This window comes from Nostoc sp. DedQUE07 (genome assembly GCF_034530975.2).
In the GTDB taxonomy this organism is placed as follows: domain Bacteria; phylum Cyanobacteriota; class Cyanobacteriia; order Cyanobacteriales; family Nostocaceae; genus Nostoc.
Genome location: NZ_JAVRCC020000030.1, coordinates 1 through 57,671, shown reverse-complemented (window position 1 = coordinate 57,671; position 57,671 = coordinate 1). Strand labels below are relative to the sequence as shown.

Genomic DNA, 57,671 nt, shown 5'->3' with positions numbered 1-57,671 from the left:
GGATGAATTCCGGTAATCCACCAGAGGGCGACACCGTGAAAACCTATACCCCAGAAGAGAGCAGGGGGAGCAGGGGGAGATGAGGGAGCAGGGGGGGATTGGTTTTTGGGTTTGCCAGAAGTGATAACTAACACCCATAAGGGGACTAGAGCAATCCAAGCCAGAAACCATGCACCTACAGGGGCAACGGTTAACCCCATTAAAATGCCGCTAGCTAAGGCAATTAACCAAGGGAGTAAAGAGATAAATTTCTCCCCCTGCCTCCCCTGCAACGCCAGCTCCCCTTGCTTTTTACTCTGCTTCTTCTGCATCGGCAGCATCAGGTGGAATTATTGCTACTCCGGTAATAGCATCGTCTTCATCTAAACGCTGCACTCTGACTCCAGTTGCCGATCGCGATTGGATAGAAATCGCATTCACCGCTTGACGGATGATAATACCGCGATTTGTCACCATCATGATTTCATCATCATCGTTGTTAACAATGCGTAGGGTTGCTAGCTTGTCTTTAGTTTTGCGGTTTTTGAACTTGGTTGCCATTAAACCCTGACCAGCACGATTTTGCAGCCGGAATTGGGCGACTGGGACGCGCTTACCATATCCACCCATTGTAATTACCAACACCCAAGGGCCAACAATGCCACTGCTAGACACTTCTGCGGACTCTTCAGTAATTTCGGTAATTTCGATATCTTCTGTTTCGATTGTTTCGATTGTTTCGATATCTTCAATTTCGGCTTCTGCAACATCCAAACTTTCCAGAATTGCTGCGGGGAGAATATCCATACCCACAAGTTCATCTTTATTTTTGAGTTTCATGGCTTTCACTCCACGAGTCGCCCTACTTAAAGGACGCAGTTGTTCGTGGTTGCATCGGAAGTGAATCGCCATCCCGTTACGAGAACCAATGATTACACTATCCTCGACTCTAGCGCGTCTCACCCAGCGGAGTTGGTCGCCTTCTTCTAAGGAAATGGCTATCAAACCATTGGCGCGAATGTGACTAAAGGCTGCCAATTCGGTTTTCTTAATATTGCCACCTTTGGTGAGCATAACCAGATATTCTTCGCTGCTAAACTCGTCAACCGGTACAATCGAGGTGATTTTTTCCTCTTTGGGAATCGGTAACATCTGGACGATTGGTGTCCCACGACTGGTACGCGAACTCGCTGGAATTTGATAAGCTCTCAGGCAATAAACAACACCACGCTCGCTAAAGAATAAAATACTGTCGTGATCGCAACAAGTTAAGAAATGCTCAATGGTATCATCATCTTTCACCTTGGCTGCGGCTTTGCCTCTGGTAGCACGGCTTTGGGCTTCAAAGGTGTTAACTGGCATCCGTTTGATGTACCCTTGCTCTGTCACCAGAATTATCGCTTTTTCATTGGCAATGAGGTCGCGATCGTCTAATTCCCCTTCCCCTGGTAAAATCACCGTGCGGCGGGGTGTGGCGAAGCTAGTTTTCAGTTGTGTGACTTCGGTTTCAATGATTTCTAGCACTCTCTCCCGGCGTGCCAAAATATCTTGTAAATCAGTGATTTTCGCTTGTAATTCTTCGTGTTCCAGACGAATTTTGTCTGCTTCTAAGGCAGTCAAGCGCCGCAATTGCATTTGCAAGATCGCATCTGCTTGTACTTCTGAAAGTCCGTAAGTTGTGATTAATTCGCCTTTAGCTGTGGGTGCATCGGGAGCATGACGAATTAAGACAATAATTGGATCTAAATGAGATAGAGCTATTAATAACCCTTGCAGGAGATGGTCGCGTTCCTCGGCTTTCCGCAGTTCGTAGCGGGTGCGTCTGGCAATGGATTCGATGCGGAAATCCAAGAAGACGGTTAAAAACTGCTTGAGGGTGAGTACTTGCGGTTCGCTATTCACCAACGCCAGCATATTCGCGCCGAAGTTGGCTTGCAGTGGTGTTTGCTTGTAAAGGTTGTTCAACACGACACGGGGATAAGCATCACGCTTGAGTTCGATGACAACTCGCATCCCGTCGCGATCGCTTTCATCCCGGATATCTGCAATCCCTTCTAGACGCTTCTCGTTCACCATTTCGGCAATTTTTTCAATCAGCGCCGCTTTGTTGGTTTGATAGGGCAATTCGGTGATGATAATTGCTTCTCTATCTGGTCGCCCCCGTTGTTCAACGGTTTCAATGTTGGCGACACCACGCATGGTAATAGAACCACGTCCGGTGGTGTAAGCTTCTCGAATAGCAGATGTTCCCAAAATCTGCGCCCCAGTCGGAAAGTCTGGGCCGTGGACATACTGCATTAATTCGATGTCGGTGATTTCTGGATTGTGGATGACAGCCACCAAAGCATCAATTAATTCGCCCAAGTTGTGGGGCGGAATGTTGGTGGCCATGCCCACGGCAATCCCAGAAGAACCGTTGAGCAATAACTGCGGAATCCGTGCGGGTAAAACTGTCGGTTCTTGCTGGGAACCGTCGAAGTTATCGGCGAAATCTACGGTTTCATACTCGATGTCGTGGAGTAGCCCAGCACTAGTTAAAGCTTGCAAGCGGCATTCTGTGTACCGCATGGCGGCTGGCGGATCGTTGTCTACCGAACCAAAGTTACCATGCCCGTTAACTAGGGGCGATCGCATGGAAAAATCCTGCGCCATCCGCACCAAAGCATCATACACAGCTGTGTCACCGTGGGGGTGATATTTACCCAATACTTCACCCACTACACGGGCGCATTTCTTAAAGGGGCGATCGTGGAGCAGACCTAGCTCGTGCATTGCGTAGAGAATGCGACGATGCACAGGTTTTAGACCATCCCTGGCATCTGGCAGCGCCCGACCCACTATCACGCTCATGGCGTATTCCAGATAAGACTGCGACATTTCGTTTCGCAAGTCTGTCGGGATAATCCTCTCCTGTGAGGTTGTCATAACCTAAAAATCTCCAAAAATCGTAGATTTTAGCTTGTTTACTCAACAAAGCGCAAAATTATTCTAAATTGCTCTTGAATAATTGCTATAATTTGATACAATCTTAGCATATATTGCTTTTTATTGCCTGGGCAGCTAACTCAGCCGCTTGTTCAATCCGTAGCTTCTCTCTGGGATTTGAGTTGAGATGCGATCAGGGGAACTTTAGGGGCAAGAAAAAATCCCATCAAGCTGGCAAAAAGGATTGGCGTAAGGGGACTCAAGTTAGTCAGTTTTGATAGTAGCAAAGTCGTACTTATCGGTGTGCGGGTTACGGCGGCATTGACAGCCGCCATTGTACAAATCATCGCCAGGGCAGGATCGAGTCCTGGAATTAAGACTGCTACTGCTTTACCAATGCAAGCACCAGTGAAAAATAGGGGAATGATGAATCCACCGCGCCACCCACCTGTTACTGTAATGCTAATGGCAGCCATTTTCCCAAGAGCTAGAGTTAAGAGAAAAACAGCACCAAAGTTAGCTCTCAGGACTGAATCTAACTCTTCATGTCCAAAATAACGGGTGAGGGGTAATAAAACTGCTAAAATGCCAAGTCCTACTCCTGCTAGTGTTGTGCGCACATAAATGGGAACAGGAGTTGGTGAAATGCCCAAACGTGAAACGGCTTGCCAAAAGGCATCGCAGCCGCGAAAAATACCCATAAAAATCCATCCCGCCACTGCCCCGATAATTCCAAAGGCGATCGCGATCGCAAAATCATCAATCCTTTCTAAGTGATACTGAGGAAAATGCCAAGTGGGGGCAATACCCAAATGTGTAATTGCTGCAAACACCAGATAGCTAGCGCAACTCGAAACAATGGCTGGCATTAAAGCTTCGTAATATTCCACAATATGCTCGTGGTGCAAAATCTCTAAAGCGAACATCGCACCGCCAAGAGGTGAGCCAAACAAGGCAGTGAAGCCAGCCGCCATTGCTGCTAAACTCATGGTTCTGAGGTCTTCACCTTGGAGTTTTAAGCGATCGGCAATCCAAGTACCAAAAGAACCTGTTACCTGTACCAGTGGTGCTTCTGGGCCAGCACTACCGCCTGCCGAGATGCTGACTAGAGAAGCAAGAATCATTGAAGGATTTTTGCGAACATCTAGGCGGCCGCCACGAAAATGAATATTATCAACAATCACAGCGATTTCACCGGGATTTCCCAAAAAATGAATCACCAGACCAATAACTAAACCGCTAAGTGGCATCACTATCAGCAGGCTAAAACCCTCAAATCGCTGGAGTCTGTGAGTTAAAAACTCTAGAATATTCCAGTACAACGCTGCAAATAGACCACCAGCAGTCCCCACGACTATCCAGCAGATAACCCACTGCGAAATCATTAAGGGATTACGCTTTACCAGTCCAAAAAGTTGAGCAAATGTCCAGCGTTGAGTTTGATTACTAGCGGGGGGCTTGTTTGGTAACACTGCTTATTTCCTATTTGTGAAACCGAGAGTAGTGAATATTTACGCTTTTATCGTATAGGCTATTTATTAGATATTTCCTATTTTGAAGCCAAATACCAAGGGTGAAGGACAAAGATTCCTTTCCCTATAGCCCATCAAGTGTTCCCTATTTTCTAATTAGTAAGACTAGCCCTTTTAAGGTGAACATATGTACTATCGAGTTTTTTACGGCATTTCAGGCTTCGACTGGAATTGAACAAAGAATTTATGGATTAAACTCTAAATTTTGGGATTGTAAATTAAGCGATCGCAGCCGCCAAAATACCAAAAATAGGTTAAAATCTCATTTCTTTTGTAGTACAAATGTTCACTTGGAAAGGGCTAGTAGTAAGAAGACTTACGCATTGACAAAATAACTAAATTATGAGTTGTGGATTTTCGACATTCAAGCTCAATTTTTCAGCTCTTCTTTAGCAATGTCTATGGCAGATGTTTGCCTATGTGACGATGAAGAATGATTGAAATTAGCTTGAAACTAGTTTTTTGCGAATCTACACGCTGATGAATTTTAGACGACTTTAAGACTTAGATAGTCATAAGTGCTTGGATAAGTAATATTTGCAAGTCGATCGAAAGGAGGATATTCATCAAAAATTTGTCACCTTCAAGAGTGAGAAAAGTATGTCGAAAGCCTCAATTTTCGGCGAACTTTTGTGCCTTCAAACACTAAAAGTTGAAAACCTAAAGTTACTGCCAAACATCTATTAAGGAAAAAGAAAGTAATGACACATACTATCATTGGAACCAATGGAAATGACACTTTATACGGCACTAACGACCCCAACATAATTAACGGTAAAGCTGGGAATGATATCATCATTACAGGTTATGGTGCCAACGATACTTTAACGGGTGGGGGCGGCAAAGATACATTTATTTTTTATAGGTCAGGCGGTGGCACTGATATAATCACTGATTTCGGTGGTGTAGGTAAAGAAACAGATCCATCAGCAGCAGTAATTGCGGAAGTCGATACTATCGAATTTTTGGATGAATTGAATGCGCGAAATTTGCTACTCACCCAAAATGGTAACAATCTAGAAATCACTTTTGAAAACGTATATAATACCACAAAAATCATCCTACAAAACTTCAAACTAGAAGACTTAGATAACCTGAAAGCTTCTAGTACAAGACCAGCCATAGGCAATATCTTGTTTAATGGGTTTGAGGAAACTAGTATCACTGATAGTTTTGATGTCCTGGATGCCAACTCAACTGATACAAGCATCGGCATCAAGAACACAGTAACCTTCCTCAATGACCTGAATAACAACATTACAGGTTTAGACAACTCAGATGATGTGGTGAATGGTCAGGGGGCAATGACAAAATTGATGGATTAAGTGGTGACGATTTGCTGCGGGGTGGTACGGGCAACAATACTCTCATTGGTGGTCTGGGCAATGATACCCTTGATGCTTCCTATTCTTCTGGAAATAACATTCTCACAGGGGATGCAGGGGATGACTACCTTGATATTAGCTACTCTACTGGCAACAATACGGTTTCAGGTGGAGATGGCAATGATTACTTTTACACCCCTGGAGTTCGGGGTAGCAACATCCTAAATGGAGGGGATGGCAATGACTCCTTCAGTTTGTTTGTTCCATATACTGCTCCCTCTTCCTTAGCAACTCAAACGGTAAACGGAAGGACAGGTGACGATTTGTTAACCGTCAATTCCAATACGACTGAGGCAATCACTTCGACTTTCAATCATGCTACTAATACTGGCTCGATTACAGCAGGCATATATCAGATTAACTATAAGAATATTGAACGATTAGATATCTCAGGCACATCCTACAATGATTACATTGTGGGGAGCAATGGCAACGATACCATCATAGCTAGTCTTGGTAACGACACTTTAACGGGTAGCGGTGGCAAGGATACATTTGTTTACGACATTTATAGCCCGGGTGCAAGTAGTGATATAATCACTGATTTCGGTGGGGTAGGTAAAGGAATTAATCCAACAGCAGCAGTAATTGCCGAAGTAGACACCCTAAATTTCGCTGGCGAGGCTTAACTGCTCAAAATTTAGTGCTGACTCAAAATGGCAGCAATCTAGAAATCACCTTTGACGCGGACAATAGTCCCAAAATCATCCTACAAAACTTTGCTTTAGAAAACCTGGATAACCTAAGCTTATCTACAGGAGCGACTGTAGACTTGGGCAATATCCTGTTTTCTGGGCAAACTACCATTACTGACAGCTTTGATGTCTTCAATGCCAACTCCACTCAAGGTACTATCTTCAACAAGAACACAGTCACCTTCCTTAACGATCTGAACAATAATGTTAGCGGCTTTGACAACTCAGATGATGTCATCAATGGTCAGGGGGGTGACGATCTTATTGATGGCAAAAGTGGCAATGATTTACTGCGGGGTGGTGTAGGCAATGATACTCTTATTGGTGGCGTAGGGAATGACATCCTCGTTGAGGATACTGGCAATAATTCCCTTGTTGGTGGTATTGGTAACGATACTTTCAATGTTGACTCTTCAACAGGCAAGAACACCCTCGATGGTGGCGCTGGTGACGATACATTGTATGCTCTGGGTTCACAAGGCAATAATTTACTCTCTGGCGGCGATGGCAATGATTATCTCTTCACCTCTGAGCTTCCTATTGCTGAGGGACACGACTTTATTGGCTCCTCAGGTAATAATACCCTCAATGGTGGCGCTGGTGACGATACATTGCGTGCTGAGTCTCCAAAAAGTAATAGTTTACTCTCTGGAGACGATGGCAATGATTATCTTTCCACCTCTGGCGTTGATGGTTATAGACTGGAATATATTTTTAGCTCCTCAGGCAATAACACCCTTAACGGTGGCATTGGTGATGATACCTTGCTTGCTGAGATTTCAACAGGTAACAACCTACTCTCTGGTGGCGATGGCAATGATTTACTCTCGATCTCTGGCATTGTCATCGGAACCGGAACCTACATTGGAGATACTTTCCATCCCTCTTCAGGTAATAATACCCTCAACGGTGGCACTGGTGACGATACATTACGTGCTGAGATTTCAACAGGCAATAACTTACTCTCTGGTGGCGATGGCAATGATTCCTTGTATCTAAGCACCTCATCCCCAGATACTGTCCGCTCTTATTTAGTGACTCAAACAGTAGATGGAGGTCAGGCTGACGATTTACTCTCCGTGGATTATAGCAATGCTACTGGAGGAATCACAACAACATTTAATGCCACTACTAACATTGGCTCAATGACAGCAGGTAAGTATCAAGTTAGTTATCAGAATATTGAAAGATTAAATATCTTAGATACAGCCTACGATGACAACATTGTGGGGAGCAATGGCAACGATACTCTCTCCATAGATAGTGGTGGCAAAGATACGATAGACGGCGGTAAAGGTGACGATTTGTTGAGAGTTGATTACAGCAATGCTACCACAGGAATCACAACAACATTTAATCCTACTACTAACAAGGGAGAAATTATAGCGGGTAGGAGACTAGTTAGCTACCAAAATATAGAAGGATTAAATATTTCAGGTTCCTACTATGATGACTTGATTGTGGGGAATAATGGCAATGATACCCTCGACGGTAGTAGTGGCAATGATACCCTCAAAGGTGGTAATGGTAATGATATCCTTATAGGTGACAGCGGTAATGATAGCCTTTATGGGGGAGCTGGTACTGATACCTTTGTTTTCAATACTTTCAGTGAAGGCGTCGAGCGCCTTTATGACTTTGACGCCACTAATGAACTAATTGAGATATCAACTCGTGGTTTTCCTAGTCGCGATTTATCACTAGGTGTACTTAAGACAAGTCAGTTTACAATCGGAGCATCTGCAACCACAAGTAATCAGCTATTTATTTATAACTCGACTACAGGTGGATTGTTCTTTGATGAGGATGGTAGTGCAGGTGTCTATAGTCAGGTACAGTTTGCACAATTATCTCCTGGCTTGTCACTAACCAACAACAATTTTGTGCTTTTTGCTCCTTATTAGCACTCTATCACTTGAAGCAGAAAAAATAGAAAATCGTCGAATTGCGATGTGCTTAAAACAGATGGGGGAGAAGAGGTAGTATTTTCTCCCTTATCTCCCCAAGAAAGATAATTTTTGAATACTGAATTAGTATTCTAATTACCCAAATAAGTCACTTCAGTTTTCTGCGATCGCACCCTCTTTAACGAGAATAAGGATTATTGAAGGTTTCCCAAGCAGCTTTTACAGCCTTTTGCAGGCGAAAGTTAAAGTCTATTAAGTCTTTCATCAATAAGTGCCAGTTTCTCTCAGCTTCATCTTGAATTACCGCCCAAGAGCTTTCTAAGCGATCGCGTTGCATCAGTTTCCTTCCTTCAATTAATTCCCTTGCTTGGCGCACGACTTTCAAATAGGTTTCACGGGTGAGAGTACCTGCTGAATCAGCCTCAGCTTGAGCGCGTCTTTTTAACGCCTCAATTAACGCTTTGGTTTCGCGCTTCACCTCATCAGTTTCACCAGCCATTTCGGTTTCCACTAATTTGTCGGTTTCAGAACTGATTTTTACAATTACTATGGATTCAGTAGATTCGATATTGTTAGAATTCATACTTAAAACATCCTTAATTGCAAAGTTTACTCTCCAATAAAAATTGCACTCTATCTTAATAGTCATTAGCCATTTATTTATTTTACAAGTGACAAATGACTAATGACAAATTAATAAGCTTTTGTTGGCAGTTGTTGCTCTAATTTCAGCAATGCTGCAACTCGCATTTCTGTAGCTGGGTGACTGGAGAATAAGTTACCTAAAAACTGTCCAGAAATGGAATTGATAATTAATAACGGCTCATAAGCTGGATTGGCATTTAAAGGCATTTGCTTTGCTGAAGCTTCTAAGCGTTGCAATGCCCTAGCTAAAGCGCGGGGATTACCAGTTAATCTCGCAGAACCGGCATCAGCAGAAAATTCTCGCGTGCGCGAAATTGCTAACTGGATAATTGTCGCAGCCAGTGGCGCAAGCATAACTGTTAATAAAACTCCTATTGGATTTCCACCTCTGTTGTCATCTCGCGAACCACCGCCAAACCATAAGCTGTAACTAACCATTTGGGCTAAGAATGAGATCGCACCAGCCACCGTAGCAGCAACAGCTTGAGTGAGAGTGTCACGATTAATAATATGGGTTAGCTCGTGGGCGATAACGCCTTCGAGTTCATCCTCTGGCAATATATTTAAAATACCTTCAGTGACAGCTACAGCAGCATGTTCTGGATCGCGCCCTGTAGCGAAGGCGTTAGCACCAGGGCTAGGAACGATATAAACTTTAGGCATGGGAATGTTAGCGCGATCGCTCAATCTCTGCACCATCCGATAAAGTCCTGGTGCTTCCCTTTCACTCACAGGTTGCGCCTGGTATACTGCTAGGGCAATTTTATCTGATTGATACCAAGAAAACAGGTTGGTTGCTGCTGCCAAGCCAATCCCGATAATCAAACCACTAGAACCGCCAATTACCCAGTAACTAATTGCAATCAAAAGACCACTTAGTGCAGCAAGCAAAGTAGCCGTTTTCAATTGATTTGTCATGTTTTTGCTCTCCTGCTAATGCTGTGTAAATTTTTCCGAAAACAGCATTACTTCAGCTATATTTTGATTTTATCCAGCTAAACTTAGAAATATGGTATAGAAAACCTATCAGATAAGTACGGTTTTCCTACTTAAGTTTTAATAGTACTAATTTAATTATAGAATCAACGTTAATAAATAGTAAAAACAACATCTATCTATAGGCAGAAATTACAATGGTGATGCTTAAATTAGGCTATGTATACACCATTAGTTAAGATCGATTTACTTATAAAGATTCTGAGTCTATTCCTTCTGCTTGATATATTTGTTGGGAAAATAGCTGAAAATCTAATTCGCACGCGTTCAAAGCTTCAGTGGCTTGTGAGTATTTTGGGGCATCAAACAAATCGCGATCGCGGATTTTAGGCAACCAAGAACGCAGTTTATTTAATTCCGCCTCGTTTTCTTCTAATTCTGCAAAGGTGAGATTACCTATTTTCCGTTCCTCGCTCAATTCGCTATGCAAATCCCGACATTGCCCCAAAAACTCTTGATATTCTCGATCTGCCTGCTGTTGAAAACGATTTACCAACATAGCGTTTTGATCGGGTTCATCAATCCAAATAATCAATAAATCTGCTTCACCACCACCTGCTGTAATGTCTGCTTTCAATTCTGCTAAATATTGTTGCAAGTCTTCTCTATGCGGTAGCACGCACACCGACTGCTGTAGATAAAGTGCGCCCCAGCCCTTGAGTTTACGCCAAACATACACCCGTTGCGTTGAAGGCTGTGCGGGTACTTTGTACACCAATAAGTTCCAACACTTTCTGTCCATAGATAGATTGTAACAGGTGTTGCATTAAATCGATTTTATTGTTAGTCTACTTATGAAACAACTGTTGCATTGCAGAAAATTATGAGTCTGAATCATAAAGTCGGAAGCTCACTTATTGGTTCTCAAGAATTACAGAGTTGATGTAGTAAAAGCCAGTCAGGTAAACAGGAAATATGCAACTACAAAATAAATTTTTCCAGACAATTCCCGGCACTGTTTGGGTATTGGGATTTGTCAGTTTGCTGACAGATATTAGCTCTGAGATGATTAATTCTGTATTGCCCTTATTTTTGGTATCAGTTTTAGGGGCGAATGTTTTGACTGTGGGCATCATCGAAGGCATTGCAGAAGCAACAGCCTCAGTTTTAAAAATCTTTTCGGGAGCGTTGAGTGATTATCTAGGACATCGTAAAGGATTAGCGGTGTTTGGGTACGGCTTATCCACCTTTGTTAAACCACTATTTGCTGTAGCTAGCAGTCCAACTGGGGTGTTAATAGCTCGATTTGGCGATCGCATTGGTAAAGGTATTCGGGTAGCGCCCCGCGATGCCTTAGTCGCCGATTCCACCGATCCAGAGGTACGCGGTGCAGCTTATGGATTGCGTCAATCCCTTGATACTATCGGAGCATTTTTGGGGCCTTTGGCAGCATTCACCCTGATGACTGCTTCCAAAAACAACTTCCGCCTGGTTTTTTGGCTAGCACTCATCCCTGGATTTTTCGCAGTCGCTTTATTAACAGTAGGAGTACGCGAACCACAAACAAGTGAAACTCAAGGAAACCGAAGCAATCCTCTGCAATGGCAAGCTTTACGCAGCTTGAGTCAAGGATACTGGGTACTTGTAGCAGTGGCATTGTTATTCAATTTAGGCAACTCCAGCAATGCTTTTTTGTTGCTGCGAGCAGAACAAACAGGCATTTCTGCCTCACTTATACCATTGACATTAATGGTGATGAACATTGCCTACTCATTCAGCGCCTACCCATTAGGAATACTTTCCGATCGCGTGGGTAAATTTGGGTTACTGGTAGGCGGATTTCTTTTATACGCTTTAGTCTATCTGGGTTTCGCTTTTGTGCAGACACCTTGGCAAGCTTGGGGATTGTTTGCCCTTTATGGTCTCCATCTGGGCATGAGTAAAGGATTGCTATTGGCGCTAGTGGCAAATAGTATACCTGCAAATCTGCGTGGCACTGCTTTTGGATTCCTCAACTTGGCTGTGGGATTAGCGCTTTTACCTGCCAGTTTGCTAGCTGGTGGATTGTGGCAAACACTGGGAGCAGAGGCGACATTTATTACTGGAAGCGTGTTTGCGTTGGCAGCTGTATTATTGTTAGTTTCTCAAAAAAACAAATATTGAAAAGCAAAAATGGTATCCTTGATTTGAAATCAAATCAATGGCGATGGAGCTCGCCGAAACCGCCTTTCCAGTCCGAAAATTCATCACTGGAAGGCTGATGGCTCCTACTTTCCTTGCTAACTGCGGGAGAGTAGGGCTTGGCTAAATGCATTACCTGACTCCCCTGTAGAAAGTATCTCTCTACAAATCGCACCTCAAGGAGTCATGGTATGAAACACCTTCGTCAGTTTGAACCATTTATTGCCTTACCCCACTTAATCAAGTGGTTGCCCATCTCCTTTGTCGTTGGCATTCTTGCTGGAACAGCTTCTGCGGCTCTTTTAGCATCATTAGAATGGGCAACTGATTGGCGAGAATCACATCGGTGGATTATCGCCTTGCTTCCTCTTGGTGGCTTCTTGAGTGGTTGGATTTATCATCAATTTGGTCGGACTGTAGAAGCAGGAAATAACCTTTTACTCGAAGAAATTCATAACCCCAAAAATATTATTCCTTTTCGTATGGCTCCTCTTGTTTTATTAGGAACAGACCTTACCCATTTTTTTGGTGGTTCAGCCGGTCGTGAAGGTACAGCATTACAAATGGGTGCTTCTTTGGCAGACCAGTTAACTAAAATATTGCATTTTCAAGGGGCTAATCGCAGAATTCTGTTAACGGCAGGTATCAGTGGGGGATTCGCTTCAGTTTTCGGTACTCCCTTAGCTGGAACCGTATTTGGTCTAGAAGTTTTAGCAATTGGTAAAATTCATTACGACGCTCTTTTTCCTTCTTTAATTGCTGCGATCGTTGGAAATCAAGTAACTTTACTATTAGCTTTACATCATACAGCATACCGACACGCTCAGTCTATACCGACGCTCACAATTTGGGGATTGATTTCTGCGATTATCGCAGGTACAATTTTTGGAATTGTCGCGAGATTCTTTGCTAAAGTAACTCACCAAATTAGCCACTTATTTAAAGCTAAGATATCCTATCCTCCAATACGTCCTTTGATAGGCGGTGCGATAATAGCAGCAATTGTTGGATTGAGTGGAACAACCAAGTACATTGGGCTTGGTATCCCAACCATTGTTGATTCTTTCTATACTCAGCTATCTCCTTGGGATTTTGCTGCCAAATTGGGTATGACTGCTTTAACTCTAGGAGCAGGTTTTAAAGGAGGAGAAGTGACACCTTTGTTTTTTATTGGTGCAACTTTAGGTAATGCTTTGTCGTTGCTTTTAGCATTACCTGCACCACTGCTAGCAGGAATGGGATTTGTGGCTGTGTTTGCGGGTGCAGCAAATACACCTTTGGCATCCACCTTAATGGGAATTGAATTATTTGGTCTGGAATCGGGGGTATTTATTGGTATTGGTTGTGTAGTTAGCTACTTATTTTCAGGTCATTCTGGAATTTACTCAGCACAGCGTATTGGGTTGAGTAAATACTCTGCTGTATATTTAGAAGAAGGGGTGACTTTGGCTAATTATGGACGAGAAAAAGTTGAGCCAAAAATTGGTTTACCTGATGATGGCAAAGAAGGAGGAAATAATTCTTAAGAATAATTTTTTGATGCAATGAATGAATAATTGGGAAAGTGCGTATTTTACTACCGTAGGCATCGCATAGTCAGAAATCGCTATTGTATAAAGGAAAGTAGCCACTCAATCAAAAAGAGAGGGGAAAATCGCACATAAATTTGCTGGGCAAAAGGTGTCTGAAATCCTGAAATACAAGAAGGGTAGTATAAGACAAGCTCCACTCCCGGAAGAATCGCCCAGTTGGGATGAGTTTTGTGAAATGTTATGGGAAGAGATTGAAGCGGGTGCTGAGGTAAATCAACTGGGTTTTAAAGTTGTTCGCAAGTTATTAAGCGATAAGAGGTTTGATAAATGAAGAATCATGGATTTGGCAAACTAATTACCTTTCTAAGTCAATTAGAACAAGAGACAATTAGTTACACTTTAGCTCATCATCGCGATGAAACTATTATGGTAAATGTGGCGGTGGCTGGAGAACGATGGGAAGTGGAATTTTTTGAGGATGGTTCGGTTGAAGTAGAACGATTTATTAGTAGTGGAGAGATTAATGGGGAGGAGGTTTTTAGCGAACTATTTGCTATGTATTCAGAGCTAGAAACTAATTCTGCCAACTATACCCAAAATGCTAATTTTACAACCACGACATGAAGGCGATCGCATATACCAAAGTTCTGGGTAAGTTAAGTCAAGGGTATACTGTACGATACTAGTATCCACAGCAGTACTGCGGCAGCAGTTTTGTTTTTAATTTAAGAGTATAGCCAGTTCGAGTTTGAAGCAGACAAAAAAATATTTAGGGATAAAATTTATACATGAATCAACTAAAGCAAATACTTCAAGAGCGAAACTTGTCTCACGCTTCTCTAGCTGAAATGCTCAAAATAACACAAGAGACAATTCAGCTTTGGGAAAAAGGTAAAATGGAAATTCCCCCTGCGGCACTGAAAGACCTCGCAATTGTTCTTAATTGCTCAATTGACGAAATTATAGGAGTCTCTAAACAAAAGCGTTCCGGTTATCCTGACTCATTTTTTGCTAAATCAGATATAAATATAGTTTATCATTTCGGAGGTATAAAATTTAATCTCCAAGGACTTCAAAAATCACTTGATTATCCAATTGATAAACAGGCAGCAAAGTCTGTTTATTGGTATTTACAAAAGCCAGAAGATGAGCCAGTCCATCAGTTTCAGTGGATGGATATCGAGACAATGAATAACTATATAATTTTTATTAATTTAAAAGCTTTAAAAAGATGTGATTTATATACTGATGCTAAAGAAGAATCTCCTATATTCTACCATCCTGAAATTTATCGAGTATTGACTGATTGGGATATTCTTGATGAGCCAAATGCAACTGTTGAAGATATTGCTGCAACATTTAATATTTCTGAGACTTTAGCTAAGGTAATTCAGTCTATTGAAAAGGAGTTACAAGTAAAATATGATAATTGTGATTCATGGGAAGAATTTAATTACCTTAAAGTCTACTGGCTCGATGGAACTCAAACATTTCATTATTTAAATGAAGACCTTTATTCAAACCTAGAAAGTTTGCGAAATATTGCTGGAGATCCGAGTATATATCCTGAAGCACATCAAGGTACAAGATTTATACAAGAGTATGATGAGGAAGGTAGCACTATGTTTCTGAATCTTGAACATATAGCACTAATTGAAGTACCTGCTGTTAAATTTTGGCAGATAGCTTGCGCGTCTGAACCTGAATTTTTGAATTTGAGAGATATTTCTCCTTATCTTCCTATTAAGGAGTGACATACTTCCATATAACCTGGTATTTATCTAATTTTTATCTAAATGTGTAGACGTAAAGCAGCTTGTTGTAGACATCACACTTTCTACCAGATGAGATGCTAATGCATATTTTGCCAAAAATTATAGATCCAAATATGGAAATAACTATGTACAATTTGTTTATATGCTTCGCTATGAAGTAAGTAAGTTTGCACTTAATTACTTGATTATTTACTAAATCATCGCTTCCAATTCTTCCAAAGCTTGAAAACTTCCTACTTGCCAGCTACGTTCCACAGCAGCAGGGATAATCTCAGTAATAGCTATATCTTCAAAATTAGGACTGGTGTCAGATTTTATGTATTTCCCCTCTTTCAACAAATAAATAGAAAGGCTCCCGCTATCGTAAACCCATAGTTCTGGAACTCCAATGGCTTCATAAGCATCAAGAGTAGTTTTTGATGTGACATCAGTTTCAATTGCTAAATTAGGCGGCGGATCGTCAGGTTGTAAGCGGCGACGACCAATCATTTGTTGATAATTCTGAATATAAAAGCAAGCATCAGGTTCAACTCCTGCTAAACCTTGCTTTTTAAAGGTGGTGGAACCAAAAGGTTGATATCTGATATCTTTAGCCTTTAGCAATATTTTGACAATATCAGAAATTAAATCTTTGGGTATTTCATGTTCTGGTAAAGGAGCCATAATTTCTAAAGTACCCTGGCTGTAGGCAATTCGTGTAGTTCTTTTTTCTCCCAATTCTTGTAATATAGATTCAAATTCTTCCCACTTAACATCTGGAATTGTTACTGTGCTACCAGGCGCTAACTGCATCTGGCTAACAGGTTTGAAAACGGGGATGGCAGGAGTCACGTCGCTTCGCTCCAATTCAAGATTCAAAATTCAATATCTGTCAGGTTGCGGTGGATAATACAGCCCACCGTAACCTTTAGATTAATAAAATGAGTTTAACAAAAGCGACTAAAAGCGATCGCTCTACACCTTAAACTTCTCGGTAATCCGCTTCATCGCCTCTTCGACATTCTCCCGGCTGTTAAACGCCGATATGCGGAAGTAACCCTCACCCGCAGCACCAAAACCAGAACCAGGTGTCCCTACAACGTTGACAGTTTGCAGCAACTTATCAAAGAATTCCCAACTGGACAAACCATTAGGCGTTTTCACCCAGACGTAAGGTGCATTCACGCCTCCATAAACTGATAATCCGGCGGCTGTGAGTTTCTCACGGATAATTTTGGCGTTTTCTAGATAGAAACTCACCAATCCCTTGATTTGTGCTTGTCCTTCTTCGGAGTAAACCGCTTCCGCTCCCCGTTGGACAATGTAAGAAACGCCGTTGAATTTGGTAGATTGGCGACGATTCCACAGTTTCCACAGTTCGACATCGGAACCATCGGCGGCTTTTGCTGTGAGTGTCTTCGGTACTACAGTTAACGCGCAACGAGTTCCTGTAAAACCTGCATTTTTGGAGAAAGACCGAAATTCGATCGCAACTTCTCTTGCACCTGCAATTTCATAAATTGAGTGAGGAAGCGACGGATCGGTAATATAAGCTTCGTAAGCTGCATCAAAGAAAATAATCGAATTATTAGCTTTAGCATAGTCTACCCATGTTTTGAGATATTCCTTGGTAGCAGTTGCGCCAGTGGGGTTATTAGGAAAGCAGAGATAAATTAAATCGACTTTCTTTGAGGGAATCTCGGCGGTGAAGTTGTTATCAGCCGTAATTGGTAGATAAACTAAACCCTCAAATTCGCCTTTGTCGTTGGTATCCCCAGTATTTCCCACCATAACGTTAGTGTCTACATACACAGGGTAAACTGGGTCAGTAACGGCAATTACGTTGTCATGACCAAAGATTTCTAGAATGTTGCCTGTGTCGCACTTGGAACCGTCGGAGATAAAGATTTCGGAAGCATCTATGTCGGCTCCTCGTGCTTGGAAATCTTGAGTTGCAATTTTCTCCCGTAACCAAGCGTAGCCTTGCTCTGGGCCGTAGCCTTTGAAGGTATTGCGATCGCCCATTTCTTCCACAGCTTTAATCATCGCTGTGCGGCAAGCCTCCGGTAGCGGTTCGGTAACATCACCAATACCCAGCCGGATGATTTTAGCATTACTGTTTGCTTCTGCAAAGGCATTCACTCGCCGAGCAATTTCTGGAAACAGATAACCCGCTTTCAGTTTCAGGTAGTTGTCGTTAATAGTCGCCATTATGTAGATATGAAAAAACGCCCTCAAATAGCTTACTGCTAATTTATGAGGGCGGGGAGTGGGGAGCAGAGGAGAATAACTACTGACTAATGACAAATGACAAATTCCCAACTAGACATTTACCGGTTGTTTATTATCGGCTGAATAATTGTTGTGATCGCTAATTACAAATTCCGTAATTGATTCTTTACCTGTAATCAATCTTGCTCCGCGATTACGGGTGAAATAGCTCCATGCCCACTGAATCATTACTACTAATTTGTTGTTAAATTCAATTAAGAAGTAGATGTGAATAAATAGCCAAAACAGCCATGCAACGAAACCTTTCAGCTTGGTAAAGCCCAAATCGACTACAGCAGAATTATGCCCAATCATTGCCAAACTACCATAATCGGTATAAGCAAAGGGTGGCAAATTGTTTCCTACAAGCCGCTTTTGGACTAGTGCTGCTACATATTCACCTTCTTGCTTGGCTACAGGTGCAACACCAGGTAGCGGTTTACCATTTTGATGAGAAAAATTTGCTAAGTCGCCAATTACAAAAATATTGGGATGTCCCTTAATACTCAAGTCAGGTTCAACGATAATCCGTCCAGCGCGATCGCATTCGGCATCTGTGCGTTCTGCTAGCACTTTTCCCATTGCGGAAGCTTTTACACCTGCTGCCCATAATACCGTTTTTGAGGCAATTTCTTTAACTTCATCGCCTTGTTTGAGGGTAACAATATCATTTTCAATATTTGTTACCAATGTTTTTGTCTGCACAACCACCCCCAACCGCGTTAGAGATGCTTCTGCTTCTTGTGATAACTCTGGTGCAAAGGGTGGCAAAATCCGATCCAAACCTTCTAATAGCAAAATCTTGGCTTCTGAAGTGTCGATGCTGCGGAAATCTTCTTTGAGAGTTTGATTTGCTAATTCTGCGATCGCACCAGCTAACTCTACACCTGTTGGGCCACCACCCACAATTACAAAAGTTAACCAAGCACGGCGTTTTTCTGGATCGGTTTCTTTTTCTGCGGCTTCAAAGGCTGAAAAGATCCGACTACGCATTTCTATCGCATCTTCTACAGTTTTCAAGCCTGGGGCGAATTCTTCCCAGTTATCTTTGCCAAAGTAAGAATGCTTCGCACCTGTGGCGACAATTAACGTATCGTAAGGTATTGCTTCGTCACCCACAATCACTTTTTGCGCTTCTGGATCGATATTATTCACCTCTCCCAACAGCACTTTCGTATTCTTGCTCTTGCTGAGGACAGAACGCAACGGTGAGGAGATATCAGCCGGAGATAGCGCACCTGTGGCGACTTGATATAAAAGGGGTTGAAATAAATGAAAGTTACGTTTATCAATCAGAGTAACGTTTACTGCTGCTTTGGCGAGTGTTTTTGCTGCATAAAGTCCACCAAAACCACCGCCAACGATTACTACTTTATGGGGTGGATTATTGTCAAGTGAATTTACCATAAGAAATATTATCGTGTATGCCGACTATTGTAACTATTCTTAACAGATTTGTATCAAAATTGTCATCATATATTTTGTATTGCTCTTTACATTTGAAAAAGTATTAAAGTAATCGAGACTACAGGATAAACAAAATTTTTTAAGAGAAAGGTACAGACAATAAGAGTTTGGGATATTTCAATCCCTGTTTATCTGTGTAGATTTATCAAAGGTAGATGTAGAATTTATGCAACTTTAGTCAGAAATAGTTGACTCTGGTGTTTGTGGCAAACGTGGTGAATGAGTTCGCCGCCAACGCCTAAAGCCATAGACAAGAGCAACAAAAATTAACAAATAGGGGCTGTAAACAATTAACCAAATACCCAGTTTAAGTAAGCCAACGGAAAATGCCCTCAAAGAATGGGTAGAGTTATTCCAAGTTTCCTTAACTTGCAAACCCAAGTCAGGTTGGGGACTGGTGCTAGAAACTGCTGCTTCTAGGTTCAGCGTAATAGTGGAATAAGCAACTTGATTTTTGAGGTTTTTCAGTTGGGCATCAATTTGTTCTATGGTTTGTCTGACATTACTCAGTTCTTGGGCAACACTAAGCACATCTCTGACTGAACCAGCCCGATCCATAATTTTTTGCAAATTGGCTTCAGTTTTTTGCAAATTAGTTAATCTGGCTTGGAAATCTACCAGGCGATCGCCTACATCTTCAGCAGTGATATTACGACTATTAACGGTGCCTAATTTAGCTACTTGTTCTAGAGTAGGTTCTAGCCGATCCTCTGGTATCCGCAATTGGATTGTTGCTGTGTAACGCGGGTTGTCGTTTTTGGGTTGTTGTTGTTTCAACCCGATTAAATCCCCTTGCTGTTGATTGATAATTTGCGAAACAGCATCGACAGTCTTATCTACAGAGTTAACAGTCAAAGAGATTGCTGCCTTTTTGATCAGTTGGGGACGAGAACGCGCTATTGGTGGAGCTTCTGCCTTTTGGGAAATATTGTTTTCACGAGCAGCTAATTGATTTACTGCGCCACCAGCTGCCATTTGAGGTGCAGACTGATTTGTTGACCGATCCGAAGAAGCGCAACTGGTGAAAATTACCCCTCCCAATAACGCACTTATAAATAAAGCAGATGTGCGCGGTAATTTAGGCGAAGTATACATAATCTACCCCTAGATGGATGAAGTTAACCCCAGTATTACTGAAGTAAAACTCAAAGCCTGTATTGTTGCGATTTATTTAACAGGGTTAGTCATTTTTATTTACAGAGCTTGATGAGATATCTCAAAAAGATTATTAGCAAGTCATTTGACGATTATTTCAAAAAATATCTGCAACAAGTCTGTTTGCCAGTAGGGTCATAAAATTGCTTTATGATAGTTGATATTTTTGAAATTGTTTGATTTTGAAAACAAGCTGGATCTGCGATCGCCAGTGCAAAGTGCAAATCTGCCTTTCTTTATACCAATTCAAAATAGCCTTCATAGCCTGAAAGGGCAACTTTACCTTTAACTGAACGCAAAACATCGGCTAGTTGCCGATGTTGGTCGTCGGTCATTTCATAAGCGTAAGCCTTGCTATCCCCACGGGAATCGTGCGGGTAGGGGGGTCACAGTAAAATAATGTTTCTGGACTATCGTAATGCGATCGCACTCAGTATTTGCTGTTGATAAGAACTAGCAGCAATTTCAGGATGGTTAAGGTTATCGGCAGTAAAGAAGTAATAAAAAAGCTAGATTATCCATCAGGTAAATAGTGCTTTTGTACTGGTTGGCGATCGCATTTTTTGGGACTATGTGCCAGTTGTATAAGTCCCGATCATCTTTGGCTAGCTCAAACTACTGAGTTAATGTAAAGCATTTATAAGGAAAATATATCAATAAAGAATTGGCAGTGCTAGACTAAATGTGATTTTCTCCACATTGCTGATAATCCTATGGAATCTAGATTTCTTAAGCAAAGGCTTGATACACTAAAAGAGAATATCACTCAGATTCTAGAGCAGCAAAAAAACTGGGAGAAAGAATTTTTTCTAGCAGATGGAAATCCTACACAAAAAGATAGATGCAGAGAGCGTATTCGTGATTTAAAGAGTCAATTTTATGAGTATAACGAAGAATACGAGCAACTGAAGCAGCAAGCCATAGCTGATCCATCGATCAGGCAGAGTGCTAGTGAGCAGCTAAACCGGATTGAAATTGGAGTGCAAGATCTTAAGTATGGTCAAGCTGTGATTTTGGGTGAGATCGATCAAGCTGTGCAAGTATTACTCGATCGTTACGATGAATCTCAACGTAGCACCGTTGCAGAAATAACCTCACATCTAGATAAAAATCAGTTTCAATTGCTACAGGTATTGCTAAATATTTTAGATAGCAACACAATACCAGATGCCGAAATCCAATCAATGACGGCGTTGATTGAGAAGCGACTTGCCACTCTTCCCCCTGACCAAGCGAATGTGGCAGGCATTACTAGAGCAAAAAAAATTGCTAAAGATCCAAGTTTAGATACCAAACACCGCCTCAAACTTTTTCTCCCGATTATTCCTATCATCTTGAGCTACGAAGGTGAAATCGAATTGGGAGCAGGAGCAAATCTACCAGGCGTTTGGGATTGGGTAAAAAAAAAGTTGCTTCCCTAGATGGAACTTCAGTCAACTCACAGGATCAAAGCCAGCAACTACGTGAGAAAATCTTACAATTAAAACTTGATTCTTTACGTCGTCGAATAGAATCCCTTGATCAGCATATCAATGATGATATTGATATGAAAAATCAATTAGAAATAGAATTACGTAATCCAGTATCTTCGCAGCGGGAAGGTGAATTAAATAACGAAATTGTCAGAATTGATACTAATCTTCGCCGTCATTATCAAGAGCTAAATGACTTAGAAAATTCACTCCAACAAACTCTACAGCCTCACATTGCTGAAGAACTTGATGATAAGAAGAGACTAGAAGAGCTTCGCACCAATGCAGATCTGATTCAAAAGACTCAAATAGGTCAAGAGATCGAAGAAACAGTACAGCATGTACAAAAACATCAAGAGCAAAGAGAAGATATACAACAAAAATTAGATGAGATAAAAGAAAAGATTGATTCCAAAGTTACACCACTAGTTCCTCTACGACCCTGGAGAAATAGAAATATCTTTGTTTTGCTGGTTTCCTTCGTTGTTATTTTATCAATTGCTTCAATTAGCATAAAGTCATATGCTGATTCGCAACAACAGAAATATAATGAAGAGACTTGCAATAAAAAATTAGAAAAGACAGGCGATCGCAAAAAGGCAGCTAAGAGTGTTTTAGATGCTTGTCTTAAACTTACAAGTAGCCAGCCAAATAACATTGATGCTTGGAAAAATGCAGGAAGAGCATCACTGCTTACTTGGCTTCCTAAGTCAGATGAGAAAGCAAAGAAAAATTTAATTGACAACACAAAAGGGTATTTTCAGCAAGCTGTGGAAAAAAGTGGAGGCAAAGATCCACAAGCATTATTTTACTGGAAATTTATGGATGACTTTGAAGAATTTACTTCAAAGTCCAAAGATAAATCAAATCCGAACTTTCAGTGCAATATGAATGCTTCAAAACGATATAAAGAAGCTTTGGCAATTTATAATCCCCCTCCTGATTCTGGCAAAAAAGCATATATAGTATCTCAGAGCGATGAGTTTATTCTGCTAGAGTTAAGTCACTTTCTGATTCATCGTGATGGTGAGTCTGGGCAAAAAGATGCAATTGCTTTGCTAGATGGTGTTCTGAGGGCAAATCCAGATCCTCATTATCAAAATAAACTCCTTAAAAATATCTGGTTAAGTAAGGCAGACGCACAAACTCGGCTAGAGAAGTACGATCAAGCGGCAGAATCATTAAAGCAAGCTCTTAATTATGCACCTAAAAATTATAAAATCTTGCAAGATTTAGGTGCTGCTTATGCTCAACTTACACTCGAACCATCCACTGAAAATAAAGATGGAAGTCGTGAGCGTGCAATTACATACTATGAGAACGCACTTGAGTCTTCTCCTAAAAGTTATTTTGCATGGAGAAACCTGAGCTTTCTGCATTACTTGCATGGAAGATATCAGGAAGCCGTCAAAGCTTTTGATGAAACTTTAACTTTTAGTGGAAAAGACCTAGACAATGACAATAAAGATTTAATCAAAGAATATAGTGAAATTGCCCAAGCTTGTAAAAATGGGGGAAACTGCATTCTAAACAAAAAAAATGAGCTTAAAACAAAACTGAAGAATAAAGGCATATTTTATAAATACTTTATCACTCATGAGTTGATTGAAAGAGAAGTTGTCGATCCCTTCTTTGATGTAGAACATGATTTGTTCTACAAATGCCGAAAATAGGTAAATGCTGAAAATAGGTACTTCACTCTGTTTTAGTCGGTTCTCATTCTACCGACTTAATCCTCTACTCTAGACATCAAACCAATGCTTCATCTCCGATTCCTACTGATTACTTGTGTTGCAGCAACTTTAATTCTGTTAAATAGCTGTAACCTTTGGGTCAAAGAACAACCCCAGATTTCTCCAACCTTAGATACACCTAAAACAGAACTTTCCTATCTCGTGGCACTTGGGCTAATGAAAGGGCATCTGTCTGTCGCAAACGATCTGCTAGAACAAGGCACCCCAGAACAGGCTGAACCACACTTGGGGCATCCCATAGAAGAGCTTTATGCTCAAATAGAGGAACAATTGTACAGATATCAAAGACGAGAATTCCGCTCAACTTTAGAAAGCTTACATGAATTATCAAAACATGCGCCTGCTAGCCCAGAGATTAAAATCAAATATGATTCCTCTATTGCATCAATCAAAACTGCTGTTGACTCTATTCCACTCGAAAAACGGCAATCACCAATGTTTGTGATGGATGCGATTAGCGAGATATTACAAACCGCAGTAGATGAGTACAAGAGTGCAGTGGTAGACAATCGGATTGCTGCACTAATAGAATATCAAGATGCGCGAGGATTCATTGGTTATGTTAAAGAATTGTATGGAACTATCTCCAAGAATATAAACCAACAATTCCCTGCAACGCATACAGCAATTAACTCTAATTTGGATCAGCTTCTTAAGAAAGCATTTCGTTCTGTTAATCCCCCCGTTAAAATTATGGAACCTGAAGAAGTGTCTAAAATTGTCAAGACTATTCAGGAAACAGGAAGTTCTCTCTCATGGAAATAAGTCTTTGCACCCCACACAATATTGTTTATCATTGTTCGCTGTTAGACAAAACTATCCCTCTGTATTATTTCGTAGTCATTTTGTGAAATTAAATATGATTCCTATACTTGTCACAGTTAACTATGAACGCAAGGTTCTCCCCAATACGTAGTAATCGCTGGAGCAAAAACTGAAGAGTCTTTTGTCGATGCTGGTTGACAAATATACTTAGCTCGATTTTTTATAGCCAGTATTCTATCAGTATCCCTGACATAGAGTGGCATCATCATTTCCCTTTGCTCCAACAATTCGGACAACCCAATGTGAATTTCCTTCCCCTGATGAAATAATGCACGCGCCGCTTTTTTACCATTCGTGCTAGTTCAGCACCGTTACAGTTGATGGTTTTGTTGAGAATAATCCGCCATTCTTTCTCTGTAAGGCGATCGCAACCATTGCAGTATTGCTCATCAAAAACGATCAACTTTTTTAAACTTGAACAAAAGTGTATCACAGGCTACTATTCTTTGGCAATCGCAACGCCCGCCGTTCGCGGAGTGTCTCGTAGAGAAGGCATCGCAAAACTTTTCGGTCTACTGAAACTGAGTAACTTTACTTGCTTGAGATAAAGAAGTTAGGCGATTATTGCCGTCGTAAACACTCCCCCTCAGTCCAAAGAGATAAATTGAATGATTGATAATTCATCTGTGTTACTCAATTTGAGGTACAATCGTAAGCCTGCCAATAAATGACGACGCTTGCTGACAGGAGATGCTTCTATGGCCCGGATGTATTATGACGAAGATGCCAATTTAGACCTTTTGGCTGGAAAAACTATTGCTATTATCGGCTATGGTTCCCAAGGTCATGCCCACGCTCTCAATCTCAAAGATAGTGGTTTGAATGTGATTGTGGGACTATATCCGGGTAGTAAGTCAGTTGCAAAAGCTGAAGCGGCTGGGTTAACTGTGAAAAATGTTGCAGATGCGGCCAATGCTGCTGATTTCATCATGATTTTGTTACCTGATGAAGTCCAAAAAACGATTTACAAAAACGAGATTGAACCCAATCTAGAAGAAGGGAATGTGTTAGCTTTTGCCCACGGGTTCAATATTCACTTTGGGCAAGTTGTACCACCGGCTAACGTCGATGTGGTGATGGTAGCACCAAAAGGGCCGGGGCATTTGGTACGGCGGACTTATGAAGGTGGTGAAGGCGTACCAGCGCTGTTTGCAGTTTATCAAGATGCCAGTGGTCAGGCACGCGATCGCGCCATGTCTTATGCTAAAGGTATCGGTGGTACTCGCGCCGGTGTTCTGGAAACTACTTTCCGCGAAGAAACTGAAACAGATTTATTTGGCGAACAAGCGGTATTGTGCGGTGGTTTGAGTGCTTTAATCAAAGCCGGATTTGAAACTTTGGTAGAAGCTGGTTATCAACCAGAATTGGCTTATTTTGAATGTCTGCATGAAGTCAAGCTGATTGTTGACTTGGTTGTAGAAGGTGGTTTAGCCAAAATGCGCGACAGTATTTCTAACACGGCTGAATATGGCGATTATACCCGTGGCCCGCGGATTGTCACCGAACAAACCAAAGCTGAAATGCAGAAGATTCTCAGCGAAATTCAATCTGGGCAATTTGCACGAGAATTTGTTCTGGAAAACCAATCTGGTAAACCAGGATTTACCGCCATGCGTCGTAAAGAAGCTGAACACAAAATTGAGGAAGTTGGTAAAGATTTACGCGCTATGTTTAGCTGGTTGAAAAAGGCTTAAGCACTGAAGTTGTGCTTTCACTAGTTTAAACACACAATCGCTTACAAGCAGCACAATTTTGACCTCCCTTCCCTTCCTCTCTCCTAAGAAGAGAGAGGCTTTAAATCTTACTCCTCTTCCCTGCTAGGGAAGGGGTTGGGGGTTAGGTCTGTATTGGACTCAACTGCAAACCGCTATAGTATGCGACTGAGGCATATTCTATTAACTTTTAATATCTTGAACAATCCGAAAACCAGCGTGCTGATAAAAATTGGGACGGAACCAGTTGCGGTAATATTTTAAAGCTTCTGTACCATTAGTTATCCAACATCCTCCTAACATCATTTGATGTTTATCATCAAAAAAGATGGCAGAATTATCTTCATAAAGAAAATGAGGCTGATATCCTGGAAGCGGGTTTAAGTTATTACTCAACCATTCCCAAACATTCCCACGCAAATCATACAATCCCGAATAACTTTTAGCTGTTTCTAACATCCCAACGGGACTAGGGGAGCCAAATTTTAAATTGAGATTATAATTTTCTACATCATCTAATAAACTATTACCATAAGTTGCTAAATGGTATTCTGCTTCACTCATTAAACGAGTATCTTTTCCTTGCCAACGACAATAAGCTATTGCTTCATAATGATTGACTTCCACAGGCCAATCTAGAGGTAAGTCAATTTCATCAAACATAGCTCGATATTTGTAGCTACCATTTTCATGTAACCAAAATTTAGGGCATTGAATACCGTATCGAGTTTTCCAATTCCAAGATTCTTCATCCCAATATTCTTGATTTTCGTAGCCACCAGCCTTGACAAAATAGATAAAATCAGCATTGGTAATCAGATATTTACTGGCGAAAAAGGGTGCAACTTCAACAGTGCGATCGCCATAATCAATATCCCATCCATAAGTTGAATCATCTAAGGCTTTACCAAGTTTTACTACCCCACCAGCAACTTCGATCGTTTCGTTCTGAGGAGTGTAACCATTAAAAGGAGCATATTGCCAATTTTGAGGACGTTTCACTCTCTCAATTGGTAGTTGGCGAATTAACATCGAAGAAGTTTCAATGTGAATACGCTGGTGTTCCATCCCCATCATTAAAGCCCAAAGGGGATGATTTGGATGAATTGGCAGAGTAATTGGGATGGTTTTAATTACTTCATAAATTACAGAATATGCTTGTTCTCGGTACTCCCAAGTTTGTGCAACTTGCGGCCATTCCAAATGAGCGATCGCTGCATTCAACTCCTCTGGTTTTTCTGGATCTACTCCAATTTCAAACAAAATTTCATACTCTGGATTGAGGCGTTTTTCTAATAATCCGACCTGAATTAATTTATTGATGTAGAAAACAGCCGAATGTCCCAGATAAAAAATTAGAGGATTTCTCAAAGGGTCAGGATTGAGATAAAATGTCTCTTCCCCGACTAGACTTTTCAATAATATATCTTCCAATTGCCAAGCATTTTCAAAGTAATTGAGGAGCGCTTGGTTATTACAACTATCGAGTTTTGGAGGTTTAGCAGATTGTAGACTATTCATGGTCTAATTCCTATTAGTGAACAATGAAACAAATTAATTATCTATAATTTCGATTTGATTCCTGAATTTACTTGCATAAGTAAAAAATACGGAAAAAAACAATAGATATGTACTGAGTTTTTTGAAAAAACAAATATTAATCTTATCGGATGTATTAAACACAATAGCATTTAAGAAGAGATCAAATAAGATTATTAAATATGACAGATTTATTATTTAATAGCAATACTTATTATTTAATATTAGTTTTTTAAATAGTACTAAAACTGCATCGATTTAGTGTGGTAATCCCGTAGATTTGAATAATTTCATACTTGTTGAATTAATTAAACTCTCAGCCAAGAAATAATTCAGTGGTAATCAATATAACTATATGATTAAATGTAAAGACTCTTGAAACTATTACCAATGAAAAATTACAACTCTCTAAAGAGGGTTTTATTTGTCTTAAATTATTTAAAATTAAGTGAAAAATAATTGTAGGTTGAGTAGCAAAGCCCTTACTACAAACCTTTAATTGTTTACGTTGTCCTACTTAGGTGGGTAAAATAATGACTACAACTTTGCAAGACGCATCTCCAATTATCATTGCCCACCGAGGTGCTAGCGGCTATCGTCCAGAACATACTTTAGCTGCTTATGAATTAGCGATCGCACTTGGGGCTGATTATATTGAACCTGATTTAGTTTCCACCAAAGATGGTATTTTAATTGCTCGTCACGAAAATGAAATTTCTGAAACCACCAACGTTACAATTCATACAGAGTTTGCTCACCTGCAAACCACTAAAATAATTGATGGCGAATCAAAAACTGGCTGGTTTACTGAAGACTTTACCCTAAAAGAACTGAAAACACTACGAGCTAAAGAGCGAATTCCCCAACTGCGATCGCAAAATACCACCTATGATGGACTCTTAGAAATCCCTACGCTGCAAGAAATTATCGATTTAGTCAAGGTTAAAAGTGCCGAAATTAATCGGACGATTGGCATTTACCCAGAAACTAAGCACCCAACTTACTTTCAATCTATTGGGTTAGCCCTAGAACCACCCCTACTTGCAACTTTAACAGCTAACGGTTATCAGGGAGCTAACGCACCTGTTTTTATTCAGTCTTTTGAAGTCGGTAATTTACAAGATTTATCCACAAAGACTGATTTACCTCTAGTGCAATTGCTGAATAACAGTGGTAAACCTTATGATTTTGTCGTTAGCGGCAATGAACAAACTTATGCAGATTTAGTCACAGCATCAGGTTTAGCAGAAATTGCCAAATATGCACAAGCGATTGGAATTCATAAAAATTTATTGGTTCCTAGAGACAGCAATGGTAAATTGCGTTCGCCTACATCATTAGTGATAGATGCTCATGCGGCTGGTTTGCTGGTTCATGCCTGGACTTTCCGCAATGAAGACTGTTTTTTGCCACTGGATTTTCAAGGAAATCCTCAAGGTGAATATGAACTATTTTTCAGCTTAAGTGTTGATGGCGTATTTAGCGATTACCCAGATACAGCAGCTTGCCACCGTACTCTTCAGTGGTAACTTGGTAAGGGAATAGAAAATCACGGCAAGGTAACATGGTTTTACTTAAGTGGAAATCCTGTATAACAGCAATAACCTTCACCGCAATCAGTCTGGCTGCATCGAAGTCGGCATTGGCGGTATCTTTATACTCACTTACTGACTTAGGCAATCTTACAGGAGAAGCCTACAGTTATGCTACAGACATTAATAACTCAGGTGAAGTAGCGATTAATTCTTTGGACAGTTCTTTTTTTTACAGTAATGGTTCTGTCAAAAAAATTAGTCCGTTGCCTGGTGATAATGTACTTGCAGTGAGTGGTATCAATAACTTGGGGCAAGTAGTTGGTAATTCCATCGGTAAGACCGACGGTGATAATAACGTCTTTATTTACAGTGATGGAACAACGCAAAATACCGGTCTTAAAGGCATTCCTTATGCTATCAATAACTCAGGTGAAGTGGTTGGCGGTACAACTGGTGGCGGTATATTCCCAAAACTTGCCTTTCCCAACGGAGCCGCTTTCCTATACAGCAATGGTACGACGACTATTATTAACAATAATTTAAAAGAAAATTATGTTGCCTATGGCATAAATAATCTAAGTCAGGTAGTTGGCATTTTCGGTTCTTCCGGCCGAGCCTTTTTATCCGACAAGGGTGTAATCACTAATCTCGGTACCCTCCCTGGTGACAGGTACAGTCAAGCAAATGATATTAATGACTCAGGACAAGTAGTTGGTAGTTCGGGACTGACTGGCGTAAATGATAGTCGTGCTTTTGTGTACAGTCCCAACACAGGACTCCAAGACCTCGGTAGGTTACGTCCTACAGATTTGTTTAGTACTGGTTTGGGGATCAATAATTTGGGTCAAGTAGTCGGGTTTTCTGGCACTAACAATAACTTTTTTGCCGCAGATGGCAATGGTTTACGGGCTTTTCTTTATAGTGATAACACTATGTACGACTTAAATAACCTGATTGCTCCTGGTTCAGAGGGTGGCTTTACCTTGACAGCAGCATCTGCCATTAATAATAATGGACAAATTGTCGGTCGTGGTGCAGTTAATGGTGAATTACACGCCTTCCTCTTGACGCCAATCTCATCTGTCTCTGTAGCTGAACCGACTTCAGGCTTTCCTATCTTGTCGTTCGGTGCTGGTGTAATTTTATTTCCAGCACTTAAGCGCAAACGTCACTCAAAAAGTGCAGCCATACAATAAAGAAGTTAATGCAATAACTTCAGGCAGACAAAATGATTACTTGGGAATATGGATTTATAAAAATGCTCGTTGAAAATTCTTGAGGATATGTCTCTAAGCCATGCTTCGAGACACATCTCTACTTTAGGCAAGGGATGACATCACTTAAATTGTTCTTGATATTTCACAAACTAGTCATCACCTGAGCTAATTGATTAGATAAATCAACTACAGAACCCTGGCATTTTTTAAATAAAACTCCAGCTAAAAAATAATAATCGCCAGAATAAAATGCCATCTGATTTTTTTGGAGTTTTTCGATGTGCTTCTTTACCTTGGGGTCAGAGCTATAGTAGCCGAACTTTAAAGGTAACACCATGAAGTTTTGAACATAATAACCATTTTGTTTTGCTATGTTCAACGTATTGATTGGGTTAGAAAAGCTAGATATTAAAACCAATACATTTTCATAATCTAACGATAAAAGTTCATTGGTAACTGTAGCTCCATCTACACCCCCAAATAAAAGTGGCATATAAATATCGTTATCTGGTGCGGGTAGATAGGGCGGATTAGCTACAAGATACTCGGCATCGGGTTGAGAAGAATTAAACAAAGACGAATTGTGGATGATGTATTTATTAGTGAGATTGTATTCATCAATGGTTGAATTTGCAACTTTCCATGCAGAAGTATTTAATTCAAATCCCTGGATGACACCATCAAAGTTGTTTCTTAATAAAGAATTAATTACAGGGCTACCATCTCCTGAACCAAACTCCACAATAGATTCGGAATTTTTACAATTTCTGATAACAAAGCTTTCTAAGCAGTTTGAGTAGAAATTAGATTCTTCTGGGCAAAAAAAGATATCTTTCATTTGATTGCACTTCCAGGTGTAAGGTATAATCAATGTAATAGGTGGTTGTCTATTACCTTGTATTCAGGCAATAAAAAGTTTTCCTTTAGCAATCCTTTGCTAAAGAAATCTGAGCGCAAGTGAATTAGCAATAAAATGATTTAAAGATGTCAAATTAAAAGGCTAATAATAACTTGCTATTTTGATTTTTTAGATTGCTCATAGGAATAAGGCGGCTTATTCTGCTTCGCGTATCGATCGCACAACAGCCGTCCCGGCGCGATCGCTCATGAGTTTCTGCTGATCGTACCCAAGCAGCAATTCCCATGCATCATTGGGATATCGTTCTGCTAATGGCAAAGCCACATCATCTAACATCCAACGGCCGTGGCGTTCATCTTCCCTGATGTGTAGTTCCCAATAACCCACTGCTACTTCTGAGAGTAAGAGCCGTTGCGCCGCCACCATATAATTTTTGTAAACCGCAGGGCCAGCCACCTCAAAATAGGTCAAACCGCCGCTATAACGCAGGAAATAGCGTTTGCGCTCAGTCATCAAAAAATTATGATTGGTAGAAGCCAAAACTTCCCAAGGTACTAAATCGAAATATGCCTCTGGTTCAGTGTTCATTCCAAACTCAGCAAGCATTTGGGCAAAAAAAGTAGAGTGCTTGCGAGATAAACGACCATTGCCGTATTCTTCTATTAATACTCGCATCAGCGTACATTGCACTTCATTAGCAACACCACCCAAAATGCGGGAAAGATGACTAGCTTCAACCAAGCCATCAAAGGAGCCGATCGCTAGCAGGTGACGATAGCCAGATTCAGTCATTTCCTCACGAATGTAGCGGCTACTCTGTGACAAAAGCGGATCTAAATCGGCAGATGTGCGCTCAATTAGAGCTTGTTTTACATCTAATTGTTGCAGTGCAGCCACATCGAATTGTGCCAGTTCCCACTGTTGCCAAGCAGCTTCAATCTGGTCGCGACATGAGGACAAGTAAAGCGATCGCTCATTGTTATAATGCCGCAAATCGTCGTACCAAAACAGCTTTAGGCGATTAATTCGATAAAGTATCCGTTGAAGAAAACGGTGAGCCTGTTCATCAGAGCGATCGTTTTCATAAGCAGCCCCAATTGCCATAGAGAGCGCCTGTTCAAACTCACTAGCTATTGAAGGTTTTGCATCCAGTTGACGATCCAAATCCTCCATTGCTAGCAGTTCTATAAATTGCTTCTCAGCACGGTCGTACTTGGTAATTGTTTTTTCTTCAGTTGGGGTGCTATTTTTCGTAGCCCCAGCATTAGGAAATATAAGTAAATTGCTTTGCATGAAATCTTTGGTAGCTTTAGAAAAGTGATAAATTACTTTCACCTCTAATATCTAGGTTTCCACACCAGTAGCTTTCTGTACCTCTTTCCCTGGTTATAGAGAAAGATTAAGTTTTGGGGCATTGGGCATTGGAAAGAGGACTTGGAGACAAGGAGAATTGGGGACAAGGGGAAAGACTTGTTGTAAATTCTAAACTTTTGTCACCTTGTCACCTTGTCCCCTTGTCCCCTTGCTTCCCCTGCCCCCGTGCCCCCCTGCCCCCCTGCTCCTGCCTCCTGCCCCCCTGCACCCCGACCCTACGGTACTTGCGTCCGTTGCTCGATTGTCTTACTGGGCGGAATCTGCTCAAGAGGAATCAGTGCTTCGATTACCGACTTCACAATTGGCGCGGCGACAGTAGAACCATAAGCACTTTCTCCTTTTGGCTCATCCACCAGTGCAAACACTACATAGCGAGGAGATTCCACGGGTAAAATAGCCACGAAACTGGTCATTCTCGCACCCTTGATGTATCCGCCATTGGGACTAGCTTTTTGGGCTGTACCAGTTTTACCAGCAATACGATATCCCGGAATTTGTGCCGGCTTACCGCTGCCTTGAGTAACAACAGTTTCCATCATTTCCACAACCTTTTGAGTTGTTGCGGTTGAGAAAATTTGCCGGGGGATAGTGTGAGTGGGTGAATCATGCATCTGCCCTTTGCTATCAATCAACCCGCGAACTACATGGGGTGTAACTAACTTACCGCCATTAGCTAAAGCACCGTGCATTTGCACTAGCTGTAAGGGTGTCATAGAAAAGCCTTGTCCAAAGGAAGTAGTAGCTGGTTCAATTGGCGAAGCGATAAATTCTTCTTGACTTTTGAGCCTTCCGCCGACTTCAAAAGGCAAATCTGTATCAACTTTTTGTCCTAGCCCTAAGCGTTCTAACCAGTTGTAGTAAATTGAAGGCTTTAAACGTTGGATAATTTGCACCATGCCAATATTGCTAGAATATTGCAAAATCTGAGCGATGCTGATTCGCCCATTACCATTATTCATCGCATTTTTGATGGTGTAATTAGCGACTCGAATCGAACCGGAGTCATTAAACATATCATCTGGTTTGATGATGCCATTTTCCAGAGCGATCGCCACATTCAAAGGCTTAAAAGTCGATCCCGGTTCATAAAGATCCGCTACTGTCCAGTTTTTAAATAGTGAAATATCAGATTTAGCATATTCATTAGGATTATAAGTAGGCTGAGAAACCAGGGCGAGTAAGGAACCATCCAATGCATCCATGACAATTACCGCTCCACGTTTGGCGGCAAACTTCTGCATCTGTTGTTTGAGCGCAATCCGAGCAATTCGTTGCAGACGGCTATCGATAGTCAGTTGTAATCGCAAATCGTCAAAATGCAAAAAACCTTCGGGCGCCCGATCCGGCATCAAGGTTCCATTTCCCGACCGACTGAGCCGCACCGTTTGCACAGGACGTTCTAGCAACTTCTCTTGAGAGTATTCCACACCAGCTTGACCGCGACGGTCAATGTCCACGTAGCCCACCACATCAGCAACCAAATCGTCTGGCGGATAATATCGGGAGTATTTTTGAGCCCACTCCAAGCCATTTAAGCGCAAAGAAATGACGCGATCGATAATTTCTTCTGGTAAGGCTGGCGCAAGTATAATTCCGCTTCTTTTGCTTTGAAAAGTTTTCACCAATTCAGCAGTGTCTTTTGCCAAAATTGGGGCAAGTCGCTCTGCCATATCTTCATTAGACTTATCAAACAGCTTGGGATGAGCATACAAAGTATATACAGGGCGGTCAATAGCCAACAGATCGCTATTGCGATCTACCACTGGGCGACGGGGCATAAAAGGTCGCACATTCACCATTTGCTGATTGCGTGCATACTCAGTTAACTTTGGCCCCTTGACAATTTGTAGATTATACAAGTTAATAGCCAACCCCAACCCTGATGCCATTAATACGCCCCAGACGATGAACAGTCGCGACTTAGTGTTGGATGTTTGGTCTTGCATATTAGAGGCTAATTTTCCCAAAAACCCTCGTTTATCACCCTTGTGTCGCCCTGTAAATTTTGGATTCCGAAACTTTCTGAATTTTGTTTTGCTTGGTGACTTCTGCATTGGGTTCGTCCTTTGTCTTTGTCTGTTGCCTTTTGTGATTAACCAGAAGTCTCAGTCCTAATGACTAATGACAAATGACAAATGACTCTTAGAGATTAGTATCCCAGTGGCGAGAGTGTTTGCGGTTGGGTTTCAGAATTTGGCGTTGTGTTAGGCGATGCTGATTTAGGACTCCCAGATGCAGGAGGCAAGAAAATCATCCCTTCAGGAGTTGGCGATACCAGCCCTGCTGTTGGTTGTTCTGCTTCATTAGCCATTTTATTTTTCAGCGTCGCGTTGGTTGTCGTTAGCAGCCGTTCATGACGTTGGAGGCTTTGCAGTCTGCGATATGACTGACCCCAAAGCTCTTGAGAATAGACTGTCCAACCATAAACAGCAAGTGTCGATGCTACTAACAAGAACGCCACAACTGACGAATAACGATGAAAGGTATACAAGCGCAGCAACCACAAAGGTGCAGCTCCAGAATTAGGCATTGTGGGAAGCCCAAGAAAACCTTCCTCCGGACTCTTTTGCTTCGCATTCAACTGTTCATTGAGATTTGGTAATTGTTGTCTACCCAATTCTTTCACCGATTTAGCTATAACTGCCTTATTTGTGGGAGAAACCGCTAAATTTTTCGAGGAACGCTGTTGTCTTGAAGACGATACTGGTATAGAAGCACTCCCTGCTGCTGACTCCATAGGCGCAGAACGTCGCCTTCCTAAAGAAAGGATAGAATCTCGCCGGAACCAATTACCCCTTGTAGAAACAGTAGATTTACGAGCAACTACCATAAATTTTTAAATTTTTTAGATGGAAAATACTGCACTTTTAGATTGATTGTCTGTTTTGCTAAGGTTTAAATTACCTTCTGTGCAACCAGCACACATCACAGACTATACCCTTTTAACTTTTCTGATGGGTAGCTGTATCAATGTTTGCATCCCCTAGATATGCAATGTTTGCAATTAGCGATTAGAAACTGGACAGCTTACCTTTTAGGTATCGCACCTAAAGTATGGCAACCTCAGGTAGCCAGATGCAATACTCTGTGAAAAAAATAAAATTTTTTGCTATCATAGCTCCGTTTGCTAAATAAGTTGGTATTTTTCGTTTTGCTCCTGAGTTAAGAGAAACTAATCAGGATACGTAATTCCAAAAACAATACCCCAAAGGATTGTTTTTTTTAAGTATGTAATCTCGCAGAATTTAAAAAAAGCAATAAATACGGTATCGTATTCAACAGGCGAAAAATTATTCTAGCCACAATTGGTGAAAGAGGAGTTATGAAAACAAAAATCTTTGGTTTTGCTTTAATGTTAAGTCTGGCTGCAATTCTTGGGGCCTGTGAAGGTGGTGGTGGTGATGGTGCTGGTACTGCTACTCCAGCCGCTACAGGTGAACCAACTGATGCACCTGCTGTTAAGACTACTCCTGCCGCTACCCCCGCAGCGACTCCCGCAGCGACTCCCGCAGCGACTCCTGGAGCGACTACTCCCGCTAAACCTAAATAAGGCATCTTAAACTTTAGTTTAAATCGCGCCCAGAACTACTTAGTGACAGCATTCCTCACTACATAGCTCGAAGTATTACTCGAATTAATTGGGTTCACGAGAAAACCTCATTTTTATGCTGGTTTATCAGAGCCGAGAGTTTGCTCAAATATCAACTAAGTAGGGCAGGAAATAAAGGACACTGAGTGCTGAGTGCTGAGTTCCTAGTTCCGAGTGCTGAGTTAAAAGACCGCCCACGTTCGCGCAGCGTCTCGCAGAGAGGGGCGGGGCTTTTGCTAGACTGCAAAAGTACTGAGTACTCAACTTCAAAACTCAGCACTCAGCACTCAGCACTTAAGTATGGTAAAGAGGGTTATGTCCTCTACCAAGTGTCCTTGTGAAAGTCCCGCCCGCTCAAACCTTGTTCTCAGTCCAAGGGAGTTGAGTTAATCTAAGCTATTCATTTGGCATTTTAAATTACTTATACTACTGAGTTGTGAGAGGGTAAAATAATTTATCGCGATCGCTGGCAATTGCTCTTGAGCATTCCTGTAGTCTATTCCGGATCAGAAAGACTTGGAAATCTCCCTTGATATTGCCAGATTTTTATTGGGAAAATTTGGGTATGAAAAAAACAGATTTTCATCCTGCGTTGCGAACGTAGTTCAGGAGATGAGGAGAGTTAAAACGAGAAAATCTATAAAATTACTGAGCTTAATAGTAATTAGTGCTACTTTTATTTTTTTAAGTAACTATTGGAGATCGGCAGTAATAGCATTACCGCCACCAGAGGATACCCCAGAAGAAATATTACGGACAAAGATTATTATAGAAGCGCGATCGCCTATTGATGGAAAATCCCTAACAGCTGCCGAATATATTCAATTACAAGCGCAGCTCCAACTTGCCCCGCCCCCAAAATTAGACCCCAAAATTCGGGAACAGATTTTCTTGCTTCGTATACGTAAAACGTTACTCCAGTTTTTCCCATTTTTAAATTTTTGATAAATTCGTCATTAGTCATTAGTCATTTATCCAATGCCCAATGCCCCATGCCCAATGCCCTATTATGATGTAGGATAACGGTGGCGACAAAATTGCAAATAAATGTAAAGAATATATATAGATATTAAAAAAGTAGATTTAGTCAATCACGTTATTTCACTTAGGTAGCTTCATGTCCATGACCACGATCGCCCCTGAACAGGTTAACAGCATCGTTTGGAATCAGCATAACGATCCCTTTGAAATACTAGGTTCTCATCCTATAGAGCAAGACGGCAAAACTGTCTGGGCTGTACGGGCCTACCTACCAAATGCAAGTGCAGCATGGGTCGTTCTTCCTGAACAACGCAAGGAATACCCAATGCAAACGGTGCACGATCCTCACTTTTTTGAATGCACGATTGACACTCCAGAACTGGCAAACTACCAGTTACGGATTAAAGAAGGAGAATATGAGCGTGTCATCTATGACCCTTACGCTTTCCGTTCTCCCAACTTGACAGACTTTGACTTGCATTTGTTTAGTGAAGGCAACCATCACCGGATATATGAAAAACTGGGAGCGCACCCTACGGAAATAGGCGGCGTTAAAGGTGTTTATTTTGCTGTTTGGGCACCTAACGCTCGTAATGTTTCATTATTGGGAGATTTCAACCTCTGGGATGGGCGTAAACATCAGATGCGTAAAGGCCGCACTGGAATATGGGAATTATTTATTCCTGAAATCGGTGTGGGAGAGCATTACAAATATGAAATCAAAAATTTTGAAGGACACATTTACGAAAAATCCGATCCCTACGGTTTCCAGCAAGAAGTTCGCCCGAAAACGGCATCCATTGTCACTGATTTAGATGCTTACAGTTGGGATGACGAAGGCTGGATGCAAAAGCGGCGACACACTGACCCCCTAACTCAACCAGTTTCAGTTTACGAAGTGCATTTAGGCTCTTGGTTACACGCTTCGAGTGCAGAACCAGCTAAACTTCCCAATGGTGAAACTCAACCTGTAGTTGTCGTTTCTGGACTAAAGCCGGGCGCACGTTTCCTTACCTACCGAGAACTTGCTGACCGACTCATTCCCTATGTCAAAGAATTAGGATACACCCACATAGAAATGCTGCCCATTGCAGAGCATCCCTTTGATGGTTCTTGGGGTTATCAAGTAACTGGTTACTATGCCCCTACCTCGCGTTTTGGCAGACCCGAAGATTTGATGTATTTTATTGACAAATGTCACGAAAATGATATAGGGGTAATTGTAGATTGGGTTCCTGGTCACTTCCCCAAAGATGGACATGGTTTAGCTTTCTTTGATGGTAGCCATTTGTACGAACACGCTGACCCCCGTAAAGGCGAACATAAAGGATGGGGTACTTTGGTGTTCAATTACGGTCGCCATGAAGTTAGTAATTTCTTAGCAGCAAATGCTCTCTTCTGGTTTGACAAGTACCACATTGACGGGGTTCGTGTCGATGCTGTTGCCTCGATGCTCTATAACGACTATTGCCGCGAACCAGGAGAATGGCTGCCCAATCAGTACGGTGGCAGAGAAAACCTAGAAGCAGCAGATTTTCTACGTCAGGTAAATAACATTATCTTTAGCTATTTCCCCGGTGTTCTCTCAATTGCTGAAGAATCCACTTCTTGGCCAATGGTATCTTGGCCTACCTATACAGGCGGACTGGGTTTTAACTTGAAGTGGGATATGGGCTGGATGCACGATATGCTGGATTACTTCAGCATGGACCCCTGGTTCCGCCAGTTCCACCAAAACAATATCACCTTTAGTATGTGGTACAACCACAGCGAAAACTTTATGCTAGCCCTGTCTCACGATGAAGTCGTGCATGGCAAGAGCAATATCATCGGTAAAATACCGGGAGATACATGGCAAAAGTTAGCTAGTGTGCGTTGTTTATTTACCTATATGTTTGCTCACCCAGGCAAGAAAACCATGTTTATGAGCATGGAGTTTGGGCAGTGGAGTGAGTGGAATGATTGGACAGATTTGGAGTGGCATTTATTGCAGCATGAAGCCCACCAACAGTTAAAAACGTTTTTCCACGATTTGAATTATCTTTACCGTTCTGAACCAGTTTTGTACACCCAGGATTTTGCCCAACCGGGGTTTGAGTGGATTGACTGTAGCGATAACCGCCATAGTGTAGTTGCCTTCATGCGTCGTGACAAGGATTCTGATGATTTTGCGATCGTGGTTTGCAATTTTACACCACAACCCCATTCTCACTACCGCATCGGTGTACCGCAAAAGGGATTTTATACTGAGTTGTTCAATAGTGATGCACGTCAGTATGGCGGCAGCAATATGGGCAACTTGGGTGGCAAATGGACGGATGAGTGGTCTTTGCACAGTCATCCTTATTCACTGGATTTATGTTTACCACCTTTGGGCGTGTTGATTCTCAAGTTGGATAAGAAGAAGACTGCTGAGGTAATTGGATAACAATTTGGGGTGGGGCGATGCCCCATCCTAAAGATAATTTCGCTTATTCACAGCTACTCAACTCAGTTCTCTAAGAGGATGTCTGAGAAGTATTAAATATTTCGTCCGATCCCCCCTAGCCCCCCTTGAAAAGTGGGGAAAACTTCTAAAAGTCCCCCTTTTTAAGGGGGATTTAGGGGGATCTACAAGTCTCGAATACAACACTAAAAAGTTTTCAGACATCCTTTAACAGGAAGTCAAAAGTAGAGACGCGATTAATCGCGTCTGTACAAAAGTCAAAAGGCTTATAGAATCTGCTTTTAACTTTTTTAGAATAGTATTTGTGAAAATTCAAGATTTCCAGATCCCCGACTTTTTTAAGAAGTCGGGGATCTATTTCATCATGAATGATTCAGGACTGCTATATAATAAAATTTTGCATTAACCCAGAACTTCCTATTAAAATTGAATGACCAGGTTTATCCATGATAAATTTGCCAAAGACTATTTAGAAGAATTATTAAAAAATTACGGAGAAGTCAAGGCATCAGAAAAAGTCTCAGGAGAGATTAAAGAAATAGATGTTTTATTCACTCCTGCCAAACAGCAAAGCTCTAATATACAAGTATTGGGAATGCTTGGAAGATTGGCTGAACATCCTGCAATAATAGAACCTTTCCGCAATCCAGCTTCTACTGATGAAATCTGCGACTGTATTTTAAAATTATTAGAAGTCAAGGCTTTATTGCGACGAGAAGTTAAAGCTAATAAAACCAAACTTCAAGACTCAGATATTCCCAAATTGTGGGTTCTTACACCAACCATATCTGAAACTAGATTGTCTAGCTTTGGAACTATGCAAAAAGAAAGTTGGTTATCAGGAGTACATTTTCTCCCGGATGCCTTGCGGACAGCAATTGTGGCGATACACCAACTACCGCAAACACCAGAGACTTTGTGGTTAAGGCTTTTGGGTAGGGGAAGTGTGCAATCACAAGCGATTATCGAGTTGCAAGCGTTACCATTAGATCATCCATACCAGAAAGCAACTCTCGAATTAGTTTACAACTTGCGCGAAAACTTGAGAGTAAACCAAGAATTAGAAGCAGATGATAGGGAGTTAATTATGCGGCTAGAACCACTTTATCAAAGAAACAGAGAACAAGCCAAAGAAGAGGGAAGGCAAGAAGGAAGGCAAGAAGGAAAACAAGACTTAATACTGCGTCTACTAAATCGCCGTATTGGTGAAATTGATGCATCATTAATCGGGCAAATTAAAGGTTTATCCATTGAACAATTAGAGAATTTAGGAGAAGCATTACTAGATTTTTCTAGTGTTGCTGATTTAGAAACTTGGTTAAACCAACAATCAATCTAATTTATTATTGCTACACCTGGCGACTAGAAGTCGCGGCTATACAAACGAAACCCACCTCTGTGGGTTAAAAATTCTTGATTTACTCTTAGTCCACGGAGGTGGACGAAAGTTTGTGTAGTAGCGAATTTTATTGCCTTATATGTTCCAAAATTTCAGTATAAAAAAGTTGCTAATAACCGATTACCAGTAAGGCTTTCATCATAAAAGTAAGCTAAACTTTTATAGCCAAGTATTGCCTAAAAATTTCATAATTGAAGATAGAACATCCCAATGGAGAATATAAAAATGCTAGAACAATATCGTAAACACGTTGCCGAAAGAGCAGCACTCGGTATTCCCCCTTTACCATTGGATGCGAAGCAAACCTCAGAATTATGTGAATTACTGAAAAATCCGCCCAAGGGTCAAGAGGAGATATTATTACATTTATTGAGCGATCGCGTTTCTCCTGGTGTCGATCCAGCAGCTTATGTCAAAGCTGGATTTCTCACTGCGATCGCCAAAAAGGAAATCACTAGTCCCTTGGTTTCGCGCATAGAAGCAGTGCAATTGCTGGGGACGATGGTAGGTGGTTACAATGTGCAATCTTTAATCGATTTGCTGCAATGGCCCACCGTATCCCTCTCCGACTCTTCCGAAACGCCTCTGGTAATGGGTGGACAAGGAAAGGAACCCATCGCCGCTTACGCCGCCAACGCTTTAAGCAAAATCCTCTTGGTGTATGATGCCTTCCACGATGTTTTAGAGTTGTCTAAAACCAATCCTTTCGCCAAACGGGTGATTGATTCTTGGGCGGAAGCTGAATGGTTTACCAGTCGCCCCACAGTTCCAGAAGCGATTACCGTCACCGTTTTTAAAGTTCCTGGCGAAACCAATACCGACGACTTATCCCCCGCCCAAAGCGCCACAACTCGCCCGGATATTCCTTTACACGCCTTAGTGATGCTAGAGTCACGGCAACCGGGAAGCTTGGCAACCATTTCCGAACTGAAGAAAAAAGGGCATCCTGTAGCTTACGTTGGGGATGTAGTTGGTACAGGTTCCTCGCGTAAATCTGCCATCAACTCAGTATTGTGGCACATGGGAAATGATATACCTTTTGTACCAAACAAACGCGCTGGGGGTTATGTTTTAGGTGGTGCGATCGCGCCAATCTTCTTTAACACAGCAGAAGATGCCGGTGCTTTGCCTATTCAGTGCGATGTCACCAAACTCGAAACCGGCATGGTAATTACCATCCATCCCTACAAAGGCGAAATCACCAACGAAACAGGCGAAGTCATTTCCACCTTTGCCCTCAAACCTGACACCATCCTCGATGAAGTTCGCGCAGGTGGACGTATCCCCCTACTTATTGGACGTACCCTCACCGATAAAACTCGTCTTGCACTTGGTTTAGAACACAGCACAGTTTTCACCCGTCCCCAGCAAGCCTTTGATACAGGCAAAGGCTACAGCCTAGCACAAAAAATGGTAGGTAAAGCTTGCGGATTACCTGGCGTGCGTCCCGGCACATCCTGCGAACCCATCATTACTACCGTTGGTTCTCAAGATACCACAGGCCCCATGACCCGCGACGAATTAAAAGAACTCGCCTGTCTTGGTTTCAGTGCAGACTTAGTGATACAAAGTTTCTGCCACACAGCAGCTTATCCCAAACCAGTAGACATCCAAACCCATCACGAACTCCCCGACTTTTTCGCCTCTCGTGGTGGTGTTGCCCTGCGTCCCGGTGATGGTATCATCCACTCTTGGTTAAACCGGATGCTGCTACCCGACACCGTGGGAACTGGCGGCGACTCTCACACCCGCTTCCCCTTGGGTATTTCCTTCCCCGCCGGTTCTGGATTAGTAGCCTTTGCAGCCGCCTTGGGTGTGATGCCTTTAGATATGCCAGAGTCAGTATTGGTAAGATTCAAAGGTGAATTACAACCCGGTGTCACCCTGCGCGATGTTGTGAATGCCATTCCCTACGTGGCAATTCAAAAAGGTTTGCTGACAGCAGAAAAGCAGAACAAGAAAAATGTCTTCTCCGGGCGAATTTTAGAAATTGAAGGTTTGCCAGATTTAAAAGTTGAACAAGCCTTTGAACTCACCGATGCTAGCGCCGAACGTTCTTGTGCCGGATGCACAATTAAGCTGAGTGTAGAGACAATTTCTGAATATCTGCGTTCCAACGTAGCATTGCTGAAAAATATGATAGCAAGAGGCTATCAAGATGCGCGTACCATGTTGCGCCGTGTGGCAAAAATGGAAGAATGGTTAGCAAATCCCGTGTTATTAGAAGGCGATGCCGATGCCGAGTATGCCGAAATAATTGAAATTGATTTGAACGAAATCAAAGAACCAATTGTTGCTGCTCCCAATGATCCCGATAATGTTAAGTTATTATCAGAAGTTGCTAACGATCCAGTGCAAGAAGTATTCGTCGGTTCTTGTATGACGAATATCGGTCATTATCGGGCAACAGCGAAAGTTTTGGAAGGCGCAGGTGAAGTAAAAACTCGCTTGTGGATAGCACCACCAACCCGCATGGATGAACACCAATTAAAAGAAGAAGGTGTATACAGCGTTTTTGGGGCTGCGGGTGCTAGAACAGAAATGCCAGGATGCAGTTTATGCATGGGCAATCAGGCGCGAGTTGCTGATGGCACAACAGTATTTTCTACCTCAACGCGCAACTTCAATAATCGCATGGGTAAAGATGCACGTGTGTATCTTGGTTCAGCAGAATTAGCCGCAGTTTGTGCGCTGCTGGGACGGCTGCCGACAGTGCAGGAATACTTGGATATTGTGGCGAGTAGAATTCATCCTTTTGCAGATAATTTGTATCGGTATTTGAACTTCGATCAAATTGTCGGTTTTGAGGATGAAGGGCGCGTGATTTCTAAAGAGGAGCAGGCGTTGTTAGTATAGTTTAATTAGGTGGGTGTTATGCCCACCTAATTTTTAGCGTTTCCAAGAGGAATGTGAATGACTAGTCCATCTTTTATAAATAAACAAAATCTTTATGAACAAGATTTTTACTTATGGACACAAACAATTGCCCAGCAGTTAAAAGAAAATAACTTTAAGGAAATAGATATACCTAATCTAATTGAAGAAATTGAAAGCATGGGGAGGAGTGAAAAACGCGAGTTAAAAAATAGATTAATTGTGCTATTAATGCACTTGCTTAAATGGCAATATCAACCAGAAAAACGTAGTGAAAGTTGGCGCAGTACCATTTCTGAACAACGTATCTGCATTGAAACATTATTAGAAGATAGTCCCAGCTTACAACCTCTACTTGCAGAAGTATTTGAAGTTTGTTATCAAAAAGCTCGCCTCAAAGCATCTGATGAAACAGGGATTAAATTAAATTTCTTTCCTCAAGAATCTCCTTTTACATTAGAAGAAACGTTAAAAAATAGTTATTAGGTTGAAGGAAAGAATGAATTTTTATACTGTCGTACTTAGAAAGAATTCTGACTATTGGGTTGCTTTATGTTTAGAAAACGGCATTGTCGGGCAGGGAGATAGTCAAGAAGATGCAATTAAAAAACTGAAAGAAGCAATTGAATCTTTTGAAATTGTTTATGAGTCTGAAAGTAATATTTATAAATCTCCCATTTCAATAGATGAATTACATGAATTTTTATTTGTTGAAGAAAAAGAACAAGATTCAGAGATATATGAATTAAGGAAGGTTTATGCCTAAAAATATACCTTCCCTGAAACCAAAGGAGTTAATTAAGCTTTTAGAACAAGCAGGTTGCACATTTCATAGACAAGGAAAAGGCGACCATTGTTTATATACCCGTGAAGTTGATGGTAAAAGAAGAGTAGTTCCGATAGATATGGGTGCAAGAGAAATGTCTCCTGGTTATATTTTGCGTATTTTTCGGCAGTTTGGCTTTACTGATGAGGATATTGAAAGTTTGTTAAGGTAAGTAATTTTGGGTTTTACTGCATTCAACAAACCTACGACTAAAGTTATTTTAATTGATTCTTTCTAGCCATATTTGCAATGCCTTATCAACTATAGATTTTATATCATCAACAAATACTTCCTCGTTGAAAAACCAGCCTTTATTTCCTGGAACAATATAAAATCTCGTGTTATTAATTAATTTTTCCCAAGATATACTTCCTTCTTTTACAGGAATATATCGCCAATAGGTGAGATGTTCTTCAGTTGTATCAATCTGCATTCTGGTAATAGTCTGGTTTTTACGATTTGGAATAATCAGCCATAGGAATAATAGTACATTTTTTGATTTTCTATCATAACAAAATTCTGCACATCTTCTCATCTTATCCTTGCCATATTTACTTGCATATATAATACTTTTATTCACTATTGTTTCTTCTAGCCTATGGTCAAAAGCTAATATCTGATGTCTAATTTTTGTTAAATTTTCTATTTCCGTGTTTGTTAAAGAACCTAACCAATCTAATAATAATCTCGGTGGTTCAGGAATATTATCATTTTCTTGATTTTGTAAATTGACTTCCTGATAATTAATTTTTATAATTTTTGTTTCTGATTTGTTATGAATCTGAGATAAATGAAAATAAAATTCATTATTTTCATAAACAATGAAAAAAGTAAATAAACTAAAATTTAATCTACTGTGTTTTTCATCAATTAAATTATGACGATGAAAGCTTGGACAGATGGCTAATAGACGAATTTCTGCATCATAATTAACATTAGTTTTTAAAGGTTTTTCTTCTAATAAGTTGTCATAATAGCGTGTGAGTTGATTAATCACATATCTATCTTCTGTATTTTTCAGTTCAATAATAGCTAGTTGATTATTTTCTCCTATTGCTAGAATGTCACAAATTTCTCCTTTTATAGATAATTGGCGCGTTAAGGGCTTTAGTTCAAATATTTCTTCTAAATTATCCCAAACAAAAGTTTCTAATTCAGACTCATCAATAAATTTCCAGCCTTGATCGGTTTTGCGTAATGCTACGTTTTTTTGCATAATCTAGATTAAGTAATAATAGGTAGAGAAAACGATTATTTATAAACTATAAGTAGACAAAAGCTATTAATATAAAGCTTTTGCCTGATATTGTGTTTAAAAACTATACATACTTGTATATTTAATTTATACTAAAAGTTATCTGATGTCCTTATTTGGGATAAGTAAAGGTAGTGAACTGCGATCGCACCCTTGCACTTCGCACACAGACCTAACCCCCAGCCCCCTTCCCTTGTAGGGAAGGGGGAGAAATCCGGCTCCCCTCTCCGTTTCAAAGAGGGGTTGGGGGAGAAGTCAATCTATGCGATCGCGATAAACTGTTAAAATCTAATTACCTGACACCAAAATTTTCACACATAGGAATTACTAAAATGCTTGAAGTTCACAAGAACTACGTTCTCGACGAAAATCAACAACCTATTGCCGTACAAATTCCTATCGCTGAATTTGAAAAGATTGAAGAAATTCTTGAAGATTATGGGTTAGCAAAACTCATTGATGAAGTAGAGGAAGAAAAACCATTATCAAAAGATGAAGTACTACAATATTATCAATCACTAAAAGAAGAAAATGTGGCAAGTTGAATATACCAAAAGGTTCTTGAAAGAACTTGCTGCTTTACCAGTTGAGATTCAAAGCCGCATAGAAGCTATTGTCTTTCAAGAACTTGAAACAGAGAATCCGTTTGAATTAGGATATCTTGAAAAGCTGAAGGGCTATAGTGATAAATATAAGATTCGAGTTGGTGATTATCGTATTGGCATTACTGTCGATCAAGCAACAAAAACATTAATTTGCCAACGAGTTGTTCACCGCAAAGACATCTACAGAATTTTTCCTTGAAGCACTGTAAAACTTGTTATCACTACTGTATATATACCCTAATACCAGTAAAGCAACAAATGCTGTGTGACAACAATTTATTGATTTTATAGATGTCATTTGCAGTCAAGCTTTAGGAGTACAAAGATAACAATGTTTTCACCTAATTGACCATTTTATCAGCGCGATCGCACCTTTGCACTTTGCACACAGACCTAACCCCCCAACCCTTGTAGGGAAGGGGGAGAAATCCGGCTCCCCTCTCCGAAACGGAGAGGGACTGGGGGAGAGGTCAATCTATGCGATCGCAATGTTCCAAAACAAAACAACGGATTTGTATTAAGTACGTATGTAATAAGCCTTATGAGGGAAGATCGACGGTTAAGATAATTTCAACTTGATAATACTTCATCAAAGTATCGATCGATTTCTGCTTTCAGTATGTCAAAGTCTACAGGCTTGGTTAAGTGGCATTTGAAACCAGACTTCAGCGCAAGCTGCCGATCCTCTTGGCTACCGTAGCCGGTAAGTGCAATCAGAATTGAGCGAGTAAATTTGGAGTCTTTACTCAGTTCCTGTGCAACGGCGAATCCATCCATTTTGGGAAGTCCAATGTCACAAATAATTACATGAGGCTCAAGCTTCTTTGCAGTTTCTACCCCTAAAATTCCATCCTTGGCGATGGAAACTTCATGCCCAAAATACTCAAGTACTGCTTGTAAGGATAAGGCTGAATCCTCGTTATCTTCGATGACTAAAATCTTCAACGACTTTTTCGCCGCCTCTGTAATCTCTAGGTCGTCGTCCGAGGCTGTAATCTCTTCGCACATAGGGAGAGTGACTTTGAATTCTGCTCCCAAATTTATCCCTCTACTTGAGGCTTCAACATTACCACCATGAAGTTCTACAAGACTTTTTACTACCGAAAGTCCCAAACCTAGCCCGCCCCGCGAACGATCTAAACTGCGATCGGCTTGGGTAAACGGCTCGAAAAGTTCTGGTAATATTGTCGGTTCTATCCCGATGCCTAAGTCTCTTACAGATAAGACTGCTACACTACCTGAGCCATTCTCACCTGGAATACATGAGAGATCCACCCAGATCGTTCCATCTGGCTGGGAAAACTTTAAAGCGTTATCAAGAAGGTTCCCAAAGATTTGGAAGAAGCGAGTGGAATCAACATAAGCCCACACGGGCGTGTTTGGCAGGTCTTCTACTACATTAAGGTTCCATCTCTTGATTGCTTGTGCATGGTCATTGAGACTTTGGCGAACCAATTCTACCAGATTAACCTTCTCAAGGTTTAATGAAATCTTCCCATAAGTGATGGACGACACATCAAGTAACTCATCGATCAATTTTGAGAGGTGCTTAATCTGGTTTTGCATCATTAAAACTGTTTCTCCGACTGCACCAGTCTGTCCTAGCTTCAACTTGAGAAGCTGAACGCCGTTGGAGATGGGGGCAACGGGATTCCTCAGTTCGTGAGCTAGCATGGCAATAAATTTGTCTTTTAGGGCATTTTGGTTCGTCAATTTCTGGAAAAGTTGCACGTTAGCGATCGCAACTGCTGTAGTATCAGTTAAAATCTCAAGCATTCCGATCTCTTCGGGTGTGGCTAGGTGGGGTGTACTCCAGTAAGCTCCAATCGCACCCAGGGGATCGGAAACCCGAATGGGAACCATCACTAAACTTTTGACAAAAGTTACCTTGTACGCCTCAATCGGAATTCGTGCATCCTGGTAAATGTCCTCAATTACGGCTGCTTTTTTATTGAGCATTGCCCAACCAGAGATGCAAGACTTGAGCGGAAAACGCATACCTTTCCAAAGCGGGCCAATGGCGTTTTCATCGACATAGTGGCAACATTCACCATCCCGCAATACAAAAGTTACTCCATCAGCATTTGTGAGATCGCGAGCAGCCAAACGCACAATCTCAATAATTTCTTCAATAGTCCGCACACAAGCCAAATCCTTCACGACCGAAAGCAGCCTGTTGTAAGAGGAAATGCTATAGCTTTGGTCTGAATTCTGTTCTTGAGAGATGGAGGTTTGTAATATATTTTTCATAAAGAACTCCGAACAAAAAGATACCAGTATCAAAACTTAGGTAAAACGGGTAGGTTCAGCAGACATCTACTTTTAATCGTAATCTTAACCTCTATATTGGGAGTACAATCTGTTACCGCATTTTTACTTTTCCTTATATAGTATGAAATTTCTCAAAATTGCTAAGTAAATATTCGTAAGTTACTTTTATTTATTAATGCAACTTTTGGTGTTTATTGACGGTGGTTACGTAACAGCTTAAACTCGTTATTTAGACGTAGTATTTGCAACAAAATCGAAGATGCGTCACAATCCTTCGTAGACATCGCCATCGCAGACAAATTATTTGGCGATCGCTAAATAATACTCAAATCGCTCCCGGAGTTGTTCAACCGTCAAATTTTGAGTCCAGTACTCCACTAGAGCGTGACCAAATGCCCAGGCATTGCGATCGGGTGCAGCGGTGTTTTCCAGCAGTAGCGGCCAAAGGGCTAGCAATTCAAAGTTGACCGAGTTAGGGTTAAAGAGCGAGAAAAGCTCATATCCCATTTGCAGTTTACCAATGACAATCGGCAACTGTTCCACAGGAATTTCCTTTGCCAGCATATATGCTAAAGCTGGAGATCCGGTTGAGAGGGTAGAAACAAACTGAAGGACGGGACTTTTGAGCAATGCCGTTAATCCTTGTGTTGTCGTCATTTGGAAGGTGTAGTGGTCGATGATTTTGGCGGCGGCGACGATGCGAGTTTCTAGGTTACGCAAAAAGCGGGCGAGACGGAGTTGCTTGGTAGGTGCGATCGCATCCACTAATCCCAAGGATAGCGCTTCTACTCCCCAGGCAACTCGATTTGTTTTGCTGTCGCCTGTAACCACTGGTAGAACGAGATTACAGAAGTTTCCTAGCTGTTTGGCACGATACTCGGTGGCTTCTCTAATGGCAATTTCTTTGGGACGATCGCCCCATTCCCAATCATAAGGCGGTTGCCATTCGCGGATGGGACGCAGCCGGTCTACTTGGGTGACGATCGCGATCGCAGGTAAATCTGCAACTTCTGCTTTGATGTCTTGCAAAAAGTCCACATCCATTTGTAGGGCAGGATCGAGGGCAGGAGTAGCTAACAGCAGCAAATCTGAATTAATGGCATAATCAAGCACCAAATTTCGGAGTTCGGCACGGTTGACTTGTTCGTAACCAGGTGTGTCCAAAAGCGTCAGGGTTTCCCCACTTTCAGTCTGCCATTGATAACTCTGAATGCGATCGGTACTGGGTAAAACGTCAACTGCTGCGAGATCCGCCTGAAATAGCGTATTAATCAGGCTACTTTTTCCCGATCCCGTGCGCCCCACCAGCAGAATATTTACGGGTTTTTGCTCAACCGCCTCGGCTGGTTGAGCTTGAGTCAGGATTTCTCGGAGTGTTTGAGTTTTTGGCTTGGGTAAAGTTGCTGGAGAAGCTACGGTTGCTGGAACTGGTAAGGTGCTACGTCCGTAAAGTGCGATCGCTTGTCGGCATAAGTTTCTCAAGGCAGCTTCCCGGAATAACTGGCTCAAATTCCCCAATAATTGCTGAGTTGCTTGGTTACTAGAACCCTGACTGGCTTGTTTTGCCACCGCCGCCACCGGATTTAAGATCCACTGTGCCCAGTTCCAAGCTTTCCAGAATTTCCGAGCCGATGGTTCCAACTTTCGGTAGACTTCATATCCTTGGTATGCTTGTCCAACCGTCACCTGATTGAGGACAGGGGATAACTTTTGCATCCACTTATCCATATCATCCACCGTTCCCCGAATCAGCCCGTAAGCTTGGGGGACGTAAATATTCAACAGGGGATATTGAACTTCAGGATTGTAGATATGAGCGATCGCCACAACTAAATCCTGACATCGTGTCCAAAAAGCTTGCCAGTCTTCCCAAATCGGGCGATCGCTTTGTGCTGCTTGGAGAATTTCTTGAAGGGCGGTTTCTGCAAGTTTTGTGGTATCACTTCCCACTGGTCGCTCTACTTTATCCTCTGCCGTCGATTCCAGTTCTTCACGAACTTGAGTTAATACAGCTTCTACTTGGTTAACAGCTGGTTGAGTCCATTTGACTAGCAGCCAACGCCAACCAACAAATAAAACGGTGAATATACCCCAAATCCAATTAATGCCCCACGCGTGAATTTGTGAACCGGCAGACACCAGTAAGAAAATGATGATAAACGCGATCGGAATTGCTAAGACTACCCACTGCCATAGTTTTAACCGCACCATTGCCCCATACCTGCTTTGAAATGTTGGGAAATTCGAGTTTTTGTCAAAATTACTCTTATAAAAAGTCTATCGTCTCCAATGCAGGCAGGATGTTTGGTATTCTGGGATTAATGCTAGACTGCTAATTATTAATGATAGCTAGCATTTCAAGTGCTTACTGCTACACATAACTTCTTAATACTAAGTAGTAAAAATACTATATAAATCATATCTTGCAACTAACTGGATAAACACTGAATACCTAATTTAGCAGTACTGTTAAACACATAAAGACTTTCGCACGTAGTCATGGTTTTGACATTCATATTTCCAGGTGCAAGATATGAGATAATCGGCTTACTTAAGGTAGTTATGCAAGAAAATTTGTTTAATCATTCAAGTTGCGATAGTTATGATGAAAAGTTTCACCTAATAAATAGTTAGCTTTACTGAGTTCTGGCTAATTATGCTAAATTAAGAACAAGTTTATATAGCTTTTACATGTCAATTTGCTACCCATGTATTCGCCATAAAGAGTTAAACACAAATTCATTTCCTAAAAAGTGGTTTACCAATTAGTTTTACTTGATAATAATTAGTTTTAGAGAATATGAAAATACCTAAAAGTAGTTATATGAAATCTTCTTCATCTTCAAGTCCTAGTAAATTAACTATAATTGTTTCTGCTATCTTAAGCCTAATTGTTAGCACAACTTCTGGTGTTATAGTTTTTCGTATAAATGATAAAAAAACTGATTTGAATTACAATGTCATATCTTCAGCAACATTTTCTGGACAAACCCAAAACACTGCTATTGTTGCTGTAGTTGTTAACAATTCTTCAGAGAAAGAGTTGGAGAAAATTCGTATAATTATCCCTTTAGGAAATGCTAAATTAATTGAGCCTAAAATAATAGGACTACAGTTTGGATCATATTCTCAAAATATCAATCCTAAACAAGTTGAAATTAATGTTCCATATTTAAATCCGAAGGAATCCTTTTCTATTCAGCTCCTATTAACATTATCTTATCCAAGTTGGAGTGTCAATAATTCCTCAATATCAGTTAGAGGAAAAGGGATTACAGCAACTCTTGCATCTTCTGTTGATAAAAATAAAGATTTCCTTGGAATTTTATCTTCATTTGTTGTTGGCGTTTTATCAGTATTTATCTATATATCAACCTATTTTTTTTCAGCTAGTAAAATTGACAAACATAATGATGATCAGCGAGACATAGTTGCTTACATCTTAGGAGTTTATGGTTTCTATAAAGAAGCTTCCCAACTGCGAAATTTACAGAGAGAAATTACCTATTGGTCTATTGCTGATTCCGTAGCAGAGCAATGTCTGCAATCTGGCGATCCTGCTACTGTACAAAGAGGTATTGATTGTCTATCAAGCTTGTTATCATATGCTTATATACATGAAGATTCAGAATTACTTATCAAGTACAATTTAGCCCGATTAGCTGCTACCACTACAGATTTAAAGCTTGCAAGAGACTATCTTGAAGAAGCTCGAAAGGGTAATAATTCTGTTATCAATATGCGTATAAATTTTGACAAGAGCCTATCAAAAATTATTTAATTTAACGTGAGTCTCCAACGAAGGCGCACCAACGGGAAGGGCGAAAGAAATAAGTCAAATCCTCTTCCCTTCTGCCTCCTGCCTCCTGCCTCCTGCCTCCTGCCTTATTTCTTAGGAGTTCGACGGTTAGAAAACGGCAAAAAGCTTTCTAGAGATATAAAGATGAGAAACATGTTACTGTGTTGCGATTACTAAGATTGATTGAGAATGACTAAAAAAGGCACAAAAGTTATCTGTCCATCACTCTTAACGTTTTAAATACTTATTTAAATACTTAATATTAGTTAATCTTAAGGGTAGTTGGCAACAAAAATTTTTAACAGAAATTCCCAGACGATAAAATTTGCGGACGATATCTAAGGCAAAGTATGGTACGCGCAGTCGCAGTGGGTAACACACGGGCAAATATAACCAGTAGTAAGCCTTTTTTAGGTCATTCCACTTTGAGCAAGCTTCTTGATGCAGGAAATCTGATATATCTACAACTAATCCTCTGCCTTGGTACATCATGACATTACGCCCGTGGACATCATGAGGGTGGAGTCCGCAACTTCGCGCATAGTCAAGAGCTTCATCAATGTCCTTTATTACCTGCTTGGGAATTAGTAAACCAAAGTGCATACAATCGTAGAGGGTTGTTCCATAAAGCCGTTTCAAGACTAAAAACCCATCCTTGGCGTAGAAACACTCAGAAAAGGCTGGATGATAACCTAGACGGTGGTAAACTTCTACTTCCTCTTCAAAACCTGGCCGTCCTGGGGCATAAATCTTAACTACACAGTCAGGGGAATCGGGGTGATAAAATACTGCGGCGTAGTTTCCTTTGCCAAGCAGGCGCCAAGGTTGCGGAAGATAACTGACCTTAATTGGATTATGGGGATTGACACTTTCAATCTGTAATCTAGGCAGTAGTTCCTGATAAATGCTTTTGACTAACTGTTTTAGGGGCAATTTGTCCATATTAATTCCTTAGCCAATTTACGAGGTTTGGGAATAAGGTTGACTTGAGTGAATTACGACCTAAATGACACCGTTGCTACTTACCGTTAACAGTAGAGATGGCAATTTTTATCCAAAACTCATTGCGATATTGATTTTTCTATCAACAATTCCGATCCTGCTTCACCCTCACCCAGGTTATCAGAATTAGCAGATTTAGAAAAACCATCTGCTACATCTTTGATAAAACCAGCTACAGGTACTGCAACTAGTAAACCCAAGACTCCGCCAACATTGGTTCCTACAAGCAAAGCAATTAATACCCATATTGGTCTAATACCAGTAAATTTGCCTAAAAGACGGGGTGCGATCGCCTGATCGATTAACTGATCGATAACAACAGCTACCGCAAAAACTTTAGCTGCTAGCCAAAAGTCATGTGACGCTATTATTAAAGTTATTAAAACCAGACTGACGACATCACCAAAGGGAATTAAGCTCAAAAGTCCAACTCCCAAACCAAAGAGTAAACCAAACTGGACTTGAAAAGCTAAAAACAATAATGTTATAGAAACACCCATCAACAAAGCCAAACTTACCTGACCAATTAAGTAATTTTGGAAGTTTTGCTGAATAGACTGGCTTATCTGCTGGGCAATATTTCCAGGTAACTTCTTAAATATCGCCTCCCAAATTCTTGGCCCATCTAACAACAAGTAAAAAGTTAGCACTACTGTGATTAACGCCTCAGAAACACTATCAATTGTATCTATGATAATACTTAAAAGTTTATCTGAAATAAACTCTATTTCATTAGGTAATTGGTCAGTTACTTGTGCTAATAGCTGACTTAAATTTACATTTAATTTATGTTTAAAAAACCAATTATTGAGAATCTGAAGTTTTTCTTCGCTAGAATCAATCCATTGGGGAAAGACTTTAACCATTTCATTGAATTGCTCTAAAACAATGGGTACTAAAGTGATACCCAAAGCCACAACAATTACCAATGCTAATATAAAAACTAATGCTACTGCATAGCTGCGTTTAACTCTCCGTTGTTGGAGAATCGAAACAGGATAGTTTAAAATAAATGCAAGCAAGGTAGCCAATACAAGAATTGTGACAACAGGTTGAAAGTTTTTAATCAGCAAAAATGCTAGCCAACCATTGAGGAATACTAGAGGAAATAACAGCGTAAAAATTAACCATCTAAGTAATTGGTTCAGGGGAAAATTCATAATTAATTTCAAAGTGAAAATTATTCTATTTACGAGATTTAACCGAGTAATTAAATTTGCTCAAGAGGAAGTAGACAAGAAAAACCTTTCCCGACGCTCCACTTCCCATTATTCCAATGATTAACTTTCAGCAAAAGCTAAAAATTGCTCCTCATTTATTCGCCCTGCTTGATACAGAGTATTAGTAATTTCCGAAATAGTTAAAACCGCATAGCTACGATAACCATTTTGCTGTAACCTATCTTTCACTCCTTGTTCGTGGTCGATAAATACCACAATATCATTAACCTTTAATCCAGCTGATTCCAACTTTCCTGCCCCTTCCATAACACTTTTGCCGCTAATGAGAATATCGTCAACCACTACAACTGTTTCACCAGCATGAAAGTTACCCTCAATTACTCTCCGAGTTCCGTGTGCTTTCACCTCTTTACGCGGGAAAATCATTGGACAATGAAGGCGCAAAGCTAAACCAGTCGCAGTCGGTAATGAACCATAGGGAATACCTGCTAATCTATCAAAATTTAGATTCTTCAAAATATCCTCATAAGCTGTGAGAACTTGATTAAAAACTTGGGGATTGGAAATAATTTTGCGTAAGTCGATGTAATAAGGAAATATCGCTCCTGATGCTTGGACAAAGCTGCCAAACATAATGCAGTCAATATCATAAAGTTGTAAAATCAAATCTTGGTGGGGGTGCTGATTTAGAAAACAAACATCAGGAAACCACACAGAACAAGTAGAATTTTCGGAAATAATTTCAGTTTTGATTTGATTAATTTCTGCACGTAGTGACTGGAGTTCTTTTGATAATTCGATATTTACCAACATATCTTGAGGAATAGGAATCAGTAAACCATCACCATTACTATTCAAGCCAGCTTCTAAAATTTGTTTCAGGTTTTGTCCCTCCGCCCAGATGCTACGCGCCATAATGATTCGTTCAGGTGCAACTGCTCGAATAAGTGCTAAAACTTCAGGATTTGTAGTTCCCACTTCCAAACCCAATTGTTCTGGAGTACCCCAGGTTTTGGATTCTTTTACTACCTGTAAATAAAGGGGTGATTCGTTTGTCGGATATTGCTGTAGAGCTTCTGCACCTGGATTAGAAGTACAGCATAAAATAAATACTGCTTTATCAGGATAGACTAAAAAAGGTGCTATGTGATCTTGTCCTGTATAAGGACTGAGAGTGATTGCGTCCACTTGCCATTGTGTAAACACAGTCTGGGCAAAGATGCTACTAGTATTTAAGTCACTGTGTTTGGCATCTAAAATCACTGGAATATGGGCTGGAATCGCTGCTAAAGTTTTGTACAGTAGTTCTAAACCAGGAATACCTAAAGCTTCGTAAAAGCCGAGTGTCGGTTTATAAGCACAAACATAATCAGAAGTTTCTGCAATAATAAACTGTAACCACTTTTCCAAACCAGTGATGAGTTCTTCAGATTCATAACGCCCAGGCATCATCTCTGGATTTGGATCGAGTCCTACAAATAGTAAGCTTTGATTTTGTAAGATATTTCTATTCAATTTATCAAAAAAGTTCATTTTTTTTAAATAGTTATTGGTCATTGGTCATTAGTCATTGGTCATTTATCCTCTCGTTTATTTATCTCCATGACCAAGTTTGTTTACGAAAACATTGATTCTGTTAGTTGAGTCCCTCCAGCTTTTTTCCCTAATTGATAGTGAATTACTACAAATAAGATAACCATCGGCACTGAGGCAAAGTGAACAATTCGCAATGCTTGCCAATCGCCAAAGCAATCCACAATCCAGGGAAATTGAGCAGGTTTATACATTCCTATCCCTGTAAATAATGCCAGCAGCAAAATAGGAATAATTGCTGTATAAGCAATCCGATGCCAAGCATAAATTAGGCGTTGAGAATTTTGAGTTTTTTGTAATGCTTTCAAGTCATTAGCACCGACAAAGCGATGTCGCCAGCGTCGGGTAATTAAAATGTAAATTCCATACCACAACAGATTCAGCGAGAATAGCCACATTGCTGCAAAATGCCAGTGTCTACCTCCTGCCAGCCAACCTCCTAAAGTAAATATCCAAGGAATGTGCAAACCTGCGCGTCCACCAAAAACAGGGTTAGCGTTGTAAATTTGTAGTCCACTGGTGAGCATGATAAATAGACTAATGATGTTACACCAGTGGAAAATTTTGGCTTTTGTTGCTTGAGTGGGTCGCTTTCGAGTTGGAGAGGGAACGTTGGAAGTCATAAATTTTGACTGATAAAATTTGTTGTTTATCTGTCTTGGGTAAATAGCCCAGCAAGTTTGGGTGGGTATTGCTCATTTTTATTTTCCCATCATTTAGATTCAGTATTTTGGCATTGATGGTCTACCATCTGCTGTTTGATTACCAGTAGACCGATGTCAATCCAATACCTAAATCAGCAGCGCAGCAGTACAGGATTGCTCTTTCTTGGTGGAATGGGGTTTTGTGACAACCCTAGAGTTGTTAAACGATCGCATTTTGGCTGGCGAATGCGAGAGCGTTTTTTATCCAGTATGTATTGGTGATAAACGCGGTTTACTTTTTAGACATCCTTTAAGATTAAAACATCAACAGGTATCAAACATCATTTAAGCAAGGAGAATAAGATGGCTAACACAGATAATCTCATAGGTGTGAGAAATTTGGGTATTGCGATCGCCGATTCCTTCATTGGTAGCACTGCTGCAAAAACTCCTCAGATATTAGAAGTTACTGGTCAAGGAGAGGTCAATGTTGCGACCACGTTAACTGATGTAGAATTGGGGATTAAAATACAGGGAAAAACTGCAACCGAAGTT

48 protein-coding genes, 1 pseudogene and 1 riboswitch (1 of these 50 running past the window's edge) are annotated in these 57,671 nt (G+C 40.9%); of the genes and pseudogenes, 27 read left to right on the top strand and 22 right to left on the bottom strand.

The features are described from left to right. From lnt to RMZ95_RS21705, 3 genes are all read right to left on the bottom strand, one after another. On the bottom strand, nucleotides 1–311 hold the 5' portion of the coding sequence (lnt, locus tag RMZ95_RS21715) for an apolipoprotein N-acyltransferase (protein WP_322684728.1). 1,339 nt of this gene lie to the left of the window's left edge; the window shows 311 of its 1,650 coding nt (coding positions 1–311); the start codon lies at nucleotides 309–311; the stop codon falls past the left edge of the window. Then, nucleotides 292–2,904, bottom strand: coding sequence for a DNA topoisomerase (ATP-hydrolyzing) subunit A (gene gyrA, locus RMZ95_RS21710; RefSeq protein ID WP_322684729.1), 2,613 nt, complete (start codon nucleotides 2,902–2,904; stop codon nucleotides 292–294). Before gyrA ends, lnt begins: the two co-directional genes overlap by 20 nt. Nucleotides 2,905–3,056: 152 nt before the next feature. Further along, nucleotides 3,057–4,376, bottom strand: coding sequence for a chloride channel protein (locus tag RMZ95_RS21705; protein WP_322684730.1), 1,320 nt, complete (start codon nucleotides 4,374–4,376; stop codon nucleotides 3,057–3,059). 761 nt (nucleotides 4,377–5,137) lie between these two features. Here RMZ95_RS21705 and RMZ95_RS21700 point away from each other — a divergent pair. Genes RMZ95_RS21700 through RMZ95_RS21690 form a run of 3 tightly spaced genes read left to right on the top strand, consistent with a single transcriptional unit; the run spans nucleotide 5,138 to nucleotide 8,420 of the window. Then, on the top strand, nucleotides 5,138–5,761 hold the full coding sequence (locus RMZ95_RS21700) for a hypothetical protein (RefSeq protein ID WP_322684731.1): 624 nt from the start codon (nucleotides 5,138–5,140) through the stop codon (nucleotides 5,759–5,761). Between the two features lie 11 nt (nucleotides 5,762–5,772). Continuing rightward, nucleotides 5,773–6,450 carry a calcium-binding protein gene (locus RMZ95_RS21695; protein WP_322684732.1) on the top strand — a complete coding sequence of 226 codons (678 nt, stop codon included), beginning with the start codon at nucleotides 5,773–5,775 and terminating at the stop codon, nucleotides 6,448–6,450. A 14-nt stretch (nucleotides 6,451–6,464) separates the two neighbouring features. Then, complete coding sequence (locus RMZ95_RS21690) at nucleotides 6,465–8,420, top strand: calcium-binding protein (protein WP_322684733.1); 1,956 nt, start codon at nucleotides 6,465–6,467, stop codon at nucleotides 8,418–8,420. A gap of 181 nt (nucleotides 8,421–8,601) precedes the next feature. Here the strand turns inward: RMZ95_RS21690 and RMZ95_RS21685 are convergent, their stop codons facing one another. From RMZ95_RS21685 to RMZ95_RS21675, 3 genes are all read right to left on the bottom strand, one after another. Beyond that, nucleotides 8,602–9,006 carry a hypothetical protein gene (locus RMZ95_RS21685; RefSeq protein ID WP_322684734.1) on the bottom strand — a complete coding sequence of 135 codons (405 nt, stop codon included), beginning with the start codon at nucleotides 9,004–9,006 and terminating at the stop codon, nucleotides 8,602–8,604. Nucleotides 9,007–9,116: 110 nt separating this feature from the next. Continuing rightward, nucleotides 9,117–9,986: a zinc metalloprotease HtpX gene (locus RMZ95_RS21680; RefSeq protein WP_322684735.1), complete on the bottom strand. Its 870-nt coding sequence runs from the start codon at nucleotides 9,984–9,986 to the stop codon at nucleotides 9,117–9,119. A gap of 268 nt (nucleotides 9,987–10,254) precedes the next feature. Continuing rightward, the gene (locus tag RMZ95_RS21675) at nucleotides 10,255–10,779 is read right to left on the bottom strand and encodes a Chromate resistance protein ChrB (RefSeq protein WP_322684736.1); all 525 of its coding nucleotides are present in this window, start codon (nucleotides 10,777–10,779) and stop codon (nucleotides 10,255–10,257) included. A 200-nt stretch (nucleotides 10,780–10,979) separates the two neighbouring features. Here RMZ95_RS21675 and RMZ95_RS21670 point away from each other — a divergent pair, with 200 nt between their 5' ends. The 5 genes from RMZ95_RS21670 (at nucleotide 10,980) to RMZ95_RS21650 (ending at nucleotide 15,471) form a co-directional block, all read left to right on the top strand. Further along, on the top strand, nucleotides 10,980–12,167 hold the full coding sequence (locus RMZ95_RS21670; protein ID WP_322684737.1) for an MFS transporter: 1,188 nt from the start codon (nucleotides 10,980–10,982) through the stop codon (nucleotides 12,165–12,167). Between the two features lie 30 nt (nucleotides 12,168–12,197). Continuing rightward, nucleotides 12,198–12,281: riboswitch (Fluoride riboswitch) on the top strand. 95 nt (nucleotides 12,282–12,376) lie between these two features. Then, nucleotides 12,377–13,711 carry a voltage-gated chloride channel family protein gene (locus RMZ95_RS21665; RefSeq protein ID WP_322684738.1) on the top strand — a complete coding sequence of 445 codons (1,335 nt, stop codon included), beginning with the start codon at nucleotides 12,377–12,379 and terminating at the stop codon, nucleotides 13,709–13,711. Between the two features lie 154 nt (nucleotides 13,712–13,865). Next, the gene (locus RMZ95_RS21660; RefSeq protein ID WP_322684739.1) at nucleotides 13,866–14,048 is read left to right on the top strand and encodes a hypothetical protein; all 183 of its coding nucleotides are present in this window, start codon (nucleotides 13,866–13,868) and stop codon (nucleotides 14,046–14,048) included. Continuing rightward, nucleotides 14,045–14,341, top strand: coding sequence for a hypothetical protein (locus tag RMZ95_RS21655; RefSeq protein WP_322684740.1), 297 nt, complete (start codon nucleotides 14,045–14,047; stop codon nucleotides 14,339–14,341). Before RMZ95_RS21660 ends, RMZ95_RS21655 begins: the two co-directional genes overlap by 4 nt. 164 nt (nucleotides 14,342–14,505) lie before the next feature. Further along, complete coding sequence (locus tag RMZ95_RS21650; RefSeq protein ID WP_322684741.1) at nucleotides 14,506–15,471, top strand: helix-turn-helix transcriptional regulator; 966 nt, start codon at nucleotides 14,506–14,508, stop codon at nucleotides 15,469–15,471. A gap of 213 nt (nucleotides 15,472–15,684) precedes the next feature. Here the strand turns inward: RMZ95_RS21650 and RMZ95_RS21645 are convergent, their stop codons facing one another. The 4 genes from RMZ95_RS21645 to RMZ95_RS21630 all read right to left on the bottom strand — a co-directional run bounded on the left by RMZ95_RS21645 (nucleotide 15,685) and on the right by RMZ95_RS21630 (nucleotide 20,304). Next, complete coding sequence (locus tag RMZ95_RS21645) at nucleotides 15,685–16,323, bottom strand: Uma2 family endonuclease (protein WP_322684742.1); 639 nt, start codon at nucleotides 16,321–16,323, stop codon at nucleotides 15,685–15,687. A gap of 123 nt (nucleotides 16,324–16,446) precedes the next feature. Continuing rightward, nucleotides 16,447–17,682 carry an LL-diaminopimelate aminotransferase gene (locus tag RMZ95_RS21640; protein ID WP_322684743.1) on the bottom strand — a complete coding sequence of 412 codons (1,236 nt, stop codon included), beginning with the start codon at nucleotides 17,680–17,682 and terminating at the stop codon, nucleotides 16,447–16,449. Between the two features lie 111 nt (nucleotides 17,683–17,793). Then, a complete protein-coding gene (locus RMZ95_RS21635) occupies nucleotides 17,794–19,149 on the bottom strand; it encodes an NAD(P)/FAD-dependent oxidoreductase (RefSeq protein WP_322684744.1) in 1,356 nt (451 codons plus the stop codon). A gap of 234 nt (nucleotides 19,150–19,383) precedes the next feature. Continuing rightward, complete coding sequence (locus tag RMZ95_RS21630) at nucleotides 19,384–20,304, bottom strand: DUF4349 domain-containing protein (RefSeq protein WP_322684745.1); 921 nt, start codon at nucleotides 20,302–20,304, stop codon at nucleotides 19,384–19,386. 773 nt (nucleotides 20,305–21,077) lie between these two features. Here RMZ95_RS21630 and RMZ95_RS21625 point away from each other — a divergent pair. The 4 genes from RMZ95_RS21625 to ilvC all read left to right on the top strand — a co-directional run bounded on the left by RMZ95_RS21625 (nucleotide 21,078) and on the right by ilvC (nucleotide 26,109). Next, nucleotides 21,078–21,785 carry a hypothetical protein gene (locus RMZ95_RS21625; RefSeq protein ID WP_322684746.1) on the top strand — a complete coding sequence of 236 codons (708 nt, stop codon included), beginning with the start codon at nucleotides 21,078–21,080 and terminating at the stop codon, nucleotides 21,783–21,785. Beyond that, complete coding sequence (locus RMZ95_RS21620) at nucleotides 21,758–23,509, top strand: tetratricopeptide repeat protein (protein ID WP_322684747.1); 1,752 nt, start codon at nucleotides 21,758–21,760, stop codon at nucleotides 23,507–23,509. Before RMZ95_RS21625 ends, RMZ95_RS21620 begins: the two co-directional genes overlap by 28 nt. Nucleotides 23,510–23,593: 84 nt before the next feature. Further along, the gene (locus tag RMZ95_RS21615) at nucleotides 23,594–24,355 is read left to right on the top strand and encodes a hypothetical protein (protein WP_322684748.1); all 762 of its coding nucleotides are present in this window, start codon (nucleotides 23,594–23,596) and stop codon (nucleotides 24,353–24,355) included. A gap of 740 nt (nucleotides 24,356–25,095) precedes the next feature. Further along, complete coding sequence (gene ilvC, locus RMZ95_RS21610; protein WP_409883413.1) at nucleotides 25,096–26,109, top strand: ketol-acid reductoisomerase; 1,014 nt, start codon at nucleotides 25,096–25,098, stop codon at nucleotides 26,107–26,109. A gap of 201 nt (nucleotides 26,110–26,310) precedes the next feature. Here ilvC and ovoA read toward each other — a convergent pair whose 3' ends face one another. Further along, nucleotides 26,311–27,648, bottom strand: a complete 1,338-nt coding sequence (ovoA, locus tag RMZ95_RS21605) for a 5-histidylcysteine sulfoxide synthase (protein WP_322684749.1) — start codon at nucleotides 27,646–27,648, stop codon at nucleotides 26,311–26,313. Between the two features lie 551 nt (nucleotides 27,649–28,199). Here ovoA and RMZ95_RS21600 point away from each other — a divergent pair. Then, the gene (locus tag RMZ95_RS21600; RefSeq protein ID WP_322684750.1) at nucleotides 28,200–29,195 is read left to right on the top strand and encodes a glycerophosphodiester phosphodiesterase; all 996 of its coding nucleotides are present in this window, start codon (nucleotides 28,200–28,202) and stop codon (nucleotides 29,193–29,195) included. A 35-nt stretch (nucleotides 29,196–29,230) separates the two neighbouring features. Then, nucleotides 29,231–30,397, top strand: coding sequence for a DUF3466 family protein (locus RMZ95_RS21595; RefSeq protein WP_322684751.1), 1,167 nt, complete (start codon nucleotides 29,231–29,233; stop codon nucleotides 30,395–30,397). Between the two features lie 163 nt (nucleotides 30,398–30,560). Here RMZ95_RS21595 and RMZ95_RS21590 read toward each other — a convergent pair whose 3' ends face one another. The 4 genes from RMZ95_RS21590 to RMZ95_RS21575 all read right to left on the bottom strand — a co-directional run bounded on the left by RMZ95_RS21590 (nucleotide 30,561) and on the right by RMZ95_RS21575 (nucleotide 35,481). Then, complete coding sequence (locus RMZ95_RS21590; protein ID WP_322669543.1) at nucleotides 30,561–31,256, bottom strand: SAM-dependent methyltransferase; 696 nt, start codon at nucleotides 31,254–31,256, stop codon at nucleotides 30,561–30,563. A gap of 216 nt (nucleotides 31,257–31,472) precedes the next feature. After that, on the bottom strand, nucleotides 31,473–32,570 hold the full coding sequence (locus RMZ95_RS21585; RefSeq protein ID WP_322684752.1) for an iron-containing redox enzyme family protein: 1,098 nt from the start codon (nucleotides 32,568–32,570) through the stop codon (nucleotides 31,473–31,475). A gap of 296 nt (nucleotides 32,571–32,866) precedes the next feature. Continuing rightward, entirely contained in the window at nucleotides 32,867–34,705 is a 1,839-nt protein-coding gene (locus tag RMZ95_RS21580) for a penicillin-binding protein 2 (protein WP_322684753.1), read from the bottom strand. Nucleotides 34,706–34,800: 95 nt separating this feature from the next. After that, complete coding sequence (locus tag RMZ95_RS21575; RefSeq protein WP_322684754.1) at nucleotides 34,801–35,481, bottom strand: hypothetical protein; 681 nt, start codon at nucleotides 35,479–35,481, stop codon at nucleotides 34,801–34,803. 492 nt (nucleotides 35,482–35,973) lie between these two features. On the opposite strand from RMZ95_RS21575, the gene RMZ95_RS21570 reads away from it, so the two are divergent. The 8 genes from RMZ95_RS21570 to RMZ95_RS21535 all read left to right on the top strand — a co-directional run bounded on the left by RMZ95_RS21570 (nucleotide 35,974) and on the right by RMZ95_RS21535 (nucleotide 44,938). After that, a complete protein-coding gene (locus tag RMZ95_RS21570) occupies nucleotides 35,974–36,201 on the top strand; it encodes a hypothetical protein (RefSeq protein WP_322669539.1) in 228 nt (75 codons plus the stop codon). A gap of 651 nt (nucleotides 36,202–36,852) precedes the next feature. Then, nucleotides 36,853–37,185: a hypothetical protein gene (locus RMZ95_RS21565; protein ID WP_322684755.1), complete on the top strand. Its 333-nt coding sequence runs from the start codon at nucleotides 36,853–36,855 to the stop codon at nucleotides 37,183–37,185. Between the two features lie 172 nt (nucleotides 37,186–37,357). Then, complete coding sequence (gene glgB / locus RMZ95_RS21560) at nucleotides 37,358–39,649, top strand: 1,4-alpha-glucan branching enzyme (protein WP_322684756.1); 2,292 nt, start codon at nucleotides 37,358–37,360, stop codon at nucleotides 39,647–39,649. Between the two features lie 448 nt (nucleotides 39,650–40,097). Next, on the top strand, nucleotides 40,098–41,006 hold the full coding sequence (locus tag RMZ95_RS21555) for a DUF4351 domain-containing protein (RefSeq protein ID WP_322685292.1): 909 nt from the start codon (nucleotides 40,098–40,100) through the stop codon (nucleotides 41,004–41,006). A gap of 285 nt (nucleotides 41,007–41,291) precedes the next feature. Further along, complete coding sequence (acnB, locus tag RMZ95_RS21550; protein ID WP_322685291.1) at nucleotides 41,292–43,922, top strand: bifunctional aconitate hydratase 2/2-methylisocitrate dehydratase; 2,631 nt, start codon at nucleotides 41,292–41,294, stop codon at nucleotides 43,920–43,922. 57 nt (nucleotides 43,923–43,979) lie between these two features. Next, nucleotides 43,980–44,426: a DUF29 domain-containing protein gene (locus RMZ95_RS21545; protein ID WP_322685290.1), complete on the top strand. Its 447-nt coding sequence runs from the start codon at nucleotides 43,980–43,982 to the stop codon at nucleotides 44,424–44,426. A gap of 13 nt (nucleotides 44,427–44,439) precedes the next feature. Further along, the gene (locus tag RMZ95_RS21540) at nucleotides 44,440–44,706 is read left to right on the top strand and encodes a type II toxin-antitoxin system HicB family antitoxin (RefSeq protein ID WP_322685289.1); all 267 of its coding nucleotides are present in this window, start codon (nucleotides 44,440–44,442) and stop codon (nucleotides 44,704–44,706) included. Beyond that, nucleotides 44,699–44,938 carry a type II toxin-antitoxin system HicA family toxin gene (locus RMZ95_RS21535; protein ID WP_322685288.1) on the top strand — a complete coding sequence of 80 codons (240 nt, stop codon included), beginning with the start codon at nucleotides 44,699–44,701 and terminating at the stop codon, nucleotides 44,936–44,938. Before RMZ95_RS21540 ends, RMZ95_RS21535 begins: the two co-directional genes overlap by 8 nt. A gap of 48 nt (nucleotides 44,939–44,986) precedes the next feature. On the opposite strand, the gene RMZ95_RS21530 is transcribed toward RMZ95_RS21535, so the two are convergent. Further along, the gene (locus RMZ95_RS21530; RefSeq protein ID WP_322685287.1) at nucleotides 44,987–45,982 is read right to left on the bottom strand and encodes an endonuclease NucS domain-containing protein; all 996 of its coding nucleotides are present in this window, start codon (nucleotides 45,980–45,982) and stop codon (nucleotides 44,987–44,989) included. Nucleotides 45,983–46,353: 371 nt separating this feature from the next. Here RMZ95_RS21530 and RMZ95_RS21525 point away from each other — a divergent pair, with 371 nt between their 5' ends. Beyond that, entirely contained in the window at nucleotides 46,354–46,566 is a 213-nt protein-coding gene (locus RMZ95_RS21525) for a hypothetical protein (protein WP_322685286.1), read from the top strand. Beyond that, the gene (locus tag RMZ95_RS21520) at nucleotides 46,553–46,825 is read left to right on the top strand and encodes a type II toxin-antitoxin system RelE/ParE family toxin (protein ID WP_322685285.1); all 273 of its coding nucleotides are present in this window, start codon (nucleotides 46,553–46,555) and stop codon (nucleotides 46,823–46,825) included. The genes RMZ95_RS21525 and RMZ95_RS21520 overlap by 14 nt, the downstream gene beginning before the upstream one ends. 371 nt (nucleotides 46,826–47,196) lie before the next feature. Here the strand turns inward: RMZ95_RS21520 and RMZ95_RS21515 are convergent, their stop codons facing one another. Then, a complete protein-coding gene (locus RMZ95_RS21515) occupies nucleotides 47,197–48,876 on the bottom strand; it encodes an ATP-binding protein (protein WP_322685284.1) in 1,680 nt (559 codons plus the stop codon). A 321-nt stretch (nucleotides 48,877–49,197) separates the two neighbouring features. After that, the gene (locus RMZ95_RS21510) at nucleotides 49,198–51,108 is read right to left on the bottom strand and encodes a GTPase family protein (RefSeq protein WP_322685283.1); all 1,911 of its coding nucleotides are present in this window, start codon (nucleotides 51,106–51,108) and stop codon (nucleotides 49,198–49,200) included. 613 nt (nucleotides 51,109–51,721) lie between these two features. Here RMZ95_RS21510 and RMZ95_RS21505 point away from each other — a divergent pair. Then, nucleotides 51,722–52,678 (top strand): hypothetical protein, encoded by a 957-nt coding sequence (locus tag RMZ95_RS21505; RefSeq protein ID WP_322685282.1) that lies wholly within the window; start codon nucleotides 51,722–51,724, stop codon nucleotides 52,676–52,678. A gap of 246 nt (nucleotides 52,679–52,924) precedes the next feature. On the opposite strand, the gene RMZ95_RS21500 is transcribed toward RMZ95_RS21505, so the two are convergent. The 4 genes from RMZ95_RS21500 to RMZ95_RS21485 all read right to left on the bottom strand — a co-directional run bounded on the left by RMZ95_RS21500 (nucleotide 52,925) and on the right by RMZ95_RS21485 (nucleotide 57,095). Next, nucleotides 52,925–53,638 (bottom strand): serine/threonine protein kinase, encoded by a 714-nt coding sequence (locus RMZ95_RS21500; RefSeq protein ID WP_322685281.1) that lies wholly within the window; start codon nucleotides 53,636–53,638, stop codon nucleotides 52,925–52,927. A gap of 119 nt (nucleotides 53,639–53,757) precedes the next feature. Next, nucleotides 53,758–54,858, bottom strand: a complete 1,101-nt coding sequence (locus RMZ95_RS21495; RefSeq protein WP_322670889.1) for an AI-2E family transporter — start codon at nucleotides 54,856–54,858, stop codon at nucleotides 53,758–53,760. 120 nt (nucleotides 54,859–54,978) lie between these two features. Continuing rightward, entirely contained in the window at nucleotides 54,979–56,412 is a 1,434-nt protein-coding gene (locus RMZ95_RS21490) for a bifunctional orotidine-5'-phosphate decarboxylase/orotate phosphoribosyltransferase (protein ID WP_322685293.1), read from the bottom strand. An 83-nt stretch (nucleotides 56,413–56,495) separates the two neighbouring features. After that, nucleotides 56,496–57,095 (bottom strand): cytochrome b/b6 domain-containing protein, encoded by a 600-nt coding sequence (locus RMZ95_RS21485; protein WP_322685280.1) that lies wholly within the window; start codon nucleotides 57,093–57,095, stop codon nucleotides 56,496–56,498. Between the two features lie 223 nt (nucleotides 57,096–57,318). On the opposite strand from RMZ95_RS21485, the gene RMZ95_RS21480 reads away from it, so the two are divergent. Together RMZ95_RS21480 and RMZ95_RS21475 are read left to right on the top strand one after the other, a co-directional pair. After that, the gene (locus RMZ95_RS21480) at nucleotides 57,319–57,465 is read left to right on the top strand and encodes a hypothetical protein (protein WP_322685279.1); all 147 of its coding nucleotides are present in this window, start codon (nucleotides 57,319–57,321) and stop codon (nucleotides 57,463–57,465) included. A gap of 14 nt (nucleotides 57,466–57,479) precedes the next feature. Beyond that, nucleotides 57,480–57,671 (top strand): annotated as a pseudogene (locus tag RMZ95_RS21475) (hypothetical protein); the annotation flags it as partial.

What these genes read in the sequence shown, in the direction of transcription:
- RMZ95_RS21700 (WP_322684731.1), top strand. Translation starts at nt 5,138, where the DNA reads ATGACACATACTATCATTGGAACCAATGGAAATGACACTTTATACGGC.
- RMZ95_RS21500 (WP_322685281.1), bottom strand. Translation starts at nt 53,638, where the DNA reads ATGGACAAATTGCCCCTAAAACAGTTAGTCAAAAGCATTTATCAGGAA.
- RMZ95_RS21545 (WP_322685290.1), top strand. Translation starts at nt 43,980, where the DNA reads ATGACTAGTCCATCTTTTATAAATAAACAAAATCTTTATGAACAAGAT.
- RMZ95_RS21680 (WP_322684735.1), bottom strand. Translation starts at nt 9,986, where the DNA reads ATGACAAATCAATTGAAAACGGCTACTTTGCTTGCTGCACTAAGTGGT.
- glgB (WP_322684756.1), top strand. Translation starts at nt 37,358, where the DNA reads ATGTCCATGACCACGATCGCCCCTGAACAGGTTAACAGCATCGTTTGG.
- ovoA (WP_322684749.1), bottom strand. Translation starts at nt 27,648, where the DNA reads ATGAATAGTCTACAATCTGCTAAACCTCCAAAACTCGATAGTTGTAAT.
- RMZ95_RS21595 (WP_322684751.1), top strand. Translation starts at nt 29,231, where the DNA reads ATGGTTTTACTTAAGTGGAAATCCTGTATAACAGCAATAACCTTCACC.
- RMZ95_RS21555 (WP_322685292.1), top strand. Translation starts at nt 40,098, where the DNA reads ATGACCAGGTTTATCCATGATAAATTTGCCAAAGACTATTTAGAAGAA.
- RMZ95_RS21490 (WP_322685293.1), bottom strand. Translation starts at nt 56,412, where the DNA reads ATGAACTTTTTTGATAAATTGAATAGAAATATCTTACAAAATCAAAGC.
- RMZ95_RS21585 (WP_322684752.1), bottom strand. Translation starts at nt 32,570, where the DNA reads ATGCAAAGCAATTTACTTATATTTCCTAATGCTGGGGCTACGAAAAAT.
- RMZ95_RS21640 (WP_322684743.1), bottom strand. Translation starts at nt 17,682, where the DNA reads ATGGCGACTATTAACGACAACTACCTGAAACTGAAAGCGGGTTATCTG.
- RMZ95_RS21670 (WP_322684737.1), top strand. Translation starts at nt 10,980, where the DNA reads ATGCAACTACAAAATAAATTTTTCCAGACAATTCCCGGCACTGTTTGG.
- RMZ95_RS21635 (WP_322684744.1), bottom strand. Translation starts at nt 19,149, where the DNA reads ATGGTAAATTCACTTGACAATAATCCACCCCATAAAGTAGTAATCGTT.
- RMZ95_RS21615 (WP_322684748.1), top strand. Translation starts at nt 23,594, where the DNA reads ATGCTTCATCTCCGATTCCTACTGATTACTTGTGTTGCAGCAACTTTA.
- RMZ95_RS21530 (WP_322685287.1), bottom strand. Translation starts at nt 45,982, where the DNA reads ATGCAAAAAAACGTAGCATTACGCAAAACCGATCAAGGCTGGAAATTT.
- RMZ95_RS21535 (WP_322685288.1), top strand. Translation starts at nt 44,699, where the DNA reads ATGCCTAAAAATATACCTTCCCTGAAACCAAAGGAGTTAATTAAGCTT.
- RMZ95_RS21630 (WP_322684745.1), bottom strand. Translation starts at nt 20,304, where the DNA reads ATGTATACTTCGCCTAAATTACCGCGCACATCTGCTTTATTTATAAGT.
- RMZ95_RS21650 (WP_322684741.1), top strand. Translation starts at nt 14,506, where the DNA reads ATGAATCAACTAAAGCAAATACTTCAAGAGCGAAACTTGTCTCACGCT.
- RMZ95_RS21685 (WP_322684734.1), bottom strand. Translation starts at nt 9,006, where the DNA reads ATGAATTCTAACAATATCGAATCTACTGAATCCATAGTAATTGTAAAA.
- RMZ95_RS21655 (WP_322684740.1), top strand. Translation starts at nt 14,045, where the DNA reads ATGAAGAATCATGGATTTGGCAAACTAATTACCTTTCTAAGTCAATTA.
- RMZ95_RS21625 (WP_322684746.1), top strand. Translation starts at nt 21,078, where the DNA reads ATGGAATCTAGATTTCTTAAGCAAAGGCTTGATACACTAAAAGAGAAT.
- RMZ95_RS21565 (WP_322684755.1), top strand. Translation starts at nt 36,853, where the DNA reads ATGAGGAGAGTTAAAACGAGAAAATCTATAAAATTACTGAGCTTAATA.
- RMZ95_RS21600 (WP_322684750.1), top strand. Translation starts at nt 28,200, where the DNA reads ATGACTACAACTTTGCAAGACGCATCTCCAATTATCATTGCCCACCGA.
- RMZ95_RS21510 (WP_322685283.1), bottom strand. Translation starts at nt 51,108, where the DNA reads ATGGTGCGGTTAAAACTATGGCAGTGGGTAGTCTTAGCAATTCCGATC.
- RMZ95_RS21515 (WP_322685284.1), bottom strand. Translation starts at nt 48,876, where the DNA reads ATGAAAAATATATTACAAACCTCCATCTCTCAAGAACAGAATTCAGAC.
- RMZ95_RS21495 (WP_322670889.1), bottom strand. Translation starts at nt 54,858, where the DNA reads ATGAATTTTCCCCTGAACCAATTACTTAGATGGTTAATTTTTACGCTG.
- RMZ95_RS21580 (WP_322684753.1), bottom strand. Translation starts at nt 34,705, where the DNA reads ATGCAGAAGTCACCAAGCAAAACAAAATTCAGAAAGTTTCGGAATCCA.
- RMZ95_RS21520 (WP_322685285.1), top strand. Translation starts at nt 46,553, where the DNA reads ATGTGGCAAGTTGAATATACCAAAAGGTTCTTGAAAGAACTTGCTGCT.
- RMZ95_RS21575 (WP_322684754.1), bottom strand. Translation starts at nt 35,481, where the DNA reads ATGGTAGTTGCTCGTAAATCTACTGTTTCTACAAGGGGTAATTGGTTC.
- acnB (WP_322685291.1), top strand. Translation starts at nt 41,292, where the DNA reads ATGCTAGAACAATATCGTAAACACGTTGCCGAAAGAGCAGCACTCGGT.
- RMZ95_RS21505 (WP_322685282.1), top strand. Translation starts at nt 51,722, where the DNA reads ATGAAATCTTCTTCATCTTCAAGTCCTAGTAAATTAACTATAATTGTT.
- RMZ95_RS21665 (WP_322684738.1), top strand. Translation starts at nt 12,377, where the DNA reads ATGAAACACCTTCGTCAGTTTGAACCATTTATTGCCTTACCCCACTTA.
- RMZ95_RS21570 (WP_322669539.1), top strand. Translation starts at nt 35,974, where the DNA reads ATGAAAACAAAAATCTTTGGTTTTGCTTTAATGTTAAGTCTGGCTGCA.
- RMZ95_RS21540 (WP_322685289.1), top strand. Translation starts at nt 44,440, where the DNA reads ATGAATTTTTATACTGTCGTACTTAGAAAGAATTCTGACTATTGGGTT.
- RMZ95_RS21590 (WP_322669543.1), bottom strand. Translation starts at nt 31,256, where the DNA reads ATGAAAGATATCTTTTTTTGCCCAGAAGAATCTAATTTCTACTCAAAC.
- RMZ95_RS21485 (WP_322685280.1), bottom strand. Translation starts at nt 57,095, where the DNA reads ATGACTTCCAACGTTCCCTCTCCAACTCGAAAGCGACCCACTCAAGCA.
- gyrA (WP_322684729.1), bottom strand. Translation starts at nt 2,904, where the DNA reads ATGACAACCTCACAGGAGAGGATTATCCCGACAGACTTGCGAAACGAA.
- RMZ95_RS21525 (WP_322685286.1), top strand. Translation starts at nt 46,354, where the DNA reads ATGCTTGAAGTTCACAAGAACTACGTTCTCGACGAAAATCAACAACCT.